Origin of the sequence: Kitasatospora sp. NPDC049285 (assembly GCF_040678815.1) — a bacterium.
GTDB lineage: Bacteria > Actinomycetota > Actinomycetes > Streptomycetales > Streptomycetaceae > Kitasatospora.
Window position 1 is genome coordinate 112,526 of record NZ_JBFAQR010000002.1, and the last position, 57,072, is coordinate 169,597.

At 73.5% G+C, this 57,072-nt stretch carries 50 protein-coding genes and 1 pseudogene (2 of these 51 only partly in view); 18 read left to right on the forward strand and 33 right to left on the reverse strand.

Annotated features, from left to right (window positions below):
* Positions 1-200: the 5' portion of an arsenate reductase family protein gene (locus tag AB0K51_RS02290; protein WP_363449563.1), read on the reverse strand. The gene continues 160 nt to the left of window position 1, outside the view; the window shows 200 of its 360 coding nt (coding positions 1-200); it begins with the start codon at positions 198-200; its stop codon lies off the left edge, out of view.
* A gap of 91 nt (positions 201-291) precedes the next feature.
* On the opposite strand from AB0K51_RS02290, the gene AB0K51_RS02295 reads away from it, so the two are divergent.
* Together AB0K51_RS02295 and AB0K51_RS02300 are read left to right on the forward strand one after the other, a co-directional pair.
* Positions 292-1,509, forward strand: coding sequence for a cytochrome P450 (locus AB0K51_RS02295; RefSeq protein ID WP_363449565.1), 1,218 nt, complete (start codon positions 292-294; stop codon positions 1,507-1,509).
* Positions 1,510-1,712: 203 nt separating this feature from the next.
* A complete protein-coding gene (locus AB0K51_RS02300) occupies positions 1,713-2,861 on the forward strand; it encodes a PP2C family protein-serine/threonine phosphatase (protein ID WP_363449567.1) in 1,149 nt (382 codons plus the stop codon).
* Between the two features lie 88 nt (positions 2,862-2,949).
* On the opposite strand, the gene AB0K51_RS02305 is transcribed toward AB0K51_RS02300, so the two are convergent.
* From AB0K51_RS02305 to AB0K51_RS02330, 6 genes are all read right to left on the reverse strand, one after another.
* Positions 2,950-3,855: an ABC transporter substrate-binding protein gene (locus AB0K51_RS02305; RefSeq protein WP_363449569.1), complete on the reverse strand. Its 906-nt coding sequence runs from the start codon at positions 3,853-3,855 to the stop codon at positions 2,950-2,952.
* 292 nt (positions 3,856-4,147) lie between these two features.
* The gene (locus AB0K51_RS02310; RefSeq protein WP_363449571.1) at positions 4,148-4,726 is read right to left on the reverse strand and encodes a hypothetical protein; all 579 of its coding nucleotides are present in this window, start codon (positions 4,724-4,726) and stop codon (positions 4,148-4,150) included.
* Complete coding sequence (locus AB0K51_RS02315; protein ID WP_363449573.1) at positions 4,723-5,253, reverse strand: hypothetical protein; 531 nt, start codon at positions 5,251-5,253, stop codon at positions 4,723-4,725. The genes AB0K51_RS02310 and AB0K51_RS02315 overlap by 4 nt, the downstream gene beginning before the upstream one ends.
* Entirely contained in the window at positions 5,250-7,013 is a 1,764-nt protein-coding gene (locus tag AB0K51_RS02320; protein WP_363449575.1) for an alpha/beta hydrolase, read from the reverse strand. Before AB0K51_RS02320 ends, AB0K51_RS02315 begins: the two co-directional genes overlap by 4 nt.
* The gene (locus tag AB0K51_RS02325; protein WP_363449577.1) at positions 7,010-7,303 is read right to left on the reverse strand and encodes a hypothetical protein; all 294 of its coding nucleotides are present in this window, start codon (positions 7,301-7,303) and stop codon (positions 7,010-7,012) included. The genes AB0K51_RS02320 and AB0K51_RS02325 overlap by 4 nt, the downstream gene beginning before the upstream one ends.
* A gap of 328 nt (positions 7,304-7,631) precedes the next feature.
* A complete protein-coding gene (locus tag AB0K51_RS02330) occupies positions 7,632-9,164 on the reverse strand; it encodes an MFS transporter (RefSeq protein WP_363449579.1) in 1,533 nt (510 codons plus the stop codon).
* A gap of 124 nt (positions 9,165-9,288) precedes the next feature.
* Between AB0K51_RS02330 and AB0K51_RS02335 the strand changes: the two genes are divergently transcribed.
* Complete coding sequence (locus AB0K51_RS02335) at positions 9,289-9,987, forward strand: TetR/AcrR family transcriptional regulator (RefSeq protein ID WP_363449581.1); 699 nt, start codon at positions 9,289-9,291, stop codon at positions 9,985-9,987.
* 147 nt (positions 9,988-10,134) lie between these two features.
* On the opposite strand, the gene dacB is transcribed toward AB0K51_RS02335, so the two are convergent.
* Positions 10,135-11,769: a D-alanyl-D-alanine carboxypeptidase/D-alanyl-D-alanine-endopeptidase gene (dacB, locus tag AB0K51_RS02340; RefSeq protein WP_363449583.1), complete on the reverse strand. Its 1,635-nt coding sequence runs from the start codon at positions 11,767-11,769 to the stop codon at positions 10,135-10,137.
* Between the two features lie 176 nt (positions 11,770-11,945).
* Positions 11,946-12,935: a helix-turn-helix domain-containing protein gene (locus tag AB0K51_RS02345; RefSeq protein WP_363449585.1), complete on the reverse strand. Its 990-nt coding sequence runs from the start codon at positions 12,933-12,935 to the stop codon at positions 11,946-11,948.
* Positions 12,936-13,006: 71 nt separating this feature from the next.
* Here AB0K51_RS02345 and AB0K51_RS02350 point away from each other — a divergent pair, with 71 nt between their 5' ends.
* The 4 genes from AB0K51_RS02350 (at position 13,007) to AB0K51_RS02365 (ending at position 15,904) form a co-directional block, all read left to right on the forward strand.
* Positions 13,007-14,239 carry an MFS transporter gene (locus AB0K51_RS02350; RefSeq protein WP_363449587.1) on the forward strand — a complete coding sequence of 411 codons (1,233 nt, stop codon included), beginning with the start codon at positions 13,007-13,009 and terminating at the stop codon, positions 14,237-14,239.
* A gap of 56 nt (positions 14,240-14,295) precedes the next feature.
* Positions 14,296-14,922 carry a TetR family transcriptional regulator gene (locus AB0K51_RS02355; RefSeq protein ID WP_363449589.1) on the forward strand — a complete coding sequence of 209 codons (627 nt, stop codon included), beginning with the start codon at positions 14,296-14,298 and terminating at the stop codon, positions 14,920-14,922.
* Positions 14,923-15,068: 146 nt separating this feature from the next.
* Positions 15,069-15,545 (forward strand): nuclear transport factor 2 family protein, encoded by a 477-nt coding sequence (locus AB0K51_RS02360; RefSeq protein ID WP_363449591.1) that lies wholly within the window; start codon positions 15,069-15,071, stop codon positions 15,543-15,545.
* The gene (locus AB0K51_RS02365; RefSeq protein WP_363449593.1) at positions 15,542-15,904 is read left to right on the forward strand and encodes a nuclear transport factor 2 family protein; all 363 of its coding nucleotides are present in this window, start codon (positions 15,542-15,544) and stop codon (positions 15,902-15,904) included. Before AB0K51_RS02360 ends, AB0K51_RS02365 begins: the two co-directional genes overlap by 4 nt.
* On the opposite strand, the gene AB0K51_RS02370 is transcribed toward AB0K51_RS02365, so the two are convergent.
* Positions 15,888-17,072, reverse strand: a complete 1,185-nt coding sequence (locus tag AB0K51_RS02370) for an MFS transporter (protein ID WP_363449595.1) — start codon at positions 17,070-17,072, stop codon at positions 15,888-15,890. The genes AB0K51_RS02365 and AB0K51_RS02370 overlap by 17 nt on opposite strands.
* A 168-nt stretch (positions 17,073-17,240) precedes the next feature.
* On the opposite strand from AB0K51_RS02370, the gene AB0K51_RS02375 reads away from it, so the two are divergent.
* Entirely contained in the window at positions 17,241-18,011 is a 771-nt protein-coding gene (locus AB0K51_RS02375) for a helix-turn-helix transcriptional regulator (protein WP_363449597.1), read from the forward strand.
* Positions 18,012-18,031: 20 nt separating this feature from the next.
* Here AB0K51_RS02375 and AB0K51_RS02380 read toward each other — a convergent pair whose 3' ends face one another.
* Positions 18,032-18,451: a TOBE domain-containing protein gene (locus tag AB0K51_RS02380; RefSeq protein ID WP_363449599.1), complete on the reverse strand. Its 420-nt coding sequence runs from the start codon at positions 18,449-18,451 to the stop codon at positions 18,032-18,034.
* A gap of 654 nt (positions 18,452-19,105) precedes the next feature.
* Here AB0K51_RS02380 and AB0K51_RS02385 point away from each other — a divergent pair.
* Entirely contained in the window at positions 19,106-25,336 is a 6,231-nt protein-coding gene (locus tag AB0K51_RS02385) for an RHS repeat-associated core domain-containing protein (protein ID WP_363449601.1), read from the forward strand.
* 65 nt (positions 25,337-25,401) lie between these two features.
* On the opposite strand, the gene AB0K51_RS02390 is transcribed toward AB0K51_RS02385, so the two are convergent.
* Positions 25,402-25,824 (reverse strand): VOC family protein, encoded by a 423-nt coding sequence (locus AB0K51_RS02390; RefSeq protein ID WP_363449603.1) that lies wholly within the window; start codon positions 25,822-25,824, stop codon positions 25,402-25,404.
* 130 nt (positions 25,825-25,954) lie between these two features.
* Between AB0K51_RS02390 and AB0K51_RS02395 the strand changes: the two genes are divergently transcribed.
* The gene (locus AB0K51_RS02395) at positions 25,955-26,941 is read left to right on the forward strand and encodes a WYL domain-containing protein (protein WP_363449605.1); all 987 of its coding nucleotides are present in this window, start codon (positions 25,955-25,957) and stop codon (positions 26,939-26,941) included.
* 65 nt (positions 26,942-27,006) lie between these two features.
* On the opposite strand, the gene AB0K51_RS02400 is transcribed toward AB0K51_RS02395, so the two are convergent.
* Positions 27,007-27,213 (reverse strand): hypothetical protein, encoded by a 207-nt coding sequence (locus tag AB0K51_RS02400; RefSeq protein WP_363449607.1) that lies wholly within the window; start codon positions 27,211-27,213, stop codon positions 27,007-27,009.
* Positions 27,214-27,520: 307 nt separating this feature from the next.
* On the reverse strand, positions 27,521-28,933 hold the full coding sequence (gene glnA / locus AB0K51_RS02405; RefSeq protein ID WP_363449609.1) for a type I glutamate--ammonia ligase: 1,413 nt from the start codon (positions 28,931-28,933) through the stop codon (positions 27,521-27,523).
* 296 nt (positions 28,934-29,229) lie between these two features.
* Here glnA and AB0K51_RS02410 point away from each other — a divergent pair, with 296 nt between their 5' ends.
* Entirely contained in the window at positions 29,230-29,697 is a 468-nt protein-coding gene (locus tag AB0K51_RS02410; RefSeq protein ID WP_363449612.1) for an RDD family protein, read from the forward strand.
* 119 nt (positions 29,698-29,816) lie between these two features.
* On the opposite strand, the gene AB0K51_RS02415 is transcribed toward AB0K51_RS02410, so the two are convergent.
* The 7 genes from AB0K51_RS02415 to AB0K51_RS02445 all read right to left on the reverse strand — a co-directional run bounded on the left by AB0K51_RS02415 (position 29,817) and on the right by AB0K51_RS02445 (position 37,350).
* Positions 29,817-30,503 (reverse strand): DUF4191 domain-containing protein, encoded by a 687-nt coding sequence (locus AB0K51_RS02415; RefSeq protein ID WP_363449614.1) that lies wholly within the window; start codon positions 30,501-30,503, stop codon positions 29,817-29,819.
* 121 nt (positions 30,504-30,624) lie between these two features.
* The gene (locus AB0K51_RS02420) at positions 30,625-30,783 is read right to left on the reverse strand and encodes a hypothetical protein (RefSeq protein WP_363449616.1); all 159 of its coding nucleotides are present in this window, start codon (positions 30,781-30,783) and stop codon (positions 30,625-30,627) included.
* Between the two features lie 213 nt (positions 30,784-30,996).
* Complete coding sequence (gene lipA, locus AB0K51_RS02425) at positions 30,997-31,950, reverse strand: lipoyl synthase (protein ID WP_363449618.1); 954 nt, start codon at positions 31,948-31,950, stop codon at positions 30,997-30,999.
* A 134-nt stretch (positions 31,951-32,084) separates the two neighbouring features.
* Positions 32,085-32,885, reverse strand: coding sequence for a lipoyl(octanoyl) transferase LipB (gene lipB, locus AB0K51_RS02430; RefSeq protein ID WP_363449620.1), 801 nt, complete (start codon positions 32,883-32,885; stop codon positions 32,085-32,087).
* A gap of 71 nt (positions 32,886-32,956) precedes the next feature.
* Positions 32,957-34,849, reverse strand: coding sequence for a GAF domain-containing protein (locus AB0K51_RS02435; RefSeq protein WP_363449622.1), 1,893 nt, complete (start codon positions 34,847-34,849; stop codon positions 32,957-32,959).
* Between the two features lie 328 nt (positions 34,850-35,177).
* Positions 35,178-36,539, reverse strand: a complete 1,362-nt coding sequence (locus AB0K51_RS02440) for an MFS transporter (RefSeq protein WP_363449624.1) — start codon at positions 36,537-36,539, stop codon at positions 35,178-35,180.
* 37 nt (positions 36,540-36,576) lie between these two features.
* On the reverse strand, positions 36,577-37,350 hold the full coding sequence (locus AB0K51_RS02445; RefSeq protein WP_363449626.1) for a 3-hydroxybutyrate dehydrogenase: 774 nt from the start codon (positions 37,348-37,350) through the stop codon (positions 36,577-36,579).
* A 297-nt stretch (positions 37,351-37,647) separates the two neighbouring features.
* Between AB0K51_RS02445 and AB0K51_RS02450 the strand changes: the two genes are divergently transcribed.
* Positions 37,648-39,273, forward strand: a complete 1,626-nt coding sequence (locus AB0K51_RS02450) for a regulator (RefSeq protein WP_363449628.1) — start codon at positions 37,648-37,650, stop codon at positions 39,271-39,273.
* 152 nt (positions 39,274-39,425) lie between these two features.
* Here the strand turns inward: AB0K51_RS02450 and AB0K51_RS02455 are convergent, their stop codons facing one another.
* Positions 39,426-40,736, reverse strand: coding sequence for an NAD(P)/FAD-dependent oxidoreductase (locus AB0K51_RS02455; protein ID WP_363449629.1), 1,311 nt, complete (start codon positions 40,734-40,736; stop codon positions 39,426-39,428).
* A 405-nt stretch (positions 40,737-41,141) separates the two neighbouring features.
* Positions 41,142-42,056 (reverse strand): TIGR01777 family oxidoreductase, encoded by a 915-nt coding sequence (locus AB0K51_RS02460; protein WP_363449630.1) that lies wholly within the window; start codon positions 42,054-42,056, stop codon positions 41,142-41,144.
* A 182-nt stretch (positions 42,057-42,238) separates the two neighbouring features.
* Here AB0K51_RS02460 and AB0K51_RS02465 point away from each other — a divergent pair, with 182 nt between their 5' ends.
* The gene (locus AB0K51_RS02465) at positions 42,239-42,739 is read left to right on the forward strand and encodes a GNAT family N-acetyltransferase (protein ID WP_363449631.1); all 501 of its coding nucleotides are present in this window, start codon (positions 42,239-42,241) and stop codon (positions 42,737-42,739) included.
* Between the two features lie 99 nt (positions 42,740-42,838).
* Positions 42,839-43,735, forward strand: coding sequence for a DUF2510 domain-containing protein (locus tag AB0K51_RS02470; protein ID WP_363449633.1), 897 nt, complete (start codon positions 42,839-42,841; stop codon positions 43,733-43,735).
* A gap of 36 nt (positions 43,736-43,771) precedes the next feature.
* Here the strand turns inward: AB0K51_RS02470 and AB0K51_RS02475 are convergent, their stop codons facing one another.
* From AB0K51_RS02475 to cobU, 7 genes and pseudogenes are all read right to left on the reverse strand, one after another.
* The gene (locus AB0K51_RS02475) at positions 43,772-44,287 is read right to left on the reverse strand and encodes a DUF4240 domain-containing protein (RefSeq protein WP_363449635.1); all 516 of its coding nucleotides are present in this window, start codon (positions 44,285-44,287) and stop codon (positions 43,772-43,774) included.
* A gap of 166 nt (positions 44,288-44,453) precedes the next feature.
* Positions 44,454-46,238, reverse strand: a complete 1,785-nt coding sequence (gene sucB, locus AB0K51_RS02480; RefSeq protein WP_363449637.1) for a 2-oxoglutarate dehydrogenase, E2 component, dihydrolipoamide succinyltransferase — start codon at positions 46,236-46,238, stop codon at positions 44,454-44,456.
* A 58-nt stretch (positions 46,239-46,296) separates the two neighbouring features.
* A complete protein-coding gene (gene lpdA / locus AB0K51_RS02485; protein ID WP_363449639.1) occupies positions 46,297-47,685 on the reverse strand; it encodes a dihydrolipoyl dehydrogenase in 1,389 nt (462 codons plus the stop codon).
* Positions 47,686-48,073: 388 nt separating this feature from the next.
* Complete coding sequence (locus tag AB0K51_RS02490) at positions 48,074-49,570, reverse strand: leucyl aminopeptidase (RefSeq protein WP_363449641.1); 1,497 nt, start codon at positions 49,568-49,570, stop codon at positions 48,074-48,076.
* Between the two features lie 222 nt (positions 49,571-49,792).
* On the reverse strand, positions 49,793-50,575 hold the full coding sequence (locus tag AB0K51_RS02495; protein WP_363449643.1) for an adenosylcobinamide-GDP ribazoletransferase: 783 nt from the start codon (positions 50,573-50,575) through the stop codon (positions 49,793-49,795).
* A 14-nt stretch (positions 50,576-50,589) separates the two neighbouring features.
* The gene (locus AB0K51_RS02500) at positions 50,590-51,708 is read right to left on the reverse strand and encodes a nicotinate-nucleotide--dimethylbenzimidazole phosphoribosyltransferase (RefSeq protein WP_363449645.1); all 1,119 of its coding nucleotides are present in this window, start codon (positions 51,706-51,708) and stop codon (positions 50,590-50,592) included.
* Positions 51,709-51,719: 11 nt separating this feature from the next.
* Positions 51,720-52,274 (reverse strand): annotated as a pseudogene (gene cobU, locus AB0K51_RS02505) (bifunctional adenosylcobinamide kinase/adenosylcobinamide-phosphate guanylyltransferase); the annotation flags it as partial.
* A gap of 97 nt (positions 52,275-52,371) precedes the next feature.
* Here cobU and AB0K51_RS02510 point away from each other — a divergent pair.
* Positions 52,372-52,572 (forward strand): hypothetical protein, encoded by a 201-nt coding sequence (locus tag AB0K51_RS02510; RefSeq protein ID WP_363449827.1) that lies wholly within the window; start codon positions 52,372-52,374, stop codon positions 52,570-52,572.
* Between the two features lie 19 nt (positions 52,573-52,591).
* Here AB0K51_RS02510 and AB0K51_RS02515 read toward each other — a convergent pair whose 3' ends face one another.
* Both AB0K51_RS02515 and AB0K51_RS02520 read right to left on the reverse strand, forming a co-directional pair.
* A complete protein-coding gene (locus AB0K51_RS02515; RefSeq protein ID WP_363449647.1) occupies positions 52,592-53,236 on the reverse strand; it encodes a methyltransferase domain-containing protein in 645 nt (214 codons plus the stop codon).
* 251 nt (positions 53,237-53,487) lie between these two features.
* Positions 53,488-54,042, reverse strand: a complete 555-nt coding sequence (locus AB0K51_RS02520) for a DUF3043 domain-containing protein (RefSeq protein ID WP_363449648.1) — start codon at positions 54,040-54,042, stop codon at positions 53,488-53,490.
* Between the two features lie 249 nt (positions 54,043-54,291).
* On the opposite strand from AB0K51_RS02520, the gene AB0K51_RS02525 reads away from it, so the two are divergent.
* Positions 54,292-55,080, forward strand: coding sequence for a PspA/IM30 family protein (locus AB0K51_RS02525; RefSeq protein WP_363449649.1), 789 nt, complete (start codon positions 54,292-54,294; stop codon positions 55,078-55,080).
* Between the two features lie 25 nt (positions 55,081-55,105).
* Positions 55,106-55,399, forward strand: coding sequence for a hypothetical protein (locus tag AB0K51_RS02530; RefSeq protein WP_363449650.1), 294 nt, complete (start codon positions 55,106-55,108; stop codon positions 55,397-55,399).
* Between the two features lie 77 nt (positions 55,400-55,476).
* Here AB0K51_RS02530 and nadA read toward each other — a convergent pair whose 3' ends face one another.
* A complete protein-coding gene (gene nadA, locus AB0K51_RS02535) occupies positions 55,477-56,658 on the reverse strand; it encodes a quinolinate synthase NadA (RefSeq protein WP_363449652.1) in 1,182 nt (393 codons plus the stop codon).
* Between the two features lie 186 nt (positions 56,659-56,844).
* Here nadA and AB0K51_RS02540 point away from each other — a divergent pair, with 186 nt between their 5' ends.
* Positions 56,845-57,072, forward strand: the 5' portion of a protein-coding gene (locus AB0K51_RS02540) for an NADP-dependent oxidoreductase (RefSeq protein WP_363449654.1). 699 nt of this gene lie beyond the right edge of the window; 228 of the gene's 927 nt are visible here — the first part of the coding sequence; it begins with the start codon at positions 56,845-56,847; its stop codon lies beyond the right edge, outside the window.

Consider the following 57,072-nt stretch of genomic DNA (forward strand, 5'->3'; position numbering starts at 1 on the left):
CCGAGCTCCTTGGCCACCGCCTCGTCCAGCCGCGCCACGTCCCACGGTTCCAGGCCCAACCGGCCCAGCACCTCGTCGAGTTCGGCGGCCGTCGGCGGCTCGTCCAGGTAGCGCCGCACCGTGTACTCCACGCCCGCCGCGTCGAGTTCGCCGAGCGCCGTGCGGCACTTGCTGCACCGCGGGTTGATCCAGATCTCCATGAGCCGCGAGCCTATCCCGCACGCCCCGGGGAACTCGTCCGCACCGCCCGTCCGTTGCCGCACCGACCGGACCGCCAGCGGGGGAGCTGCCATGGACGCCTTGACGATCATCAACGGGCTGATGTCACCGGAAGGGCAGGACGACCCGTACCCGCTGTACGAACAGGCCCGCAAACTCGGCCCGGTGGCCCGCGCCGACGAGTTCCTGGTCCTGGTCACCGGCTACGAGGAGGCCGACCGGACGCTGCGCACCCCCGCGTTCGGGGTCGGCGACGCCGAGCTGCGCGCCCAGTGGGAGCCCGGCTTCACCGACCACCCGGGCCTGACCCTGCTCGCCGACTCGATGCTCCAGCGCAACGCCCCCGACCACGCGCGGATGCGCTCCCTGGTCGCCTCGGTCTTCACCTCGCGCCGGGTCGCCGCGCTGGAGCCCGCCGTCACCGCCGCCGTCGAGCGGCTGCTCGACGACCTCGCCGACCACGGCGACACCCCCGTCGACTTCCAGGACGCCTTCGCCTTCCGGCTGCCGATCGGCGTGATCTGCGAACTGCTCGGCGTCCCCGAGCGGGACCGGCACCGCTTCCGCCCGCTCGCCGCCGACCTCACCACCACCCTGGAGATCCTCACCGGCGACGAGGACCTCACCGGCGCCGACCAGGCCGCCGAGGAACTCGCCGCCTACTTCACCGAACTCGCCGCCGAACGCCGCGCCCGGCCGCAGCAGGACCTGGTCAGCGCCCTCGTCGAGGTCGCCGACGCCGACCAGCAGCGGCTCTCCGACGCCGAACTGATCGCCAACCTGGCGCTGCTGCTGGTGGCCGGTTTCGAGACCACCGGCAACCTGCTCGGCAACGGCCTCGCCCTGCTCCTCGACCACCCCGACCTCGCCGCCGACCTCCGCGACGGCACGCTGAGCCCCGGGGCGTTCACCACCGAGGTGCTGCGCTACGACTCCCCGGTGCAGCTCACCTCCCGGCTCGCCCTCGCCGACGACCTCGCCATCGGCGGACAGCAGGTACCCCGGTTCACCGGCGCCTTCCTGCTGCTCGGCGCCGCCAACCGGGACCCGCGGCGCTTCCCCGACCCCGACCGCTTCCACCCGGCCCGCGACGACGGGCCGCCGCTCAGCTTCGGCGGCGGCATCCACTACTGCCTCGGCGCCCAACTCGCCCGGCTGGAGTCCGACACCGCGCTCCCCGCGCTGCTGCGCCGGTTCCCCGCGCTCGCGCCCGCCGCGGCGCCGACCCGCCGCCAACGACTCGTCCTGCGCGGCTACCACACGCTGCCGGTCACGCTCACCGGCCGCTGACGGCGCTCCGCTGACGGGCCTCGACTGACCTGACCTGACCTGGCCTGGGTCGGTTTGGCCCCGGTCGGGTGAACGGGTCTTTGGTCCCGAACCATCGGGACCTTGGCAGGCGGGTGCCCGGGCGGGCGGGACGCGACGATGGAAGGGCGCCGTGTCCGCAGTCGGCCCGTACCCGCGGGCGGCCCCCAGCCCAGGAGGTGAGCATGACCGCGCCCGTCGTACCCGCCGACCCCGCCCGGACCCTGCAGGCCCCCCGGCGGACCGCGAAAGTCGCCGCCGCCCGCTGGGAGGCGGCGATGGGCGATGCCCTGCGCAGCCCCGGCTGGGTGCGCTGGCTGCCCGCCGCGCTGCTCGCCGTCGACCTGACGCTGGAGGTCGCCCTCCCGCAGTCGGTGGCCGCCGGGTTCCTGCTCACCGTGCTCCCCGTGGTGGTCGCCTTCAGCGCCGGCCCGTGGCCGGTCGCCGGCAGCACCGTCCTCACCGTCGTCCTGCAGGCACTGCTCGCCTGGCGGGCCGGCCACCTGCTCGAACAGCACCACGTGTGGACCTACCTGGCCACCGTCCTGGCCGGCGCGATGGGTGCCGGACTCGCCTGGCAGCGCCGCCGCCAGGCCCGCGACCTGGTCCGCCTGCGCGCGGTCGCCGACACCCTCCAGCACACCGTGCTGCGCCCCGTCCCCGCCCGCACCGGCGGCCTGCGCGCCGCCGGCCTCTACCACCCCGCCGAGACGGACGTGGCGATCGGCGGCGACCTGTACGAGGTCTGCGAGACCCGCCACGGCACCCGGATCCTGCTCGGCGACGTCCGCGGCAAGGGCCTGGACGCCGTCCGCACCGTCGCCGACGTGATCGGCGCGTTCCGGATCGCCGCCCACGAGGCGACCGAACTCGACGAGCTCGCCGACCAGTTGGACCGGCAGGTGCGCCGCGAGGCGGACGAACGCGGCGACGCCGAACTCTTCGTCACCGCCGTCCTGCTCCAGCACCGGCCCGACACCGGCAGCCTCGACCTGGTCAACCGCGGCCACCTCGCCCCGCTGCTGGTCACCCCCGGCGGCGTCCGCCCCGTGCACTGCCCCGAGCAACTCCCGCTCGGCCTCGGCCACCTCGCCACCACCGCCGAACCCCCCACCACCCTCCCCCTCCCGCCCGGCCACACCCTCCTGCTCCACACCGACGGCGTCACCGAGGCCCGCGACCACACCGGCGCCTTCTACCCCCTCGCCGCCCGCCTCACCACCCTCCCCACCACCGACCCCGACACCCTGGTCACCTTCCTCGACCACGACGTCCGCCGCCACGCCTCCCCCCTCACCGACGACCTCGCCGTCCTCGCCCTCACCCCGTCCTGAGGCCGTGGATCACCGTCGTCGGCAATGGCGCCGGGTCCCGTGTTCCTCGCCGTCGAGGGGCGCACGGGACCAGGCTCTTGACGATCCGTCAGGTCGAGCCGTTGATGACGGAGTTCTGGATGGCGCCGACGGTGAGGTGGTGCTTGGTGAGGATCTGGTCGTAGGTGCCGTTGAGGACGAGGCGGTTCACGGCCTTCATGAGGACGTCGCGGAGGGCCTGGTCGTCCTTGCGGAGGGCGATGCCGAAGGGGCGGGGCTGGATCTGGGGGCCGCCGATCTGGAAGGAGTTGCCGGCGTTGACGGTCTGGGCGGCGTACTGGGCCTTGGGGTAGTCGGTGACGTAGGCGTCGGCGGCGGTCTTGAGGTTCTCGATGGCCTCGTTGTCGGTGCCGGTCTCGATGACCTTGAGGGGCTTGCCGAGGTGGTCGCAGGCCTTGGCCTGGCGCAGGGCCAGGTCGTCGTGGGTGGTGCCCTTCTTGACGGTGACGGTGTGGCCGCAGAGGTCGTCGATGGAGGCGATGCTCTTCGGGTTGCCCTGGTGGACGGCGATGCCGATGCCGGCCATGAAGTAGTCGACGAAGTCAACGCCGGGGTTGGCCTGCTTGCCGTCCTTGTCGAGGCCCTCCTCGCGTTCGCGGGTGTCGGTGATGCCGGACATCGCGATGTCGAACTTGCGGTCGAGCAGTCCGGGCAGCACGTTGGCGAACGGGCCGACGTCCTGGAACTGGATCTTGATGCCGAGGATCTGCTCGAGCGCCTTGGCGAGGTCGGGGTCGAGGCCGTCCGGGTCGCCCTGGTCGTTGCGGAAGACCACCGGCGCTGCGGTGAAGGAGGTGCCCACCGTGAGGGTGCCGGCTTTGCGTACGGCGTCGGGCAGTTGGGCGTGCAGGTCGCCCCCGCCGTCGGATCCCCCGGATCCGCAGCCGGCGAGGAGCAGGGCGCCGCCGAGTGCGGCGGCGAGCGCGGTGCGCCCGCGGCGGGTGTTGTAGGCCATGTCGTCTCTCCCCGTGGTCGACGCGGAACGCGAACAGGCCAGGGCGGTCGGACGGTACGGCGGCATGACGGAACGGCGGCATGGCAATACCGAGGGAACCCCTCGGCCGGCCGCCGTTCCGGCTAGATCGTTCAGACTATAACCAGCATGGTCACGACAGCCGGACCCCGCCCTCGCCAACGGGCGAAAGAGCATGGGTTGAACACCAACGAATCCGGCAGACCGGGCACCGAAGTGGCTGATATCCCGTCAGTCGCCGTGCCACCGGCCCGTGGCGGTCGGGGTGGCGGGGTCAGGACGACCACTGCGGGTCCTCGTAGCGCGGCATGGTGTCCGGTGCGCCGTCCGCGCCGGTCGGCAGCGGGCTGGGCGCGGCGCCGAACGGCTCGGTGGAGCCGGGGTCCTTGACCCGGGCGGTCGCGACGAGCGTGACGTTGCCCGGGGCGCCGATCGTCAGGGTGATCCCGGTGCCGCCGGGGGTGCGGGCGCCCGCCTCGTAGCGGGAGCCGTCCGCGGTGACGGTGTAGCCCTGCGCGGTCCAGTACGCCCGGGCCTGCTCCAGCAGCCGGGGCTGCTTGGCGGCGGCGACCTTGGTCAGCACGTAGCGGCGCAGCGTCAACTGGGCGGTGCCGTCGTTCTCCCGGCTCAGGCCGTCCTCGTGCGGGGTGGCCCGGTAGGCGTCGTCGGCGTACCGCAGGGCGGGGGAGAGAGCGGTGCTGGTGCCGTCCAGCACGGTCTGCAACTCGGTCCGGGCGCGGGCGAGTTCGACCACCGGACGGTCCGCTCCGGTGGCACCGGAGCCGCTCCCGCAGCCCGTCAGCCCGGCCCCGAGCAGCAGTGCCAGGACCGCCCCCGTCGCCCGCAGCCTCATCCGCGTCGTCCTTCCCGGCCCGACCAGTACGGGTCGTCGTGGCGGGGCACGGTGTCCAGCGCCCCGTCCGGCCCCAGCGGCACCGTACTCGCCCCGCCGAACGGGTAGCCGGTGCCCACCGCGGGGACGGGCGCCACCCGGGCCAGCAGGGTGGCGTTGCCGGGGATGCCGATCCGCAACTCCACCGCGCCGGACGGGCTTTCGGCCCGCAGCACCGGCAGCACCGGGTCCGGCTCCGCGGAGACCGCCCAGCCGCGGCCGCGCCAGTACGCCTCCAACTGCCCGAGCAGCTCCGGGTACCGGTCGGCGGCGACCCGGGTCATCAGGTAGCGGCGCTTCTCCAGGTGCGCGGTGCCGTCCGGCTCCCGGGTGTACGGGTGCTCGTGCTCGACCGCCGTGTACGGGCCGTCGGCCCAGCGCAGCGGCGGGCTGATCGCGGCCGCCGCGGTGTCCAGCAGCTCGTCGATCGCGTCGCGGGCGGTGCCCAGGTCGGTCGGGGCGGGGTGCCGCGGGTCGTGCTCGTTCATCGCCGCTCCTGTCCGGACACCCGGTCGCCGTGACCGGAGACGATCATGCCCATGTTGCGCAGCGAGTGGCCGTCCCGGCCGTCGCCCTGGTTCCAGTAGTCGGAGTGCGAGGCGAAGCCCAGCGGGCCGTCCGCCACGTCGAAGCGGCGCGCGCCGAACTCGGCGCTGGCCGGGTCCTGCCCGAACCACAGCTCGTGCGGATCGCCGTGCCGGCCCAGGTGGTCGCCGAGGAACCCGCCGAGCACCGCGCCCGGCAGCCCGCCGACCAGGCCGCCGACCACCGCGCCCGTGCCGGCGCCGGTCGCCTCCCGCTGGCTCGGCAGGTGGCTGACCGGGTCGTGCTCGGCCGCGCCGACCCACACGTGCGCGGGGTCGACGCCCAACTGCGCGGCGTGCTGCGCCCCCGTCCCCGGCGAACCGACCAGGATGACGTCGTCCACCGGGATGCCGCCCGGGCGCTGCGCGGCCTGCCCGACGGTGAGCGAGCCGTACGAGTGCCCCAGCGCGGTCAGGTGCGCGGGCGGCCCCTCGTGCGCGGCGCGCAGGCCCTGCAGGAAGCCCTGGTAGGCCTCGCCGCCCTGCTTGGCCCGCGCGTCGCCCGCCACCGCGAGCGCGTCGGGGCCGAACTCCTTGGCCTGCGGGGCGTCGTAGCCCAGCCAGGCGATCGACGCGGTGGTCCGGGTGGGGTCGAGGTCGTGCGCGGTCTGCCACAGGTCGCGGGCCCGGTTGGCGTCGCCGCCGCCGAGGTTGCGCACCTCGGTGTTCAGGCCCGGCACGTACGCCACCACGTCGTCCGCGGTGTCCGGGTCGCCGTACGAGAGCGCCGCCCGGCCCTGGCCCTGGTCGCCGATCACCAGCAGGTAGGACGGCGGCTGCTTGCCCTGGTCGTCGCGCAGCCGGTCGCGGACCGCCTGGAACCCGGCCAGCTTCTTCCGGTCCTGCTCGGACGGGTCCTGACGGTTCGACAGTTCGGCGATGAGGCGGTCGAGGTGGATCCGGTTGGCCCGGTCGCGGGCGAGGGCGGGGATGCCGTCGCGGTTGCCGATCTCGGCCGGGTACTCCGTGACCAGCCGCTGCCGCTCGTCGGCGGGCAGCGACTTCCACCAGGCGTTCACCTCGGTGGGCGGGGCGTCCGGACCCGGCAGGCCCGCCCGGACCAGGTCCTCCGGCCCGCCGCCGAACGCCGAGGAGAGCGCGGTGCTCGCCAACTCCGTTGCGGCGAAGGCCGGATCGAGTCCCGCGCCGGTCCGGGCGGCGTCGGTGTGGCGGCGCAGCCGTTCGGCGGTGACCTGGTCGGCGTGGGCGGCCTCGGTCAGTGCCTCGGCGATCCGGTCGCGCAGCGCGGCGCCCTGCCGGGCGCGGTCGGGGGCGTCCGGGTCGTGCCGTTCCGCGGCGGACGGCGGCCAGGAGACGCCGCCGTCGTCGGCCACCCGGTAGCCGCCCGAGGCGGCGTCCGCGAGCGCGGCCCGGAGCTTGGCCTGGGCCAGCAGGAAGGCCTCCGCGCCCTCCCGTAACACCGGCGCGATCCGGACCAACTCCAGCTGGGCGGCGACGAGTTTCGCGCTGGAGCGGGCCAGCGACCGTTCGGCGTCGGCGGCGGCGTCGCCGCTCCAGCCGGAGCCGCGCACCCGGGCGTCCACGCCGTCGCGCCAGGTGTCGGCGTGCTCGCCGACGGCGGTGGCCAGCACCGCGTACGCGTCGGCGGCGCCGAACAGCCGGTCCGGTTCGGCGTCGCGCAGGGTGGGGACGTCGATGCTCATCGCCCGGCCGCCCCGGCGGCGGACAGCGCCCGCGCCGCCTCCTGGTCCGAGCGGCGGTAGTTGGCGGCGGTGCGCCGCAGGTTGTCGCCCTGCCGGTCCAGTTCCGCCGACAGGCCGTCCAGCAGCCGCTTCCACTCGCCGGTGCAGCCGTCCAACTCCCGTCCGGTGAGCCAGCCGCGCAGTGCGCCCGCGGCATCGTCCGACGCCCCGAGCACCCGGCCGCTCTCCCCGGGCAGCCGCTCCGCGACGCCTGCGGCGGCCTGCCCCGCCCCGTCCAACTCGTCCGGCACGACCCGGAATCCGTCGCCGCCCCCGCCTGGACCCAGCACTCGCACGCCATCCCCCACAGCTGTGTCGGACCGACCGTTTGAGCGGGCCATGCTAGCGAAGCCGGAAGCCCGCCCCGGGGCCTTTCACCACCTCCGCGCCTGACGATTCCTTTGCCGGCGCAATACCCGCCGCCTACCCGGACACTGACGCTGTGTCACTCGAACGGGGGACTGCTGTCGGCGTGGTCGGTGTCGTGGCGGGCCGGGGCGGCGCAGGAGCGAGGCGACCAGCGCCGCGGTGCCGGCCAGGGCCGCGGAGCCGCAACGCCGCCGGCGCAATACTTGCCGCCTACCCGGACACTGGCGCTGTGTCACTCGGACGGAGGACCGCTGTCGGCCCGGTCGGTGTCGTGGCGGGCGAGCCGGGTCGGTGCAGCAGCAGGGCGACCAGTACCGCGGTGACGGCCAGGGCCGCTGAGCCGCAGCGCAGCGCCAGGTGGACGCCGTCGACGAACGCGCCGTCGACCAGCGCGCCGATCCCGCCGGCCCCCTGGCTGCCGAGGGTGGATGCCGGGTGGTCGGCTCCGTGCGGGGGAAGGCCGGCGTGGTGCAGGGCGCCGGCCATCCGGTGGGTGAGGACGGCGCCGAGGACGGCGATGCCGAGGACGCCGCCGACCTCGCGCAGGGTGTTGACGGTGGCGGAGGCCATGCCGGTGCGCGCGGGCGCCACCCGGTGCAGGACGGCGACGGAGACGGGGGTGAAGGACATCCCCATGCCGAGGCCGAGGAGCACCAGGGTCCAGACGTACGCGTAGTAGTGGGCGCCGGCGCCGTAGAGCGACAGGCCGGCGAGGCCCGCCGCGCACAGCAGCATGCCCAGCACGAGGGCGAGCCGCGGACCGTGACGGCCGGTCAGGCGGCCGGCCAGCGGGGCGGCGAGGGTGATGACGGCGGTCATCGGCAGGCCGGCGTACCCGGCGTCGGTGGGGGACCAGCCGAGCACGCCCTGGAGCATCAGCGGCAGGAAGAACAGCGCGCCGAACATGCCGAAGCTGACCATCAGCCCGCTCAGCAGGGCGCCGCCGAGCACCCGGTCGCGGAACATCCGCAGCTCCACCATCGGTTCCGGCAGCCGGAGTTCGACCAGGACCAGGGCGGCGAGCAGCACCGCGGCGGCCGCCGCGCAGCCGACCACGAGCGGGTCGCCCCAGCCGCGGCCGGGGCCCTCGACCAGGGCGTACACCAGGGCGCCCAGGCCGCCCGCGGAGAGCGCCGGCCCGGCCGGGTCGATGCGGCGGGCGCGCGGCGCGATCACGGGCAGCACCCGGGCGGCCATGACCAGCGCGGCCAGCCCGACGGGAACGTTGATCCAGAACACGCTGGCCCAGCCGAAGGCGTCCACCATCGGGCCGCCGATCACCGGCCCGATCGACAGGCCGAGCGCGGAGACCCCGGACCACAGGCCGATCGCCCGGGTGCGCTCGCGCTCGTCGGTGAACACCTCGCGCAGGATGGCCAGGCTGCCGGGGGTGAGCAGCGCCGCCCCGACGCCCTGCAGCATCCGGGCGGCGACCAGCAGGCCGATGCCGTCGGCCAGCGCGGCGGCCGCCGAGCCGGCGGTGAACAGGGCGAGGCCGATCCGGAAGACCCGGGTGCGGCCGTACCGGTCGCCGAGCGCGCCGCCGGTGAGCAGCAGCGCGGCGAAGACCAGGCTGTAGCCCTCGGCGACCCACTGCAGGCCGCTGATGCCCGCGTCCAGGTCGCGGCCGATCCGGGGGAGTGCGATGTCGACGATGACGTTGTCCAGCATCGCCATGAACATGGTGACGCAGAGCGTCAGCAGTGCCTGCCACTTGCGCCGGGCGGCGACCGACCCCTCCACCGGGGCTCCTCTCGTACGGACATGCCCCTAACACCGTTAGGGGCGACTGGTCGGCCCAGAATGCCCCTAACGGTGTTAGATTGCAAGCGCGATCGTTCCCGACGGCAGGAGGAGCCACCCGGCCATGGCCGACCCCGACACCGCATCCGCCACCCCCGCACCCGCACCTGCACCTGCACTGACCAGGGACGCACTGGCCAGGGCGGCGCTGCGCGTCCTGGAGCGCGACGGCCTCGCCGGACTGTCGATGCGCAAGGTCGCCGCCGAGGTCGGGGTGAAGGCCGCCTCGCTCTACTGGCACGTCCGCAACAAGGAGGAACTGCTCGACCTGCTCAACGACGCGATCGTCGCCGACGCCGAGGCCCCGCCGCGCGAGGGCGACTGGCGCGCCCAGTACCTGGAGTACGGCCGCCGCTACCGCCGGCTGCTGCTCGACAAGCGCGACGCCGCCAAGGTGGTGGCCGGCCGGCTCGCCCCCGGACCGCACACCCTGCGGCTGCTGGAGGACCAGCTGGACCGGCTGCGCGCGGCCGGGTTCCGGGACGCCGACGCGGCGATGGCCTCCTACCTGCTCTCCGCCTACGTCCAGGGCTTCGTCCTGCAGGAGCAGTCGCCGCTCTCCGCCGCCGAGGCGGCGGGCGCCAGCCGCGGCGAGGCCGCCCGCGCCGCCGGCCAGGGCCTGCGCGCGCTCCCGCCGGACGCCTTCCCCAACCTGGTCGCGCTCGCCGAGGACCTCACCGACCCGGACATGGACACCCGCTTCGAGTTCGGCCTGCACCGCATCGCGGACGGCCTCGCGGCCCTGCTCCCGGACGGAAGTTGACGGCCGGTCAGGAACGGGCGCGCCGCCAGCCGCCCGGGTGCGGGCGGTAGGGCGCCCGACGGGAACGGAGGCGACGTCCGGCCGGAACGACGCGGGCCCCGCCGCCTCCCTGCGGAGCGCGACGGGGCCCGGGTCACCGACGGGTCGTCAGCAGCGGCCGACCAGCTCGCAGTCCTCCCAGCGGGTCCCGCCCTCGACGGCCGACGGGGCGTCGGCGGCGGCCTGGTCACCGGTGGCGGCGGGGGCGTTCAGCGACTTCGGGGCCTTGAGCGCCGGGGCGGCCGGGGCGCTCGGGGCGGCGGTCGCGGCCGGGCCGGTGGCGAGGCGGACGGCGATGGCGTCGATGATCGGACGCGGGCTGGTGCCGGCGAAGTTGCTGACCATCACCGCGAAGACCAGCTTGCGGCCGTCCGGGGCGGTGGCGTAGCCGACCAGGTTGTCGACGCCGCTCATCGAGCCGCTCTTGGCGTGCACGTTGTTCTCGGCCTTGGTGCCGCGCATCCGGGCGGCCAGCGTGCCGCCGGTCATCCGGTCCGGGTTGCCCGCCACCGGCAGCGCGTTGTACCAGGCGCTGAACCACGGCTTGTCCTGGGCGAGCTTGAGCAGGCCGGCCATCTTCGCCGGGGTGATCAGGTCGTAGCGGGACAGGCCGGAGCCGTCGACCTGCCGCCCGCCCGGGCTCTCCAGGCCGTTGGCCTTCAGGAAGCCCTTGATCTGGGCGATGCCGGTCGACCAGTCGCCCCGGCCGCCCTTGGCCTTGCCGATCTCCTTGGTCAGGTGCTCGGCGATGCCGTTGTTGCTGAGCTTCAGCATCGGGACGATCAGCTCGCCGAGCGTCTTCGAGTCGTGCGACACCAGCGGCTGCGAGGTCTCCGAGCCGGTCGCGGACTGCACCCCGCGCACCACCTTCACCCCGTGCCGGGCCAGCGCGCCCGCGAACACCTTGCCGGCGTACGTCGCCGGGTCCTCCACCGTCACCCAGAAGGTGGCCGGGGCGGCGCCCGCCGCGATGCTGCCGGACAGCGCCAACTCGTTTTCCCCGCGCCGCCGTTCGACATCGGCGCTGGTGCCGCTGCCGGCCGCGCCGGTGGCGACGGTCCCGGTGAACTTCATCGGCGCCTCGGCGGGCACCAGCGCGACCTTGGCGTTCTCGCCCGCCGCCCCCGGAGTGACCGTCACCTGCACGGTGTCCATGGTGTACTCGGCGTCGCCGGCCACCGTCAGCCCGGATATCTGCGGGCTGTACGAGTACTGCTCGTCGTCCCACGCCCAGCCCGGCCCCAGCGGCGTCCGGTCGTACCGGCTGCCGTCCGCGAGCACCCGCCCGGTCACCGTGGTGACCCCGGACGCGGCCACCTTCGCCGCCAGGTCGTCCAGGTCCTGCACCAGCAGGCTCGGGTCGCCGCCACCGCGCAGCACCAGGTCGCCCACCAGCGTCCCGCCGTACGTGGTGCCGGTGCTGCGCACCTCGGTGCTGAACCGGTAGTCCGTGCCCAGCAGTTCGAGCGCCGCGGTGGAGGTCACCGTCTTCATCGTGGACGCCGGGGTGAGCAGCGCCCCGGGCTGCCGCGCGTACAGCACCTGCCCGCTCTGGGCGTCCAGGACCTCGACGCCCGCCTGGGCGTTGGCCAGTCGGGCGTCCCCCAGCAGGGCGTCGAGGTCCGCCGTCAGCGCGGCGTCCACCGGCGGCGGGTTGTCCGCCTGCGCGGAACCGGCCAGCAGGGAGACGGCGATCACGGCGGCCGCCAGCGGCAGGCCGCGGCGGTAGAGGCGTGCGGGCACAGGTGCTCCAGGGTTCGGGTGCGGCGAGGGCGCGCGACCTCACCCCACGCCCCCGTTTGGCCTGTACATTACCATCTGACGCACCGTCAGTTGATCTTCGTTTCCGGGCAGCCGTCCCACTCCGATGACGCCGCAGCGCCCGGCAGGGTTGCATCCGTCCACGAAGAACTCGCGCGTCAGTCCGTCCGAGCCGCGCGGAAGGCCCGGCGGTACGCGGCCGGGGTGGTGCGCAGCGCCTCGTGGAAGCGGCGGCGGAGGTTGACCGCGGAGGAGAGGCCGACCCGGTGGGCGATGGCCTCCACGGGGAGGTCGGTCTCCTCCAACAGGGCACGGGTGGCGGCGATCCGCCGGTCCAGCAGCCAGCGCCCGGGGCTGATGCCCAGTTGCTCGGTGAAGCGCCGGTTCAGCGTCCGGGCCGAGACCCGCGCACGGAGCGCCATCTCCTCGACGCTGACCGGCTGGTCGAGCCGCTCGCCCAGCCACTGCAGCAGCGGCGCCAGGGAGTCGGCGACCGGCCCGGAGGTGGGCAGTTCGGCGTACTGCAACTGGCAGCCCTCCCGGTGCGGCGGCATCACCAACTGCCGGGCGACCCGCAGTGCGTACGCCGAGCCCTGGTCGGCGCTGACCAGGTGCAGGCAGAGGTCCAGCGCGGCCGCCGAACCGGCGCTGGTGGCGACGTCCCCGTGGTGCACGTACAGCACCGCCGGATCGACCCGGACCCGGGGGAAGCCGGAGGCCAGCGCGGCCGCCCACGCCCAGTGCGTGGCGGCCCGCCGATCGTCCAACAGCCCGGCGGCGGCCGGTACCCAGGCGCCCGTGCAGAGCCCGACGATCCGCGCCCCGCGCCCGTGCGCGCGGCGGACCGCGGCCACCACCTCCGGCGAGACGTCCTTCTCCCACCCGGGCACCACCACCGTGTCCGCCCGCTCCAGCGCCTCCAGACCCGCCGTCACCAGCACCTCGTAGCCGGCCCGGGTACGCACCGGGCCCGGCTGCTCGACGCACACCTCGAACGCGTACCGCGCCGGGATCGCCGGTCCGTGGTCGCCGAACACCTCGCTCGCGCAGGCGAGCAGGAAGGCCGACTGCGGCGCCCCCACCAGTGCCACCACCCGGTGCGGCGATGCGGACGGCAATGCGGACTTCGGCAGCGGACGGGTCGTCATGGCGGGAAAGTACCTCCTCGCGTCATTCACGACACTGGGACGGCGGATTGGTCCATACCAGTATCGGCCGGGTGACCACCGCACCGACCGCTCCCCGCCCGACGGCCTCCCCAGTTCGTCTGTGGGACCGCCAGTTCACCCTCTTCTTCACCGCCCGCACCGTCTCGCTGTTCGGCGACGCGATGATGCCGGTGGCCGCCGCGCTCGCCGTCGGCGCGCTCTACGGCGTCTCCGGGGTCGGCCTCGTCCTCGGCACCTGGACCGGCACCTTCGTCCTCCTGGTGCTCGTCGGCGGGGTGCTCGCCGACCGGTTCGGCGCCCGCCGGATGATGGTCGGCGCGGACCTCGTCCGGGTGCTCACCCAGGGCGTCCTGGCCGCCGCGTTCCTCGCCGGACCGCCGCCGCTGTGGCTGCTGCTCGCCATGGCCTCGCTGGCCGGCGCGGCCGTCGCGATGTTCCTGCCCGGGGTCAACGGCATGGTCCCGCTGGTCACCCGCGACCCCCAGCGCGCCAACGCCACCCTCAAGGTCGCCGACGCCCTCGCCCAACTCCTCGGCCCGGCCCTGGCCGGCCTGCTGATCACCCTGGCCGCGGCCGGCACCGTGTACGCCGTCGACGCCGCCACCTTCCTGCTCAGCGCGCTCTGCCTGGCGCTGCTGCGGCTCTCCGACTCCCGCGCCACCGGCGGAAGTTCACTGCGGCGCGAACTGCGGCAGGGCTGGCACGAGTTCCGCGCCCGGGCCTGGATGTGGTCGGTCATCCTGATCTGGATCGGCTTCGGGATGCTGGTCTTCGGCCCGCTCGTCCCGCTCGGCTCCGCCGTGATCGGCAGCCGCCTCGGCCCGGACGCGTACGGCCTGGCGGTCTCCTCCCTCGGCCTCGGCACCGTCCTCGGCGGCGTCCTGGCCCTCCGCGTCCGCCCGTCCCGCCCGCTCGCCGCGGGCGCCGCAGCGATGGCCCTCTACACCGCCCTCCCGCTCTCCGCCGCCCTCGCCCACGGCCTCCCCGCCCTCCTCGCCGGCCACCTGCTCGGCGGCGCGGGCCTCGCCTTCTGGTCCGTCATGTGGGCCACCACCGTCCAGACCCACACCCCGCCCGCCGTCCTCAACCGGGTCTCCGCCTATGAACTCGCCGGCTCCATCGCCGGCATCACCCTCGGCCAACTCCTCGTCGGCCCCGCCACCGCCCTCGCCTCCCCCCGCCACCTGCTTCTGCTCTCCACCGCCGCCGCCCTCACCGGCAGCGCCGCCCTGCTCGCCGTCCCCGCGATCCGCACCCTGCGCCGCACGGCGAGGCCGTCGTGAGGTCCCCGGTCCGGCCCTCCTTGACGCGGAAGTAAAACGCCTGTTTGAGTTTCCCCATGGCGACAGAACGCACCGACCAGCGCCGCGAGGCCGGCCAGCGCACCCGGGACGGCCTGCTGGCGGCTGCCCTGGAGCTGCTGGCGCAGCGCGGCCGGGACGGCGTGACGCTGCGTGAGATCACCGAGCGGGCCGGGGCGAACGTGGCCGCGGTGAGCTACCACTTCGGCTCGCTGAAGGTCCTGTGCGACGCGGCGGTCGAGTACGCGCTGGAGCGGTACCTGGACGCGCAGATCCGGGCCCTCGCCCCGCTCGACTCCGACGCGACGCTCACCGAGCTGGCCGCCGCCTTCGCGGGCCCGATGGTGCGGGCGATCTCGGCCGGCGGCCACGAGCTGGCCGTCATCCGGACCGTGGCGCGGGTCGGGATCGACCCGCCGGAGGGCTGGCAGCGGCTGGCCGGCAAGTTCGACCGGACCCGCCGGGAGGCCGTCGGGGTGCTCGCGGCCCGCCTGCCCGGGGTCGGCGAGGAGGAACTGGTCTTCCGCACCCGCTGCGCGGCAGGCCTGCTGAACTGGCTCGCCCTGGCGCCGATCGGCACCGAGCTGGCCGCCCTCCCGGTGGCGGAGGTCGAGCGGGTGCTCGTCCCGGTGGTGGCGGGCGCGCTCCGCGGCGTCGCGGACTGACCCGTCGCGGGCTTGGCTTGGCACGGGCCTGACCTGGCACGGGCCGCGAAAGTCAAACGATCGCTTGACAAGCACCGAGTCGCGCGCACAATTTAAAGCAAGCGTTTGATTTCCTTTGCGGGAGTTCGCAGGAAGGGGAGAGTGCGATGACCACCGATGCGGAGGCCCTGGTGCGGGCGGCCTACCGGGCGGCCGAGGGCGACGTGCTGGACGTCCAGGGGTTCATGGACCTGTTCACCGAGGACGGCGTGTTCGACAACGTGGTCGCGGGGGAGACCTACCGCGGCGAGCACCTGGGCGACCTGGTCGCCTTCATGGGCGCCCTCGCGCCGGACGTCCACCGCGAGCTCCACCGGGTCCACGTCATGGGCGACGTGGTCGCCGTCGAGCTGACCATCGAGGGCACCTTCACCGGGCCGTTCGAGACACCGGCCGGGGTGGTCCGGCCCACCGGCGCCCGGCTGAGCATCCCGACCGCCGACTTCTGGTACGTCGAGAACGGCCGGATCAAGGAGTTCAACTGCTACGTCGGCCTCAGCGTGATGCTCGCCCAACTGGGCGTCCAGCCGGACTTCGCCGCCGCCGTGGCGGCCGAGCCGGCGGCGGCGAAGAGTCCGTCATGACCGGATCCCCCGCCGACCTGATGCGCGTCAACCTCCTCGACGTCTTCAACGAACCCGATCGGGACCGCCGGGCGGCGGCCATCGCCGAGCACTACGCCGAGGACGTGGTCTGGCACGAACCGGACCGCATCAATCGGGGCCGGGCCGAACTCGCCCGCCGCGCCGAGGAGGTCCGCGCGGAGAACCCGGATTGGGTCTTCCACCCGGACGGACCGGCCGCGGAGCTCGACGACCTCGGCCACCTCGGCTTCCACTACGGCCCGCCCGGGCAGCCGCCCCTGATCGGCGGGATGGACATCGCCCGGGTCGAGAACGGCCGCATCGCCGAGCTCTACACGATCATCACGAAGACCCCCTGAGGCCGCGGCGCGCGGTCGCCGACGGGCGCGACGGCGTACGGGACTGACCGACCGTCAGGACCACCGCCGCCGTCGCCGCGGCCGCACCCACCGCGACCACGGCCGGCCAGCCGGCCCGCGCCCACGCCAGCGAGCCGGCCACCGAGCCGACGGCGATGCCGGCGAAGCGCAGGGTGAAGTAACAGGTGTTCAGGCGGTTGTGCGCACTCCGGTCCAGGGTGAACAGGGCGCTCTGGCACGCCACTTGGTTGCCCCAGGTGGCCACGTCCAGCGCCACCGTGCCCGCGACCAGCCAGCCGAGGGAGCCGCCGCCCGGCAGCAGCAACGCCCACCCCGCGAGCACCGCCGCCACCAGCGCGGCCGGTCCGCGTCGGGCGCCCAACCGATCCGCGAGCCGTCCCGCCGCCGGCGAGAGCAGTGCGCTCACCGCCGCGACCAGCCCGAACAGGCCCACCGCGGTGGAGCCGAAGCGGTAGTGCCGGTCGAGCAGCAGGGTCAGCGCCGTCCAGAAGGTGCCGAAGGAGACGCCGACCAGGGCGCCGGACGCGGTCACCCGCCGGACCAGCGGATCGGCCGCGAACAGCCGGGGCAGCGAGGCCAGCGCGGCGCGGTAGCGGACCGTCCCGACCGGCGGGAGGGCCGGCAGCGCCCGTCGCAGCACCAGCGTCAGCAGGAGTGTGAGCGCGCAGGAGCACCAGAACACCGCACGCCACCCGGCGGCCGAGGCCAGCGCCCCCGCGTACGTCCGGGCGCCCAGCACCCCGACCAGCAGTCCGGCCTGGACGACGCCCACGGTCCGCCCCGCCGCCCGTTCGCCGGCCAGCGCCACGGCGAGCGGTGCGACCAACTGCGGCACCGGGGAGACCAGGCCCAGCACGAACCCGGCAGCGGCCAGCCAGGCCGTCCCGGGAGCCAGCGCGCAGCCGGCCAGCGCCACCGAGGCGGCCGCGCCGAGCGCGCACACGAGCCGCCGCCGGTCGACGCAGTCGCCGGCCGGGACGAGCAGCGCGATCCCGACGGCGAAGCCGAGCTGGGTGGCGGTGGGGACGGCGCCCAGCAGGGCGGGGGTGCGGTGCAGGTCCCGGGCGGCGGCGCCGAGCAGCGGCTGGCTCAGGTAGACGTTCGCGCCGGTGACCGCCGAGGCGGCGGCGAGCAGTGCGGTCGGCACGGCCCGAGCCCGGGCCCGGGCCCGGGCCCGGTTCTGGGGCCGGTTCTGGACTCGGTTCTGAGCGCGGGCAGCGTGGGGGAGAGCGGAGTCGATCACGTCAGGCCACGCTAGGCAGACCGCTTCTGGCATGCTGTCGCGGGAACGCCCGAGACTGTCGAGAGTGCGCCAATGCATGGCAAGAGCGAGGACCGCGAGGACTACCAGCACGTCCCGAGGCCGCTGGCCGCGATGGCGCGCGACCTCCCGGACGGTCACCACATCCCGCCGCACCGGCACCGCCGCGCCCAGCTGATCTACGGCACCAGCGGGGTCATCACGGTGGTCACCGACCGGGGCAGCTGGGTGGTCCCCGCGACCCGCGGCGTCTGGGTGCCGCCGCGGACCGAGCACGCGATGACCTGCACCGGTCGGGTCCGGATGCGCACCCTCTACGTCGAACCGCGGGCCGCGCCCAATCCGCCCGGCGAACCCACCGTCGTCTCGGTCTCCCCGCTGCTGCGCGAACTGATCGAGGCCGCCACCCGCGTCCCCCTGGAGTACGACCCGGACGGGCGGGACGGGCGGCTGATGGACCTGCTGCTGCTCGAACTGGAGCCGCATCCGGTGCCCGCCCTGCACCTGCCCGTCCCCACCGACCCGGACCTGGAGCGGCTCTGCGCCGCCATCCGGGCCGACCCGGGCGCGGAGTGGAGCACCGCCGCCGCCGCGGCCCACACCCACCTCAGCGCGCGCACCCTGCAGCGCCGCTTCCCCCGGGCGACCGGCATGACGCTCGCCCTCTGGGTGCAGCAGGCCCGCCTGCTGCACGCGGTGATCCTGCTCGCCCGCGCCACCCCGGTCAGCTCCGTCGCCGCCGACCTCGGCTACGCGACGCCGAGCGCGTTCAGCGCGATGTTCCGTCGCACCCTCGGTGTCACGCCCAGCGGCTACTTCGGCTGACCGCGGTCGGGTCGCCCGGCTCAGGCGGTGGCGAGCGAGACCTCGGTCGACTTGATCAGCGCCACCACCGGGGCGCCCTCGGCGAGTCGGAGGTCGGCACAGGCGTCGGCGGTGATCGCCGCGGTCAGCTCGCCGCCGTCGACGATGACCTTGACGCCGGCCATCGCGGCGCCGGTGGAGACCGCGGTGACGGTGCCCGGAAGCTGGTTGCGGATGCTCAGACCGTCCACCGGCCCGGTCGCGAGGGCGACCTCGGTGGACTTCACCAGTGCCCGGACGGCGCTGCCCTCGTGCAGCCCGAGGTCCTTGACCGCGTCCCGGGTGATCGCCGCGGTCAGCTCGCGGCCGCCGTCCAGCCGGACCTTCACGGTCGCCGTGACCTCGCCCTCGGTCACCGAGGTGACGGTGCCGGACAGCTGGTTGCGGATGCTCAGGCTCATGACGCACACCTCGGGTCTCCGGCCGTCGGACGCTGCGACGGCGTTCGGTCGTGGGGGTTCGGTCCGTGGGGTTCGGTCGTGCCTCCACCGTAGCCGGGCAGGACCGCAGGTCACAGCCATCGGCGCGCCGCCGGGCAGCCGCCAGGCCGGAGCGGTGACTCCCTTCGGGCGGGTGTGACACCTGCATCAGAGCACCGGCACTCGGCCCCCTCAACCGGGGCGAAAGCCGTCACACGGCCATGCTCCGGTGGGGCGGGCCTGCTCGTGCATTCCCCGTTCAGCCTGGGACGCGGCGTGACCGGGCACCCGGAACTCGCCCACACGGCAACCGAGTTCACCCGCCTGCTCGCCACCTTCGTCAACGGCGCGCACCGCTCGCTCCTTCATCTCCACGATGTCCGTCCTTCATCGGGCCGATCGGACCGCGACGCCTGAGAGGGTCACGTTCGTGCCCGGCGGGCCATGACGTGCTCGCGTCGCGACACGACGAGGGGTACGGTCATGCGCGGTCCACGAAGGTACGTCAGTCTTCTCGTTTCCGCCGTGATGACGGCTTCGTTAGCCGTGGCCGGCGCAGCGTACGGTGCCACCGCATCCCCTGCCCCGCATCGGGACCCGGTGCGGCACGAGCCGAAAGCGCTGTACGCCAGCCCGTTGAAGCACCCCGATCTGAAGCTGCCCGGTGGCGCGACCCGGGCGGCCGATCCGGCGCCGGCAGCGGTCAGTGAGCTGGTGGGCGCCCGGACGGCGAACTCGTCCACCTGGCGGAACTCCGACGGCTCGATCTCGGTACGCCAGTACCTGGGACCGCAGTACTACCGGACCGGGTCGGGCTGGCAGCCGATCAGCACCGAGCTGAAGGACGTGCCGGACAAGCCGGGTTGGTGGACCTCGTCGGCCAACAGCTGGCAGGCGTCGTTCGGGCCGGCCGATGCCGCCGACGGCTTCGAGCAGCTCACGATCGGCTCGGCGAGGATCGGCTTCACCCCGCTGGGGATCGCCCACCAGTCCTCGCCGGCACCGCGGGTGACGGACTCCACCGCCACCTACGCCGACCTGTGGCCCCACGCCGACCTGCGGGACCAGGTGTCGGCGACATCGGTGAAGGAAGACATCGTGCTGTCCGCGCCGACCGCCCCGGCCGGCTACGCGTTCCGGCTGACCGGCGCCACCGCGCGGGTGAACGACGCGGGCGGCGCGGACGTGCTGGCCGACGGGCACGTGGTGGGCGTCATCCCGCCGGTCACGGTCAGCACCCACACCCCAGGCCTGGCCGCGGGCGCCGACGCCCGGCTCACCGTCACCGGCGACGTGATCCACGTGTCGGTGTCGCCGTCCTGGCTGGCCGGCCTGCCGGCGTCCGCGTTCCCGGTGGTGATCGACCCGACGTTCAGCGGCACGAACTCCCAGACGAAGATGGTCAGCGTCGGCGACCGGGGCGGGGCGCTCACCGGGCAGCTGCAGATGGGCACGGACTCCAACGGCCAGGTGTGGCGGGACGCGTTCTTCGTGCCCGCTCCCACCCTGCCGGCGCCCGTCGTGGGCGCGGGACCGTGGCAGCTCTCCACCCAGGGCATGATCTCCCACTGCAACGGCCCGTGCGGGATCCAGGGGCTGCGGGTGACCGGGCTGTCCACCGCGCCCAACGGCTCGCCGAGCTACGCCGACATCGCGGCCGGCCAGTTGATCAAGGCCGACTCGTCCCCCGACGGCGTCGGTCTGGTGTCGGGCGGGGGCAGCGCCGAGAACAACGCCGCGCTGCACCAGTACATGGCCTCCCGGACGGACGGCTGGTGGTTCGGGGTCCAGGCGAGCTCGGTGGTGATGGCGGGCGACCCGCTGGCCACCTTCGACCCGGCCAACACCTACGCCAGCTTCTACTACATCGAGCAGCCGCCGCCCACGACGATCACGGCACCCGCCAACGGCAGCGTCCTGTCGACCACCACCCCGACGCTCTCCGCGGCGCCGGTGACCGGTGAGGCGCCGTCAGGGTCCCCGTGGGCGCCGATCTACGACTTCCGGATCTCGACGTCCCCGGACGGCAGCGGCACGGTCATCGACTCCAGCTGGCTGGACGATCCGACCTGGACGGTGCCGCCGGGCAGTCTGCACGACGGTGTCACGTACTGGGCGACCGTCCGCGACGCCATCACCCAGCAGTGGTACACCTCCGACCCGAGCTACGTGCCGCCCGTCGCGCCGCGGGCGCCGGTCGGCTTCCAGATCAAGCAGCGACTCGACTCCGGCGGGCCGTCGCCGGTCGACACCGTCGGTTCGCCGCCGCAGGGCACGACCGTGCCCGGCCAGGGCGCACCGAGCATCGGCCTGTCCGCGGGCAGCGAGACCGTCAACATGGTCACCGGCAACCTCTCGGTGATCCAGACCCTGCACAGCCTGGCCACCGCGTCCGGGAACGCGGGACCCGCGCTGGAGTACAACTCCACCACCGCCTCGCTGGCCAAGGGCGGCAACTACGGGCTCACCGGCCAGTACTTCCCGGACACCGGCGGCAGCCACGCCTTCAGCGGGGCGCCGCTCGGGCAGCGCACCGACTCCGGCGTCAACGCGACCTGGAGTTCTGACGTCCCGCCGGTGGGCGGGCTGGAGCTCGGGAAGCCGTTCCTCGTCCGCTGGACGGGTGCGCTGACCCTGCCGGCGGGCCACTGGGTGCTGGGCGGCCTGACCGGCGGCGGGATGCGCGTCTACCTGAACGGCGGCGCCACGCCGGTCTATGACGACTGGTCAGGGGCGGCTACCGGGAACGGCGCGAGCTTCGGCTCCGCCTCGGTGGCCGGCGGGCAGCAGTACACCGTCGAGGTCGACTACTGGGAGAACTTCGCCCGCGGCCGCCAGGTGCAGCTGTGGGCGAAGGACACCGACATCACCGACCCGGGCGTGCAGTCCGCGTTCACCGTCCCCAGCAACTGGCTCACCCCGGCCGCCACGGGCCTGCCCCCGGGCTGGCGGCTGACCGCGGCCCCGGGCAGCGCCGGCTGGACGCGGGCCGACGACCAGGGCAGCCAGGTGGTGCTGACGGCGACCAGCGGCGACACCGCGACGTTCACCAGGACCGCCGGCGGCGGGTACCAGTCGCCGCCCGGCAGCAACGACTTCCTCGGCGTGAACGGCGACGGCCGGCTCCAACTGTCCACCAGCGGCGCCATCTACACCTTCAACCCCGACGGCTCCCTGGCGTCGATGACCACGGCGACCGACGACCGGCACCCCGCCTCGCTGCAGTACACCTACAGCGGCACCCCCGCGGTGCTGACCGCGATCACCGACCCGGTCTCCGCGCGCACCATCCACCTCTTCTACGGCGGCGACCCCGTCTGCACCAACTCCGGCATCGTCGTGGGCATGCTGTGCCGGATCTCCTACTGGGACGGAACCATCGCCACGTTCTCCTACAACAGCGGCGGCCAGCTGTCGTTCGTGTGGGCCCCGGGGCTGGTGCTGACCCAGTTCGGCTACGACAGCGACAACCGGCTGAACTCCCTCCGCGACCCGCTGAACAGCGAGTTCACCACCTACGCCTCGTACGACGGCGAGGGCCCGTGGGAACCCCAGAACTGCCAGGGCCCGCCCGGTCAGGGCTGCCAGCTGGACACCACGTTCAGCTATGACGCCCAGGGCCGCGTCGCGTCCGTCACCCAGCCGGTGGTGACCCCCAGTCAGCTCGGGATCACCGGCGGCGCGCCCCAACCGGTGCGCACCTACAGCTACGCCGCCGGCAGCACCCGGATGGCGATCGCCGGCTTCAGCCCGTCCGCCGGCTACGCGAAGCAGTACCTCTACGACAGCCAGGGCCGCATCACCAAGCACCTCGACTCCGGCAACCACGCTGAGAACACCGCCTTCGACGGCGCCGACCGGCCCGTGGCCAGCATCGACGCGGGCGGCAAGCAGGTCAGCCTGGTCTACGACTCCAACGGCAACATCGTCGACCGGTACGGCCCGGCCCCCGCGGCGTGCTACGGCGGCGCCTGGCCGGCCGGTACCGGTTCGCCGGGGACGCCGTTCGTCGGCTACCTCCCGGTCGCCAACCCGCCGCTCACCTCCGGCTGCCTGACCAACGTGCCGCACACCCACATGGCCTACGACGAGGGGGTCACCGGCCTGGCCGCGACCTACTGGTCCAACGGCCAACTCGCCGGCGCGGCCGCGCTGCACGGCACCGGCGCCGGCGGGACCGAACCCACCGCGTTCTGCGGGACGAGCGGCGGCGTGCTCTGCACCCAGTGGACCGCCGGCACGGCGCCCGTCACCGTCGACTCCGCGAGCAACTGGGGCCTGCGGCTGACCGGCCGGATCACCCTCGGCACGGCGCAGGCCTACGACTTCAAGGTCAAGGACAGCCAGCCCGTCAGGCTGACCATCGACGGGGTCCTCGTCGTGCAGGACAATCCGGCGAGCCACCCCGGGTACACGCCGGGCCAGGTCAACTCCGCGGTCGGGACCGCGACGCTCACGGCAGGGACCCACTTCATCGCGGTCGACTTCACCGGAAACGCCGGCCAGCTCAGCGAGTTCGGCGTGTTCTACGGCGCGCACGGCGCGACCACACTGCCGGTCGTCCCCGACTCGGTGCTGAGCCCGAACTACGGCATGCTCACCAGCTCCACCGACCCGGACGGCAAGGTCGTGCGGACCCAGTACGCGGACGGTGTCGTCGGGCCCGAACTCGGCCTGCCCACCGCGCTGACCAGCGACCCGAACGGGCTGGCGCTGACCACCCGGACCACGTACGAAGCACCCGGGTCGGGCTTCCTGCGCCGCACCTCGACCACGCTGCCGTCCGGCGCGAGCACCACCTACGCCTACTACGGCGGCACCGACGGCCCCCTCGCCGCGGCCTGCGGCGTGGCCGCCGGCACCCCGCAGGGCGGACTGCTGCAGAGCGTGACCGACCCCGCGCCCGGCGGGAGCGGACAGCCCCGGGCCCGCCAGTTCGTCTACACGGCCGGCGGGCTCCAGGCGGGCGTGCGCACCGGACCGGCCAACGCCATCGCGAGCCAGCCCTGGCAGTGCACGGCCTACGACAGCCGCGGCCGGACCACCAGCCAGACCTGGCCCGGCCCGGGCGGCACCACCGCACGGACCGTCAGCTACAGCTACGGCACCTTCCTCAACCCGCTGGTCTCCTCGGTGAGCGACTCCGTCGCGCCCGGCGGCCCGATCACCGTCGTGCCGGACTTCCTCGGACGCACCATCAGCTACACCGACGGTCAGGGGAAGACCACCAGGACCACCTACGACCAGGCCGGCCGGGTGACCAGCACGGCCAGCCCCGCGGGCACGCTGACCGTGAGCTACGACGCCAACAGCAGCCTGCTGTCCGGCGTCGCGCTGAACGGGACCACGCTGGCCACCCCCGGCTACGACGTCGCCGGGCGGGTGACCAGCGTCGCCTACGCCAACAGCACCACCGCGACGATCGGCTTCGACACCCTCGGCCACGAGAACAGCCTGGTCTTCAAGACCCCCACCGGCACGATGGTCGCCGGGGACCAGGCCACCATGTCACCGGCGGGCCGCTACACCAGCGAGCTGATGGACATCAACGGCAGCTCGCTGACCAACCCCAACCCGGCCGGATCCGGCGCGACGGACTACAGCTACGACGGCGCGGGCCGCCTGACCCGCGCCTACCTGGCGACGGGGGCCGTGGCCGACTACGGCTACGCGGCCAACCCGGCCGCCGACGGCTGCTCGGCACCCGGCGCCGGCGCGGACACCAACCGCACCCGGGTCACCGTCACCCCGGCCGCCGCGGCCGCGCAGACGACCGACTACTGCTACAACGGGGCCGAACAGCTCACCGGCACCCTCGCCAACGGCACGGCAGGACCGGGCGCCTACGCCTACGACCCGCACGGCAACCAGACCAACGACGGCACCACGACACTCACCTGGGACGCCGCCGACCGGGTCGCCACCACCACCCCGGCGAGCGGCTCCGCGACCACCTACCGCTACGACGCGCTCGACCGCGTCATCACCCGGCAGACCGGCGGCACCACCACCGGCTACTGGTACGCCGGCCTCGCCGACTCACCCGGCGGCACCGTCGACGCCCTCGGGAACGTCACCTCGGGCTTCTTCTCGCTGCCCGGCGGGGTCTCCGTCACGGCCACCGCGAGCGCCACCACCTGGTCCTACCCGGACCTGCGCGGCAACTTCATCACCACCGCGGACAGTTCGGGCACCCGCACGAGCGGCCCCGTCCTGTACGACCCGTGGGGCCAGACGATCGGCGGCGGCCCGGCCCTCGCCAACACCCCGGGCGGCGGCAGCCTCGGCGCCTACGGGGCGGCGGGGAAGGTCACCGACACCGCGAGCGACATCATCATCATGGGTGCCCGCGCCCTCAACCCGGCCGAGGGCCGCTTCCTCTCGGTCGACCCGATCCAGGGCGGCTGCGCCAACGCCTACGTCTACGGCTTCGGCGACCCCCTGAACAGCAGCGACCTCAGCGGCCAGGGCGGATGCGACGGCACCGGCCCCGTCACGGGCATGCCCGCTCCCGGCTACCACTGCTCGGGCGGCATCTGCAGGTACACCTTCAGCCCCCAACAGACCTCCCAGATCGCCGCGTTCGTGTCGCAGAACTCCAACAGCCTCGCCTCGATGACCGCCACCCTCTCCGGCCTCATCTGCAGCAAGGTCCCCAACCCCGCAGCCATGATCGCCTGCGCCGGAGCAGTCGCGATCATGATCTCCACGACCCAGGACGAACTCATCCAGGTCGCCAACCTCGAACAGAGCCGCCCCGGAGGCGAACTCCAGGTCAGCTGGCACGGCATCGGCGACGTCCCGAACCCGTTCTGGCCGGCCGAGACCACGTACACCGGCGTCAAGATGGTCCCCTGCAAGCAATAGCGACCACGCCCGCACGGGGCGCAGGCTCACCCGAGCCTGCGCCCCGTGCGCGCGTCAGCAGGCGTTCAGCCGGTGTACGGCGCGGCGACGTCCAGCACCCAGGTGACGCCGAAGCGGTCGGTGAGCATGCCGTACAGCGGCGCCCACTGCGCGGGCTCCAGGGGGCTGACGATGGTCGAGCCCGCGGCGAGCCTGCCCCAGAGGGCGCTGATCTCCTCGGCGTCGTCCCCGCGCACCGAGACGAAGAACGGGTTCTCGCCCTGGTTCCAGGGCAGCTGCGAGGGCACGTCGTAGGCCATGACGTGGAAGCCGTCCTGGCCGACCACCTCGCCCCACATCACCCAGTCCGCCTCGCTCTCGTTCCGTACGGCGCCCGCGTCCTTGTAGGTGACCGCGACGGTGCGCCCGCCGAAGACGGACTGGTAGAAGTCCAACGCCTCCCGTGCGGTGCCCCGGAGGTTCAGGTGGGTGGTGGTCGTGACGGACATGATGCGTTCCTCGCCTCGGTGTGACAGGTGTGCGCCGTGACCGGGGGTCGCGCCTCCCGGACGGCTCGGGTGCCACGATGCCGAAAGTAGAGGACAGGACGTGTCCGGTACTCCGGGGATGATGGGTGTCATGCAGAAGACGTCCGCCCGACTGCTCGCGCTGCTCTCGCTCCTCCAGACGCCCCGTTCCTGGTCCGGCGACGATCTCGCCGAGCGTCTCGGGATCACCTCGCGCACCGTGCGCCGGGACATCGACCGCCTGCGCGAACTCGACTACCCGATCACGACCGTCAAAGGACCCGCCGGCGGCTACCGCCTGGAGGCCGGCACGCACCTGCCGCCCATGCTGTTCGACGACGAGCAGGCCGTCGCCCTGGCCGTCGCGCTGCAGACCGCGGCAGCCGGCACCACGGTCGCCGAGGACGCTGCCCGCGCGCTGGCCACCCTCCGCCAGGTCATGCCGTCCCGCCTGCGCCACCGCGTCGACCAGGTGCGCGTCACCGCGGTCCGACCGCCCGAGGCGGTCGGCGACACCCCCCGGGTCGACGCCCAGGTCCTGATCGAGCTGAGCCGCGCCATCCACGCCCGCGAGGAACTGCGCTTCGACTACGTCCCGGGTCCGGGCACCCCGGCCGGTGACGCGCGCCGGGTGCACCCCCACCACCTGGCCACCTGGCGTCATCGCTGGTACCTGGTGGCCTGGGACCTCCACCGCGAGGACTGGCGCACCTTCCGCGTCGACCGCATCCGGCCCCGCACCCCCACCGGCCCCCGCTTCACCCCGCGCGACCTCCCCGGCGGCACCGTCTCCGCCTTCGTCACCAGCCGGTTCCGCGGCAACGAGGGCACCACCACCGACTGGCCGTGCACGGGCGACGTCATCCTCCACCTCCCGGCCGCCCACGTCGCACCCTTCGCCGAGGACGGAATCGTCGTGGACGTCGGCCCCGACCGCTGCCGGCTCATCCTCGGCTCCTGGTCATGGACCGGACTCGCCGCCGCGATCGGCCGCTTCGACGCCGACATCGAAGTCCTCGACCCACCCGAACTGGCCGCCGCGTTCCGGGACTTGGCCGCCCGCTACGCCCGCGCCGCCCGTCCCGCAGGGCAGCGCTGACGAGGGATCCTCGAGGTCACGGCGGTGGTGCGTGCCCCTCGTTGCCGGTCGGTTCCGGGTGGCGGTCAGGTGGTGCCGATGACGCGGATGTCGGCGGCGGAGGTCCACGGGCCGCGGTTGCCGGCCTCGGTGAGGGCGCGCAACCGGACGTAGCGTGCGCTGGTCGGGGGGAGGGAGACGGTCTTGGCGGTGGCGTCGTCGGTGAAGGTGCCGGTGGCGGCACAGCGCGTCTCCCCGCCCATCGAGGTCGCGGGGCACGCCGCCCGATTCACGCCCCGCAGCAGAAGACTGCCGTTGATAACGCTGCCGCTTCGGGAGTAGAGCTCGAACTCGCTGCGCGGAACAAGCTTCCCGGTACCGGCTTCCCGTCCGACGAGGGCCACCTGGCGGCCACGCGCGGGAGAAGTTGACGAGCTCGGGCGCCCTGCCTGCCCGTTCTCCGTTTCACTGTCATTTCACATCGCGAGCCGTCAGACGATCGATGGCGGGTCCGAAGACAGCGTCTCCGCAGGTCAGGAGGGCGCTGACCTGCGGAAACGATGAGAGACCGACCTGCGTTTCCGCAGGTTGGAGGCACTCCTACAGGTCGTAGTACAGCTCGAACTCGTGCGGGTGCGGGCGCAGGGCGATCGGGGCGATCTCGTTGGTGCGCTTGTAGTCGATCCAGGTCTCGATCAGGTCGCTGGTGAAGACGCCGCCGGCCAGGAGGTATTCGTGGTCGGCTTCGAGGGCGTCGAGGACGGCGCTGAGGGAGGCGGGGACCTGGGGGACGGCGGCGTGCTCGTCGGGGGCGAGTTCGTAGAGGTCCTTGTCGACGGGCTCGAGGGGCTCGATCTTGTTCTTGATGCCGTCGAGGCCGGCCATCAGCATGGCGGAGAAGGCCAGGTAGGGGTTGGAGGCCGGGTCGGGGGCGCGGAACTCGATGCGCTTGGCCTTGGCGTTGGACCCGGTGATCGGGATGCGGATGGCGGCGGAGCGGTTGCGCTGCGAGTAGACCAGGTTGACCGGGGCCTCGAAGCCGGGGACCAGGCGGTGGTAGGAGTTCACCGAGGGGTTGGTGAAGGCGAGCAGCGAGGGGGCGTGCTTGAGGATGCCGCCGATGTAGTAGCGCGCCATGTCGGACAGGCCCGCGTACCCCTGCTCGTCGTAGAAGAGCGGGGAGCCGCCGGTCCACAGCGACTGGTGGACGTGCATGCCGGAGCCGTTGTCGCCGAAGATCGGCTTGGGCATGAAGGTCGCGGTCTTGCCCGCCCGCCAGGCGACGTTCTTGATGATGTACTTGAACAGCATCAGGTCGTCGGCGGCGTGCAGCAGGGTGTTGAACTTGTAGTTGATCTCGGCCTGCCCGGCGGTGCCCACCTCGTGGTGCTGGCGCTCGACCGCGAGCCCGGCCTTGGCGAGCTCCAGCGACATCTCGGCCCGCAGGTCGGCGAAGTGGTCGACCGGCGGGACGGGGAAGTAGCCGCCCTTGTACTTGACCTTGTAGCCGCGCGCGTCGCCCTCCGCGGAGCCGGTGTTCCAGGCACCCGCGACCGAGTCGATGTGGTAGTACGAGGCGTTGGCGCTGGTCTCGAAGCGCACCGAGTCGAAGACGTAGAACTCGGCCTCGGGCCCGAAGTAGGCGGTGTCGGCGATGCCGGACGAGGCCAGGTAGGCCTCGGCCTTGCGGGCGACGTTGCGCGGGTCGCGGCTGTAGGCCTCGCCGGTGATCGGGTCCTGGATGAAGAAGTTGATGTTGAGGTGCTTCTCGGTGCGGAACGGGTCCAGCCGCGCGGTCGACAGGTCCGGCACCAGGGCCATGTCGGACTCGTGGATCGCCTGGAAGCCCCGGATCGAGGAACCGTCGAACATCAGCGTCTCGGCCGGGTCGAAGGTCGCGGCCGGGACCGCGAAGTGCTGCAGCACGCCCGGCAGGTCGCAGAACCGGACATCGACGAACTTGATGTCGTTGTCCGCGATGTACTGCTTCACCTCGTCGGCGTTGGTGAACATCCGTCCTCCTCCTCGGCGTGCACGGAAGCCCCCGTACAGGGGCCTCACGATAGGAACGCCCCGTTTCCGGCTCGTGACTCGCTTGTTTCCCACATGTTAACCAGGCCACTCGGCGGGCTGGCAAAGCGGTACGGTTCCGGGCAAATCTCCATGCTCACCGCCCCGATGCTCCACAACTGGTCCAGACCACTTGTGGCACTCGGCCCCACCCGGTTCACCCGCGTGGCACACCGCCCGGGCGCGCCGCACCGACGCCCGCCGCCGGGGCGGATGTAGGGCCCGGTTAGGGTGGATTCGTGGACACCAGAGAAGCACTCGGATCGTGGATCGACGGCCCGAAGGCGGCCGCCGAGAAGATGGGCGCCGACTTCGGCTACCGCGGCGAGCGCCTCGGCCTCCCGCAGACCGGCCCGGGCTCGATCGCCGGCCCCGGCCGCCGGATCGGCGCGCTGTTCGTCGACGGCTGGCTGGTCAGCCTGGTCGCGTACGGTCTCCTGGCCCGCGGTGAGCAGAGCACCGCCAACCTGTGGACCACCCCGCTGTTCTACGCGGTGACGGCGCTGTTCCTGGCCACCACCGGCACCACCGTCGGCAAGCGGCTGTTCGGCCTGCGGGTGGTCCGGCTGGACGGCCGGCGCGCCACCATTCCGCAGGTGCTGCTGCGCACCCTGCTGCTCTGCCTGGTCGTCCCGGCCCTCGTCTGGGACCGCGACACCCGCGGCCTGCACGACAAGGCGGTCGGCACCGTCGAGGTCCGCATCTGAGCGACGGCGAGAACGAGCGCCAGAACGTCGAACGGCCCCGCCGGCGAGAGCACATCTCGCGAGCGGGGCCGTGGTGTCGTGTGGGGGAGTGGAGCGGGGAGCGGAGGCCGGAACGGGCCTCAGCGCGCGCCGCCCTTGGGCATCCGGGCGCCCTTCGGCATCGGGCCCTTGGGGATCGGCGCCTTGGAGAGCAGGTCGCCGAGCGCGCGCAGCCGGTCGCTGGTCTCGGTGACCTGGGCGGCGCTGATCGAGCGCGGCAGCCGCATCAGGTGCACCTGGAGCTTCTTCAGCGGGATCTCGCCCTCGCCGTTGCCGACCATGATGTCGTGCACCGGCACGTCGCCGACGACGCGGGCCATCTTCTTCTTCTCGGACGCCAGCAGCGGGCGCACCCGGTTCGGGTTGCCCTCGCCGATCAGCGCGATGCCGGCCCGGCCGACCGCGCGGTAGACCGCGTCCTGGTTGCGGGTGACCGCGACCGGGGTCTGGTTGGCGCTCCAGCCGCGGCGGATGTTGCCCAGCACCGCGGCGACCGCGCCCGGCTGGCCTTCCATCTGCCCGAACGCGGCCCGCTCGGCGCGCCGGCCGAAGACGATCGCGACCGCCAGCACCGCGACGACGACGCCGAGGATGCCCAGGTAGACCGGGTGGCCGAGTGCGAAGCCGATGGCGAGGAACACGCCGAAGGTCAGCAGGCCGACGCCGGCGATGATCAGGCCGATCTTGGAATCGACCTTCTTGGTCATGACATAAGCCTGGCGGATCTGTGCGATCCGCCCAGGGGTATCGGAATTTTGCCTCGCCATACCGCTCATGGTACGTGGCGGCCACCGCGATCATCCAAGGCGGTGCCGGTTCGTGACCCTGGTCTTTCCCTGAGCCGGCCGGGCGCGCAGGCCGACGGTCGTCCCACGGCCGACCAGCGGGTCAGGCGCTGCGGCCGAACACCTGCACGGCCTGCTCGCGTTCGCCGGCCAGGCGCCGGTTCTCGCACACCGCGGCCCACGCGTTGCGGCGGGCGCCGCGGATCAGCACCTGCTCCGCGTACTTCGCGTACTTCATGGCAGACCGGATTCCGGTACGCATCTCGACACCACTCCTCGACCCGGGTACCGCTCAAGCGTCCCGGACGCCCGTTACCGTACGGTGACCCGGTCGTCAATGCCACGTGAAACGTGGGCGCTTACGCCGATCGGCCGCGCAGACCGCACAGCCGAGCGAGGCCGCGCGAGGCCGCGCAGACGCGCCGAGGGCGGGCCCGGCAGCGGACCCGCCCTCGGCGGCGTGCGAACGGCGACCTCAGACCGCGGCCTTGGCGCGGTGCTCCAGCGCCTGGCGGTACAGGCGGCCGGCGCGGTACGAGGAGCGCACCAGCGGGCCGGACATGACGCCGGCGAAGCCCAGCTCCTCGGCCTCCTGCTGCAGCTCGACGAACTCCTGCGGCTTGACCCAGCGCTCGACGGGGTGGTGGCGCACCGACGGGCGCAGGTACTGGGTGATGGTGATCAGCTCGCAGCCGGCGTCCACCAGGTCGGACAGCGCCTCGCTGACCTCCTCGCGGGTCTCGCCCATGCCGAGGATCAGGTTGGACTTGGTGACCAGCCCGGCCGCGCGGGCCTGGGTGATGACGTCCAGGGAGCGCTCGTAGCGGAACGCGGGGCGGATCCGCTTGAAGATCCGCGGCACCGTCTCGACGTTGTGCGCGAGCACCTCGGGACGGGAGGAGAAGACCTCGGCGAGCTGCTCGGGCACCGCGTTGAAGTCGGGGATCAGCAGCTCGACGCCGGTGCGGCCGGCCTCGCGGGCGGCGGTCATCGCGTGCACCTGGCGGACCGTCTCGGCGTACAGCCAGGCACCGCCGTCCGCCAGGTCGTCGCGGGCGACGCCGGTGATGGTGGCGTAGTTGAGGTCCATGGTGACGATGGACTCGGCGACCCGGCGCGGCTCGTCCCGGTCGAACTCGGCGGGCTTGCCGGTGTCGATCTGGCAGAAGTCGCAGCGGCGGGTGCACTGGTCGCCGCCGATCAGGAAGGTCGCCTCGCGGTCTTCCCAGCACTCGAAGATGTTGGGGCAGCCCGCCTCCTGGCAGACCGTGTGCAGCCCCTCCTTCTTCACCAGGGACTGCAGGGCGTTGTACTCCGGCCCCATCTTCGCCCTGGTCTTGATCCACTCCGGCTTCCGCTCGATGGGGGTCTCGCTGTTGCGGACCTCCAGGCGGAGGAGCTTCCTGCCGTCGGGTGCGACAGCGGACACGTGTGACTCCTAGAACTAGACGGGGTACCCATCAGGGTACGCCTGTGCTTCGGTGGCCTGCGCGGGGCCCCGGGCCTTCATTCGGAAGGCAACACCGGGCGTGGCGCGCCGATTCCGTACCCGGCGGTAGGGCTTCAGCCGACGACGGCGGGCTCGGGCAGCTCGGCGAGGACCTCGGCGAGCCGGCGCTCCACGGTGCCGACGGCGTCCGTGACGCTGAACGGGCGGCGCAGCTCGCCGCTGAGCGAGGCCACGCCGGCGTCCCGGATGCCGCACGGGACGATCTTGTCGAAGTAGGTCATGTCCGGGTCGCAGTTGAGCGCGAAGCCGTGCATGGTCACGCCGCGGGCGACCCGGACGCCGATCGCGGCGAGCTTGCGGTCGTCGCCGCGCTGGCCGGCGTTGGACGGCGCGTACTCGGGGCCGGCCAGCCGCGGGTCGATGCCGAGCGGCAGGCCCATCCGCAGGGTCAGCTTGCCGATCTCCACCACCTGCGACGGGTCCACCACCGCGCCGGGGATGTCCGCGCCGAGCTTCCACACGCCGCTGCGGCCCTCGATCCGGGTGGTCGCCACCCCGAAGTCGGTGCAGGCGCGGATCAGCGCCTCCTCCAGCCGCCGCACGTACGCCACCACGTCGATCGGGTCCGGCAGCTTCACGATCGGGTAGCCGACCAGCTGGCCCGGCCCGTGCCAGGTGATCTCGCCGCCGCGGTTGACCTCCACCACCGGGGTGCCGTCCAGCGGCAGGTCCTCCGGGTTGGTGCGCTTGCCCATGGTGTACACCGGGTCGTGCTCCAACAGCAGCACCGTGTCCGGGATCTCGTCCGCGACCCGCAGCGCGTGCAGCCGCTGCTGCTCCTCCCACGCCTCCGGGTACGGGACGGTCCGCTCGCCTATGCCCATCCGCACGAACCGCACGTTCTCGCTCACCACAGCTCCTTGTCGGCCACCGAGCCCAACCTCGCCACTGTACGCCCAGCGGCCGCGGAACCCGGTGGGCCAGGTCATCCGTCGGCCAACAGCAGCAGCCGCAGGGCGAGTTGGAGCTCCAGGGCCCGCTCGGGCTGGTTCCAGTCGCGGCCGAGCAGCACCTCGACCCGGTCCAGGCGCTGCACCACGGTGTTCACGTGGACGTGCAGCAGGTCCTTGGCGCGGGTCAGGCTGCCGCCGCAGTCGAAGTAGGCGCGCAGGGTGCGGACGAGTTCGGTGCCGCGCTTGGCGTCGTAGTCGAGCAGCGGGCCGAGGGTGGCGCGGACGAAGCCGTCGACGTCGTGGCCGTCGCCGAGCAGGACGCCGAGGAAGCCGAGGTCGGCGGCGCAGGCGCCGTCGCCGGTGCGGCCGAGCACCCGCAGGGCGCGCACGCAGCGCACGCCCTCCGCGTAGGCGGCGGCCAGCGCGACCGGGCCGCTGGCGGCCCGGCCGGTGCCGACCGTGACGGGGGCGCCGACCAGCCGGGCCAGGCGTTCGGCGGCCAGGGCGGCCACCGCGCCGTCGCCGGGGCCCTCGTGCGGGACCAGCAGGACCACGCCGTCGCCGAACTCGGCGCTGATGCCGCGGGAGCCGAACAGGTAGCGGGCCGCGGCGCCGCCGAGGCGTTCGCGGGCGGCGGCCTCGGCGGCCTCGGCGACCAGCACCAGGTGCGGGCGGCCCAGGTCGACGCCGAGCCGGCGGCCGCGGGCGGCCAGGCCCGCCGGGTCGCGGTCGGGGGCGGTGAGCAGGTCGGCGAGCAGTTCGCCGCGGACCCGGTTCTCGGTCTCGGCGACCGAGCGGCGCAGCAGCAACAGCAGGGCGGTGACCACGCTCGCGCGCTCGAAGACCCGGCGGTCGGCGTCGTCCAACTCGGGCCGCCCGTGCAGCACCAGACTGCCCAGCAGCTCCTGCCCGGCCAGCACCGCGCAGACCCACTCCTTGCCGTGCCGCACCGCGTGGCCCTCGGCGCGGGAGGCGGCGACCGCCTCCGACAGGCCGTCAGGGACCGCGCCCGGACCGGTCAGCGGGCCGCCCTCGGCGTCGTGGACGGAGGCCTCGCCGTCCAGCAGCGCGGCGACCTCGGCGGCCACGTCGGAGACCTCGGCCCCGCGCAGCACCAGGTCGGTGAGCCGGTCGTGGGCCTGCTCGGCGCGCTGGACGGCGGCGGAGTGGGCGCGGATGACGGCGTTGGCGGCGGCGAGTTCGGCGAGCGCGGCGCGGGTGTCGGCGAGCGACTTGGCGGTGTCCAGGGCGATCGCGGCGTGCGCGGCGAGGGTGCAGAGCAGCGCGACCTCGTCGGGGGAGAAGGCCCGCGGCGAGCGGTCGGCGGCGAACAGCACGCCGATCACGGTGCCGCCGAGCAGCAGCGGCACGCCGATGATCGCGACCAGGCCCTCGTCGAGCACGCCGGCGTCGATCTGGCCGGTGTGCCGGAAGCGCTCGTCGGTGCGGTAGTCGTGGGTGGCGTACGGGCGGGCGGTCTGCGCGACCAGGCCGCCGAGGCCGTCGCCGAGGCTGAGCCGCAGGGTCTGGAAGAGCGGCGAGACCGAGCCGTCGGTGACCCGCATGTACGTGTCGCCGGCCTGCTCGTCGGGGAGGGTCAGGTAGGCGGTGTCGGTGCCGAGCAGCATCCGGGCGCGCCGGACGATGGCCTGCAGCACCGAATCCAGGTCGCGGGAGGCGGCCAGGTCGCCCGCGGTGTCGAAGAGCGCCGTCAACTCGGCCTCGCGGCGGCGGTGCTGGCGCAGCGTCCGGTGGACGCGCAGGGCCTGCCAGGTGGCGTCGTCGATGTCGGTGAGCACCTGGGCGGTCGCCCCCTGGCGGCGGGCGTCGGCCAGCACCTCGGCGAAGTCCTCGGTGGCCGCGCCGGTCGACAGCAGGTCGAGCAGTCGGCGCAGCGCCGGTGCGGCGGTGGTGTGGCGGTCCATGCGGCCTTCCCTGTCGCTCTCGTCCCCCGTGACCCCTTAGGGCCTGTCTGACAATTCCCGCCGGGCGCGCGACGCCGGATCATCCCGCCTGGACCCGCCGGCGAAACACCCAAGTACACCCAGTACGAGGGCGTTCCGCCGGCAGGCCCAGCCGGGCGCCCGACGCCGCGCGCTTACCCGACGCGAATTGTCAGACAGGCCCTGGCTCCCCGGGCCCGCCGCGCGGGCGGGTCGACCCGCCGCGGAGACGGGCCCGGGCCGCGTCGCCGGGCGGGTGCCCGGGGACGCGGCCTCGATCCTTCCGGAAAGCGGGCCCGGCGGAAAAGGCTCAGCCGACGGTGGCCGCGGCCTTCGCCTGGTCCGGCTGGACGTCGGCGAGGTCGGTGCCGCGGGTCTCCCGGCCGCACAGCACGGCGACCACGGTGATCACGGCGGCGATCGCCACGTACACGGCGATCGGGGTGGCGCTGCCGTAGTCCTTGAGCAGCGCGGTGGCGATCAGCGGGGCGGGCGCCCCGGCCGCGACGGACGAGAACTGGGCGCCGATGGAGGCGCCGGAGTAGCGGTTGCGGGTGGCGAACAGCTCGGAGAAGAACGCCGCCTGCGGGGCGTACATCATGCTGTGGAAGAACAGGCCGACGGTGATCGCGACGACCAGCGCGGTGAAGTCCTTGGTGTCGACCATCCCGAAGAAGACGAACGCCCAGATCCCGACGCCGACCGCGCCGACCAGGTACACCGGCTTGCGGCCGACCCGGTCGGAGAGCGCGCCGAAGACCGGGATCAGCGCGAACTGGATCGCCGAGCCGATCAGCACCGCGTTCAGCGCGGTCTGCTTGGGCAGGTGGGCGTGGCCGACGGCGTACGCCAGGACGAAGGTGGTCATCACGTAGTACGAGATGTTCTCCGCCATCCGGGCGCCCATCGCCACCAGGACGTCCCGCCAGTGGTCGCGCAGCACCGACACCAGCGGCGTGCGCTCCACCGCGTGCTCGGTCGCCCTGCGCTGCTCCGCGGCGGCCAGCGCCGCCTTGAAGAGCGGCGACTCGTCGACCGCGAGCCGGATCCACAGGCCGACCATCACCAGCACCGCGGAGAGCAGGAACGGCACCCGCCAGCCCCAGTCCAGGAACGCCGCGTCCGACTGGACGGCCGTCATCAGCGAGAGCACGCCCGCCGCCAGCAGGTTGCCGGCCGGCGCGCCGCCCTGCGGCCAGGACGCCCAGAAGCCGCGCCGCCGACGGTCGCCGTGCTCGGAGACCAGCAGGACGGCGCCGCCCCACTCGCCGCCGAGCGCGAAGCCCTGCACCAGCCGGAGGCCGGTCAGCATGATCGGCGCGGCCACGCCCGCCTGGTCGTAGGTGGGCAGGCAGCCGATCAGCGTGGTCGCGCCGCCCATCAGCAGCAGGCTCAGCACCAGCAGCTTCTTGCGGCCTATCCGGTCGCCGAAGTGCCCGAAGACCAGCGCGCCCAGCGGCCGGGCGGCGAAGCCGATCGCGTAGGTCAGGAAGGACAGCAGGGTGCCGGTCAGCGGGTCCGACTTCGGGAAGAAGACGTGCCCGAAGACCAGCGCCGCCGCCGATCCGTACAAGAAGTAGTCGTACCACTCGATCGTCGTACCGATCAGGGAGGCGGCGACGACCCGGGGCAGGGAGCCGGATCTCGCGACGTCGGGAGAGGTGGCAGCCATGGAGAGTCCCTTGCAGAGGTGGGGGGATGAGGGTGGGTCAGTGCGCGGTCCAGCCGCCGTCCATCGGCAGGCTGGCCCCGGTGATGTACGCGGCACTCGGCGAGCACAGCCACACGGCCAGCTGCGCCACCTCGTCCGGTTCGATCAGCCGCTTCACCGCGGTGCGGTCGAGCATGATCTGCTCCACCACCTCGTCCTCGTGGATGCCGTGCGCCAGGGCCTGCGCGGCGATCTGCTTCTCCACCAGGGCGGTGCGGACGTACGCGGGGTTGATGCAGTTGCTGGTCACGCCGTACGGCGCGCCCTCCAGGGCGACCGTCTTGCTCAGGCCCTCCAGGGCGTGCTTGGCGGTGACGTACGCGGACTTGAAGGCGCTGGCCCGCAGGCCGTGCACCGAGGAGACGTTGACGACCCGTCCCCACTCGCGCTCGTACATGTGCGGCAGGGTGCGGCGCAGGATCCGGAACGGAGCCTCCACCATCACCCGCTGGATCAGCGTGAACCGCTCCATCGGGAACTCGTGCACCGGTGCGACGTGCTGGAGCCCCGCGTTGTTGACGACGATGTCCGCGTCGGCGGGCAGCTCCTCCACCGCCGCCGGGTCCGACAGGTCGGTCACGAACGCGACCCCGCCGATCCGCGCGGCCAGCTCCTCGGCCGGCTCGGCGGCCAGGTCGACGACGTACACCCGCGCACCGGCCGCGGCGAACGCCTCCGCGCAGGCCCGCCCGATGCCGGAGGCGGCCCCGGTGACCAGTGCGGTCCGGCCGCGCAGCGAGGGCTGGGGGAGCGGGGCTGAAGTGGTGTCCATGGCCGAGAACGGTAGGAATCCGCGGCCCCGCCAACGATGTGGGCGGACACCACAGCATCCCGGACCCCCATGGGCCCCGACACCATGTGGTCAGAACCGGACCAAGGGCTCACCGACTCAAACACGCTCCGGCCGTGCTTCCTCACAACGGACGCGGTCACTTCACCCGTTCGGAGGATTGAGGGGCCGAATCCACCCATAGCGCCCCAATGCTCGCTACATTCGCGCCGATTCCCGACAGGGGGCGCTGTCCCGGGCAGGAGGGGCCGGAGCGGCGCCTGAGAGGTGTGGACTGCTATGCCCCAACGGCCCGTAATCGACAGCCCGGTGTACCGATCGCTCGACCCGCTCGACCCGCGCCCGCTCGACCCGCGCCCGCTCGGAGCGGATGAGACCCCTCCGCACGCCCCCGACCCGGCGGAGTCGCCCTCGGCCGCGGTCCAGCGCGCGCAGAACCCCCAACTCGCGGCGCTCATCGAGGAATCCGGCTTCTCCCACGCCGGCCTCGCCCGCCGGGTCGACCAACTCGGCCTGGAACACGGCCTCGACCTGCGCTACGACAAGACCTCGGTCACCCGCTGGCTGCGCGGCCAGCAACCCCGCGGCGCCACCCCGGCGCTGATCGCCGAGGTCTTCACCCGCCGACTGGGCCGCCGGCTCACCGCCCAGGACGTCGGTCTCGACGCCTGCGCCCCGGTCTACGCCGGACTCGAGTTCGCCGAGACCCCGCAGGAGGCCGTCGACATCGTCGCCTCCATGTGGCGCAAGGACAACGGCCCCTACGCCGAACTCCGCAAGATCGCCTTCACCCCCGCCGGACTGGTCGTCCCCAGCCGCGACTGGCTGATCGGCCGGACCGACGAACGCGTCGCCCGGGACGGCTCCACGCTGCCCCCCGAGGAGCTCCGCACACCCCCACAGGGCGGCAGCAACCGGGTCCCCCAGCAGCAACTGCGCCGCCCCGGCGGCACCGCGGCCGAACCCGCCACCGAACACCGCGACACCCGCCCCCCGGTCCGGGTCGGCCGCGGCGACATCGCCGCCATCCGCGCGGTCGGCGACCTCTTCCGTGCCCTCGACCACGCCTACGGTGGCGGCCACGCCCGGCAGGCCCTGGTCCGCTACCTGGAGAGCGAGGCCGAACCCATGCTCCGCGGCCGGTACGGCGAACAGATCGGCCGCGCGCTGTTCGGCGCCGTCGCCGACCTCACCCGCCTGGCCGGCTGGACCTCCTTCGACATCGCCGCGCACGGCCTCGCCCAGCGCTACTTCGTCCAGGCCCTGCGGCTCTCCCAGGCCGCCGGCGACCGCGTCCTCGGCGGCTTCATCCTCACCACCATGAGCCAGCAGGCGGTCCACCTCGGCCACGCCCGCGAAGCCATCCAACTCGCCCGGGTCGCCCAGCAGGGCGTCGGCACCACCGCCGCGCCCGTGGTCCAGGCCCTGATGCACGCCGCCGAAGCCCGCGGCCACGCCCTGGCCGGCGACGTCCGTGCCTGCACCACCGCCCTGGTCCGCTGCGAACGCGCCCTCGGCACCGCCCGCACCGCCGACGAAGTCCCGTCCTGGGCCCGCTACTTCGACGACGCCCAACTCGCCGACGAGTTCGCCCACTGCTACCGCGACCTCCAGCAGTGGCGCCCCGCCGCCCAGCACGCCGAGAAGTCCCTGCGGCTGCGGGCCCCCGCGTTCGCCCGCAGCCGCATCCTCTGCCGCCTCGTCCTCGCCTCCGCCCGCCTCGGCATGGGAGACGTCGACGAGTCCTGCTCCATGGCCACCGACAGTCTGCGGGCGGCCGGCGAAATGCGATCGGCCCGGACGGTCGAGTACCTCCGCGACTTCCACCGCCGCCTGGCCCCCTACCGCACCACCCCGGCCGCCCGCGCCTTCGAGGAGGCCACCAGGCAGGCGGGAGTGATCTGAAAGCAGGGGCCCGGGGAACGGCGGGAGTGCGTGGCGGTCAGGGTCACAGGGCGCTGCAAGGTCCGGGCGCACAGAGGTCTCCAAAGACCCACAGCCGGACTGAGATCCTCCGCCATTCGCCTCGCAGTTCCCCGAGCCCCTTAAAAAACGGCTTACGCCGCCTCGGCGACCGCCGCCTCGATCCGGACGCCCAGGTCGCGGCAGACGGCCTCCGCGGCCCGTCGGCCCGAGACCAGGGCGCCCTGGACCGTCCCGGTGTCGCGGTGGTCGCCGCAGACGTAGAGGCCGGCCAGCAGGCGGACGGAGCGGCGGAAGTGGTGCGGGGGCGGCATCGAGACGACGGCGTCCGGGACGTGACGGACCGCCAGGAACTCCCAGCCGGCGGTGGAGGTGCCGTACAGCTCGGCCAGCCGCCGTCGCACCAGCGGCTCGTCGCCGGACGGCCCGCCGGAGTCGAACGCGCGGCGGCCGAGCACCGTGGTGGCGATCAGGGCCTGCCCCTCGGGGGCGTAGGAGGGGTCGGCGTCGCTGAGGACGACCGAGTGCGAGACCCCGGAGCGTTCGGAGTCCAGCAGCAGGACGGCCTCGTCGAGCGGCGACTGGGGGGCCGCGTGGTAGTACGTGGTGACCGGGTGGAAGCCGGGCTGCCGCAGACCGGGCAGCAGGCCCGTCGCGGTGGCGGCGTCGGTGGCGACCACCACCGCGCGGGCCGCGATCCGGCCGTTCCCGGCGATCTCCACCCCGTCGGTGCCGACCGAGACGACCTCGGTGCCGAGCCGGACCGTGCCGTCCGGCAGGGAGGCCGCCAACTGGGCCGGGACGGCGCCTATTCCGGCCGCGGGGAGACAGAGCCGGCCGCGCGAGTAGGCGCGCAGGACGAGGTCGGCGACCCGGCTGGAGGTGCCGAGCGTCGGGTCCGAGAGCAGGGCGCCGAGCAGCGGGCGCAGGAAACCGTCGACGGTGCGCGGGGCGAGCCCGCGGTCGGCGAGGGCGCGGGCCGCCGTGGTCTCCGGTCGGCTGAGCAGCCGGGAGGCGGGGGTGGCCGCGATCCGGGCGAGCGTCGCGGCGAGCCGGGCCTTGTCGAGCGGGGTGCCGAGCGGCCCGCGGGAGGCGGCCTGCCGGGCGGGGGTGTGCTGCGGATCGCCGACCCGGTAGTTGCGGCCGCCGCTGTGCACCAGCACGCCGGGGGCGAGCGGGCGCAGCTCCAGGCGGTCGAGGTCGAGGCGGCGTTCGAGCTCGGGGTACGCGGGGTTGAGCAGGTGGCAGCCGTGGTCGAGGCGGAAGCCGTCGAGTTCGCGGGTGGCCATCCGGCCGCCGACGCGCTCGGTGGCCTCCAGGACCTGGACGCGCAGGCCCTGGGCGGTCAGCGCGGCGGCGGCGGACAGCCCGGCGACGCCGGCGCCGACCACGACCACATCGGGGTCGGTGGCGCGGGCGCGGCTGGTGAAGTCATGTGCGGGCACGAGTGGGTGCTCCCTCCCTGGCGGAGCCCTCCGCGGCCGGCCGCGCACGGCGGTCGCCCGCGAACGGGCGGCGGCCGGGGCGGGCAGCGGGGGGCCAGGACATGGTCCGCAGTGGTGATGCCCCGTCATCTCGGGTGCCAGACCGGCCGGTAGGTCTCAATCGGAGGAAGGCCCGGGCGTCCCGACACAGCGCGTCCGGACGGTCACCCACCGTGCGTCAAACGGGGCGCGCGGGGCGGGAACGGGCGCACACCGTCACCGCCCACCACCCACGCGCCGCGACGGTGCAACCGTGCGCCCCCCTGACGTGCCGTCAGCCGCGCCGCGGCGGTGACCCGCACCACCCGCGAGCGCCCCGCAGCGCCCCCCCGCAGCCGTTCCCTCAGCGCGTCCCGCAGCACCCCCTCAGCGCCTCCCCAGCGCCGCCCGGACGATCGCGCCGACGTCCGGGTCGCCGAACGCGAAGCCCGCGTCCAGCAGCGCCTTGGGCACCACCCGGTGGCTGCCGACCACCTCGACGGCCATCTCGCCGAGCACGGTGCGCAGCGTCCACTCCGGCACGGCGAACACCGCGGGGCGGTTCAGCTCGCGGGCCAGTTCGTCGGTCAGCTCCCGGTTGGTGACCGGTGCCGGACCGGCCAGGTTGACCGGGCCGCTGACGTCCTGGCGGTCGATCAGGAAACGCAGCGCGGCGACCTCGTCGGCCAGCGAGATCAGGCTCCAGAACTGCTCGCCGCGGCCGAGCCGCCCGCCCAGCCCGAGCCTGAACAGCGGCAGCAGCCGCGCCCCGGCGCCGCCGGCCGGGTCGAGCACCAGCCCGGTGCGCGGGTGCACCACCCGGATGCCCGCGTCGGCGGCGGGCCGGGCGGCCTGCTCCCAGGCGACGCACACCTCGGCGAGGAAGTCGGTGCCGGCCGGCGCCGACTCGTCGATCAGTTGGTCGCCGGTCTGCCCGTAGTAGCCCACCGCGGAGGCGCTGACGAGCACCTTCGGCGGCTCCTTCAGCCGGGCCAGCGCGGCGGCGACGGTCTCGGTGCCCAGCACCCGGCTGTCCCGGATCTCGCGCCGGTACGAGTCCGTCCACCGCCGGTCGCCGACTCCCGCGCCGGCCAGGTGGACGACCGCGTCCAGACCCTCCAGCGCGGCCGCGTCGATCTGCATCAGGTGGGGATTCCACCCGACACCGGTCGTGCCGTCCGGCTGCGGCCCGGTACGCGAGTGCCTGCGCACCAGCCGCAGCACCTCGTGCCCGTCCGCCAGCAACGAGCGCACCAGCGCGGAACCGATCAATCCCGTGGAACCTGTCACCGCGATTCGCATGCACTCATCCTCGCAGCTCGAGTCGCACTATCCGGGGGCTCGGGAACGGCGAGGCGAGTGTCGGACGGTCTCAACTGGGTTGGTGGCCTTGGAGACCTCCGTGCGCCCGGACCGCGCAGCGCCCCGAAACCCCGGCAGCCCCACACCCCCGCCGTTCCCCGGGCCCCTGACGGGTCCCTACCATGACCGCCATGCCTTCGAACGAAGTGACGATCCGTCCGGCCGTCCTGCCGGACGAGCAGGCGATCCGTGACATCGACCAGGTGATCTGGTCGCCGATCAGCGAGGTGTCCGAGAAGCCGGCCGCCGACGCTCCGGTCTTCGACCGCAGGCACACGCCCGCGCAGTACCTGCTGGCGGAGTGGGGCGGCCGGGTGGTCGGCTACGTCCGGCAGGTGCCGCCCACGCCGCTGGAGTCCAACGCGCACGTCCGCCAGATCCAGGGCCTCGGCGTGCTGCCGGAGGCGCGGGGGAGGGGTGTCGGTGACGCCCTGCTGGCCGCCGCCGGGGAGGCGGCCCGCGCGGCCGGGGCCCGCCGGCTGACGCTGCGGGTGCTCGCGCACAACGCCCCGGCCCGGCGGCTGTACGAGCGCAACGGGTTCCAGGTGTACGGGGTGCTGCCGGAGGAGTTCCTGCTGGACGGTGCGTACGTCGACGACGTCTGGATGGGCCGGGCGCTCTGAGCGGCCCCGTGACGGGCCGTCAACTCAGCGTGCTCGCGCCCGATTCGTGACCGCCGCCCGGCTCCCACCGGAACCCCCGCGACCGGTACCGTAACCGGCGTGAGCACCCCGACGCCGCCCGGCTGGTACCCCGTCCCCGGCACCGGACAGGAGCGGTGGTGGAACGGCACCGCCTGGACCGACGACCACCGCACCGCCGGGCAGCTGAACGACGCCCCGACCCAGGGCTGGGACAACTCCGGCCTGGCCGCCGCCACCCGGCAGCCCCAGCCCGGCCCCTACCCGACCGGCAAGTCGGACGGAACGGGGCGCCGCGGCAACGGGCTGGTGGTCGGCGTCTCCGCGGCCGTCGGCGCGGTGCTGCTCGCCGCCGTGGTCGTCGCGGTGGTCCTGATCCGGACCGACCCGCCCACCCCGAACCCGGTGCCCACGCTCACCGCGACGGGCAACTCGCCGGTCACGGCCAGCCCGCTGGCGTCCGCCTCGCCGAGCCGCAGCGCCACCAACGCCGCGCCCGCGCTGACCGTCGCCGACGCGGTGCACGGCTGGCGGGTGCCGCTGCCGGACGGCTGGACCGCGGAGCGGCCCAGCGACCAGGCCTCGGTGATCGAGATCGCCGGACAGTACTCCTGCAGCCAGTCCACCTCGCTGTGCGTCCGCGGGCAGTTCTCGGTCGCGGTCGACACCGCCCAGGCCGCCGACGCCGAGTCCGCCGCCGAGGCCGAGATCGCCGCCTACGCCCCGGAGGTCTTCGGCCCGCTCACCTCGCACCGCGAACTCGCCACCGGCGCCGTCACCGTGGCGGGCGTCCGTGGCCACGCGATCCGCTGGTACGTCCAGCCCGGGCAGGGCGCCTCCGGCTACGTGCTGGTGGTCGCGCTGCCCGCGCAGTCCGGCGGCTTCGTGATCCTGCACGGCGGCGTGGACGACGACCCCAAGGCGCCGAAGCCCGCCGAGCTCGACCGGATCGTGCTCGGCATCGCGCCCGCAAGCTGACCCGGACGGCCGCCACCCGGACGGCCCGACGCCCCGTCAGTCCCCGTACCGCTCCCACAGCAGCGGGTAGCGCACCGCCATCAGCGCGCCGTCCTCGAAGTCGAACGAGGCACCCATCGGCGTGGCCGGCTGACGCACCCCCAGGTCGGGCAGCGGCAGACCGGTGAGCCGCTCGTACGCCTCGTCGGCGGCGTAGCCCAGCTCCTCCGCGTCGCCGTCCTCCTCGTCGTCGAAGTCTGGCACCAGCTCGGCGAGTTGGTCGGGGTCGTGGATCCCGCCCTCGAACACCTCGCGGCCCTGGCCGATCAGCCAGCAGCGGAAGTAGTCGAAGCCGTCCTCCGAGGCCCCGCCGAGCAGCAGGGACGCCGCGCCCCACAGCTCCACCGTGTAGGCGCGCTGGAACCGCGCCTCGAACTGCCGGGCGAAGTCCAGCACCTCGTCCGGGGTCAGCTGCATCAGCCGCTCGACCAGCACCTCGGCCTGGTCGTCCGGGTCGCCGTCGGCCGCGTCCCGGGTGTCGTCGATGAGCTGCCAGAAAGCCGTCTCGTCCATCACCGCTCCAGGATTCACGATCCCCATCCCGCCCGCACCCGATCCACTGGGCCGCCACCGTACCGCCCCGGCCCACCTCCCGCGTACGCCACCCCGGTACGCGGAAGCCCCGCGCCGTCCGAGGACGGGGCGGGGCTTCGACGCGAACCGGGACGAACCGGGCGCCTTACAGGCCCAGCTCGACCTCGAACTCGCCGGCCTCCAGGATCTCCTTGACCGCGACCAGGTAGCGGGCGGCGTCCGCGCCGTCCACCAGACGGTGGTCGTAGGAGAGCGACAGGTAGGTCATGTCGCGGATGCCGATGGCGGTGCCGCCGTCGGCCTCGATGACCACCGGGCGCTTCACGGTCGCGCCGATGCCCAGGATGGCGACCTGGTTCGGCGGGACGATGACGGTGTCGAACAGGGCGCCGCGCGAACCGGTGTTGGAGATGGTGAAGGTCGCGCCGGACAGCTCGTCCGGGGTGATCTTGCTGTTCCGGACCTTGGACGCCAGCTCCGCGGTCTTCTTCGAGATGCCGGCGATGTTCAGGTCGCCCGCACCCTTGATGACCGGGGTCATCAGACCCTTCTCGGAGTCCACCGCGATACCGATGTTCTCGGTGTCGAAGTAGGTGATGGTGCCCTCGGCCTCGTTGATCCGGGCGTTGATGACCGCGTGGGCCTTCAGCGCCTGGGCCGCGGCCTTCACGAAGAACGGCATCGGGGACAGCTTCACGCCCTCGCGGGCCAGGAAGGAGTCCTTCGCCTTGCCGCGCAGCGACATGATCTTGGTGACGTCCACCTCGACCACGCTGGTCAGCTGCGCCTGCTCGTGCAGGGCCTTCAGCATGTTGTCGCCGATGACCTTGCGCATGCGGGTCATCTTGACGGTCTGGCCACGCAGCGCGGACGGCGCCGCAGCGGCCTTCGCCGGGGCGGCCGGGGCGGCGACGGGCGCCGGAGCGGCCTTCGCGGCCTCGGCGGCGGCCAGCACGTCCTGCTTGCGGATGCGGCCACCGACGCCGGTGCCGGCGACGGCGGACAGCGCGACACCGTGCTCGGCGGCGAGCTTGCGCACCAGCGGGGTGACGTAGGCGTCACCGGCGTCCGCGGCCGGAGCGGCGGCGACCGGGGCGGCGGCGACCGGCGCCGGAGCAGCCGGGGCGACCGGAGCCGGAGCCGGGGCCGGAGCGGCCGGGGCCACCGGGGCGGCGGGAGCGACCGGCGCGAGGGCCGGGGCGGCGGCGACCGGAGCCGGCGCCGGGGCGGCCGGGGCAACGGGGGCCGGAGCCGGGGCAGCCGGAGCGGCCGGGGCCGGAGCGGCGGCGACCGCGCCCGCGGCGCCGATCAGCGCCAGCTGGGCGCCGACCTCGGCGGTCTCGTCCTCGCCGACCAGGATCTTCACCAGGGTGCCCGCCACGGGGGAGGGGATCTCGGTGTCGACCTTGTCGGTGGAGACCTCGAGCAGCGGCTCGTCGACCGCGACGGTGTCGCCCTCGGCCTTCAGCCAGCGGGTGACGGTGCCCTCGGTGACCGACTCGCCCAGCGCGGGCAGCAGCACCGGGGTGGCGTCGCCGGCCGGAGCGGCAGCGGCCGGAGCAGCGGCCGGGGCCGGGGCGGCGGCGACCGGGGCGGGGGCGGCGGGGGCGGCGGGGGCCTCGGCAGCGGCAGGACTGGGGGCCGGCTGAGCGGCCGCGGCGGCGGGCGCTGGGGCGGCGACCGGGGCACCGGAGCCGTCGTCGATGATCGCCAGCTCGGCGCCCACCTCGACGGTCTCGTCCTCGCCGACCTTGATCGAGGCCAGGATGCCGGAGGCCGGCGCCGGGATCTCGGTGTCGACCTTGTCGGTGGAGACCTCGAGCAGCGGCTCGTCCATCTCCACGCGCTCACCCTCGGCCTTCAGCCAGCGGGTGACGGTGCCTTCGGTCACGCTCTCGCCCAGCGCGGGCAGTGTTACTGAGACCGCCATGGTTCCAGCGACTCCTATCAAGTCTTGCGTACAGGAATGAACGGGGACGGGGGCGCGATCAGTCGTGCGCGTGCAGCGGCTTGCCGGCCAGCGCGAGGTGGGCCTCGCCCAGCGCCTCGGACTGGCTCGGGTGCGCGTGGATGAGCTGGGCGACCTCGGCGGGCAGGGCCTCCCAGTTGTAGATCAGCTGGGCCTCGCCGACCTGCTCGCCCATCCGGGCGCCGACCATGTGGACACCCACGACGGCGCCGTCCTTGACCTGGACGAGCTTGATCTCGCCGGCGGTCTTCAGGATCTTGCTCTTGCCGTTGCCGGCCAGGTTGTACTTGAGGGTGACGACCTTCTCCTTGCCGTACTGCTCGACGGCCTTGGCCTCGGTCAGGCCGACGGACGCGACCTCCGGGTTGGAGTAGGTCACGCGCGGGATGCCGTCGTAGTCGATCGGGACGACCTTCAGACCGGCGATCCGCTCGGCCACCAGGATGCCCTCGGCGAAGCCGACGTGGGCCAGCTGCAGGGTCGGGACCAGGTCGCCGACGGCGGAGATGGTCGGCACGTTGGTGCGCAGGTACTCGTCGACCAGGACGTAGCCGCGGTCCATCGCGACGCCCTGCTCCTCGTAGCCCAGGCCGGCCGAGACCGGGCCGCGGCCGATGGCGACCAGCAGGACGTCGGCCTCGATGGACTTGCCGTTCTCGGTGGAGACCCGCACGCCCTCGGCGGTGTACTCCACGCCGGAGAAGCGGGACTTCAGCTCGAACTTGATGCCGCGCTTGCGGAACGCGCGCTCCAGCAGCTTGGAGGAGTTCTCGTCCTCCAGCGGCACCAGGTGCGGCAGGCCCTCGACGATGGTGACGTCGACGCCGAACGACTTCCAGACCGAGGCGAACTCGCAGCCGATGACGCCGCCGCCGAGGATGATCGCCGACTTCGGGATGTAGTCGAGCTTCAGCGCGTGGTCGGAGGAGATGATCCGGTTGCCGTCGATGTCCAGGCCCGGGATGGAGCGCGGGACGGAGCCGGTGGCGAGGACGATGTGGCGGCCCTCGACGCGCTGGCCGTTCACGTCCACCGAGGTCTGCGAGGAGAGCCGGCCCTCGCCCTGGATGAAGGTGACCTTGCGGGAGGCGACCAGGCCCTGCAGGCCCTTGTACAGGCCGGCGACGACGTCGTCCTTGTACTTGTGGACGCCGTTGATGTCGATGCCCTGGAAGGTGGCGAGGACACCGAACTCGGCGGCTTCGCGGGTCTCGTCCGCGACCTCGGCGGCGTGCAGCAGCGCCTTGGTCGGGATGCAGCCGCGGTGCAGGCAGGTGCCGCCCAGCTCGCCCTTCTCGATCAGCGCGACGCTCAGCCCCAGCTGAGCGCCCCGGAGCGCCGCGGCGTAACCGCCGCTTCCGCCTCCGAGAATGACTACGTCGAAAACGGTGCTGGCGTCGTTCGCCACGTCACGTCCTCCATGCAAAAGTGCGGATCGCCGGGCCGGTCGCGGTCCGGTGGGTGAGTGCCCTTGTAAGGGCGCCCAGTCGTGCCGGAAATACATCTTTGCACTTGTTGGCGGCGGCTGGCGTCGGGGGCTGCCCGGAGACCGCGGCCGCGCGACCCCGGCGGCGGCGCTATGCCCCGTTCTCGGGGGTATCGTCGCAGCTCACAGCCGCGAAATCGGCAAACGGAGGTGGTCCGTCCGGGGGTCTTCACCGGCCGGGTTCCGCATGGTGGAACATAGTTTCGCCCCGGGCGAACACGCCTGCGGATTGTCGACGGGGGCTACCGGCTGGTAATGCGCGTGGGGCCCGGCACCCACGGTGCCGGGCCCCACGGACGGTCTCCGCCGACTACTTCGCCGCGGCGGTGTCCTCCGCGAAGCGGACCAGGGTGCGCACCGCGCTGGCGGTGCCGCCCTTCGGGGTGTAGCCGAACGGGCCGCCCTCGTTGAACGCCGGGCCGGCGATGTCCAGGTGCGCCCAGGCGGTGCCCTCGGCCACGAACTCCTTCAGGAACAGGCCGGCCACCAGGCCGCCGCCCATCCGCTCGCCCATGTTCGCCAGGTCCGCGACGGTCGACTCGACCATGCCCTTGCGCAGGTCCGCAGGCAGCGGCATCGGCCAGGACTGCTCGCCCACCGCGGTCGCGGTCTCGTGCAGCCGGGTGCGCAGCGCGTCGTCGTTGGCCATCACGCCGAAGGTGCGGGTGCCGAGCGCCAGCACCATCGCGCCGGTCAGCGTCGCCACGTCCACGATCACGTCCGGCTGCTCCTCGCCGGCCTTGACGATCGCGTCGGCCAGCACCAGGCGGCCCTCGGCGTCGGTGTTCAGCACCTCGACGGTCTTGCCGCCGTACATCCGCAGCACGTCGCCCGGGCGGGTCGCCGAGCCCGACGGCATGTTCTCCGCCAGCGCCAGCCACGCGGTCACGTTGACCTGCAGGCCCAGGCGGGCGGCGGCGACCACGGCGGCGAACACCGCGGCGGCGCCGGACATGTCGCACTTCATGGTCTCGTTGTGGCCGGCCGGCTTCAGCGAGATGCCGCCCGAGTCGTAGGTGATGCCCTTGCCGACGAACGCCAGCGAGGCCTTCGCCTTCGGGTGGGTGTACGCCACCTTCACCAGCCGCGGCGGGTTGGCCGAGCCGACGCCGACGCCGAGGATGCCGCCGAAGCCGCCCTTGGCGAGCGCCTTCTCGTCCAGCACCTCGACCTTCAGGCCGAGCTCCTTGCCGGTGGCCTGGGCGATCGCCGCGAAGGACTTCGGGTTCAGGTCGTTCGGCGCGGTGTTGATCAGGTCGCGGGCGCGGTTCATCTCCTCGCCGAGCACCGAGGCGCGCTCGACCGCGGCCTTGGCGTCCTTCGAGCCCTTGCGGCCGGAGACCACGATCAGCTCGCCGACCGGGGCCTTGCTCACCTCGGCCTTGTAGCTGCCGAAGGAGTACGCGCCGAGCAGGCCGCCCAGCGCGACCGCCTCGACGTCGTCCGCCGACTCGGCCGGCAGCGCCAGCGCGACCTTCTTCGAACCGGCCAGGGTGCGCGCGGCGACACCGGCCGCCTTGCGCAGCTCCTCGGCGCCGAACGCGCCGTCGGCCGCCTCGCCCAGGCCCACGGCCAGCACCAGCGGGGCCTTCACGCCGGCCGGCGCGGGCAGCTTGACCGCCTCACCCTCGGCGCCGGTGGCGCCCAGGGTGGTGAGGACCTCGGCCAGCTTGCCCTCGAACGCCTCGACGACCGCCTCGGCACCGGACGCCACGACCAGGCCCTTGGGGCCCTTCGCCACGCCGATCACCAGGGCATCCGCACGCAGGCTCACGGCGGAGGAGGTGCTCACAGACAGTGCAGTCACGACAAATGCGTCCTGTTCTTTCGCGGTCCACAACCGGTGACGGCTCCGTTGCCGACCGGCAAACCCAGGCAGACTCCGCGGCGAAACGGGGCGCAGGGCCAGGGTGCTCACCGCATGGTAGTCCGCATGTTGGGATCGCGCCGCCCCGCCTCCCCCGTGCACGAACCGCCGCCGTCCGTGACGGTGCGTGAGTTCGTGTACGGGGCGGAGGTTGACGGGGGCTCAGCCCAGCGCGACGACCAGCAGCGCCGTGGTCGCCGAGGTCTCCACCAGCGCGCCGAGCACGTCCCCGGTGACCCCGCCGAACCGTCGCACGCAGCGCCGCAGCAAGGCGACCGCGACCGCCGTCCCGGCGAGCAGCGCGAGCCCGTACTGCCACCGCACCGCGCCCGCCGCGGCCGTGAGCACCAGCGTCACCGCCACCGCCACGGCCGGGTGCACCGTCGCCGCCACCATCGCCCCCAGCCCGCCGGGGCGGGCGGCCGGCACCGAGCGCAGGCAGCCCCAGGCCAGGGCCGTCCGCCCGGCGACCGCGGCCACCAGGGCGGCCAGCGCCCCGCGCAGCGGCGACACCGCGAACTGCCCGGCCAGCGCTGCGACCTGACCCAGCAGCACCAGTACCAGCGTCAGCACGCCGAACGGCCCGATGTCGGACTGCTTCATGATCCTGAGCGCGTCCTCGGCCGGCTTCCCGCTGCCCAGCCCGTCGGCGACGTCCGCGATGCCGTCCAGGTGCAGCCCGCGGGTCGCCGCGGCCAGTACCCCGACCACGGCCACCGCCCCGAGCAGCGCGCCCCCGCGCCAGGCGACCCCCGCGCCCACGGCTCCGGCGAGGGCCCCCAGCGCCAGCCCGACCACCGGGGCGACCACCATCGCCACCCCGCCGGCCCGCCGGTCCCACCGGCGGACCCGCACCCGGAACACCGTCAGCGTCCCGAACGCGAAGCGCAGCCCGTCCGCGAGGCCGGAGGGCGAGGAGCCGACCGCTGACCGCTCGTCACCCACCGGTGCCCCGCAGCTCAGTACTTGCCCAGCAGCTCCGCGGCCGTCGGCAGCTTGGCCGGCGCCCGCGGCGGCAGCGGCTTGGCGCTGGGGACGGCAACCGGCTCGGCGAGCGAGTCGGAGGCGGCCTGCAGGAGCGGCAGCGCCAACGCCGCGGCGACGCCCTCGCCCATGGTGACGTCGAGGTCCTGAAGGGGCGTCAGGGTCAGCCGGTCGTAGGCCTTGGCCTGGGCCGGCTCGCCGGTGAGGGCGGCGGCGCGCCACCACTCGGGGGCGCGGAAGGCGATCCGCTGGGCGACCAGCGCACAGGCGGCCGAGACCACGCCGTCCAGCACCACCGGCAGCTTGCGGACCGCGGCCTGCAGCAGGAAGCCGGTGATCGCCGCGAAGTCCGCACCGCCGACGGCGGCGAGCAGCGCGAGCTGGTCGCCGAGGACGGGGCGGGCGCGGCGCAGCGAGTCGCGGATGGTGGCGCACTTGACCATCCACACCCGGTCGTCGATGCCGGAGCCGCGACCGGTGACCGCGGCGGCGTCGGTGCCGCAGAGCGCGCCGATCAGGACCGCGGCGGCCGTGGTGGAGCCGACCCCGAGGTCGCCGAGCAGGATCACGTCGGTGCCCGCGTCGGCCTCCTCGTCGGCGACCGCCATGCCGGCCAGGAAGGCCCGGGCCGCCTCGTCCTGGGTCACCGCGTTCTCCACGTCGATCCGGCCGGAGCCGCGGCGGATCCGGTGCCGGACGACCTCCTCGGGGAACTCGGCCGGGTCGGCGTCGACGGCGACGTCGACCACCCGGACGTCCGCCCCGTAGCGGCGGGCCAGCGCGGCGACCGGGGCGGTGCCGTCGAGGACGGCGCGGACCCGGTCGGCGGTGCCGCCGCGGGGGTCGAGGGTGGAGACCCCGAGGGAGGCGACGCCGTGGTCGGCGGCGAAGAGCAGGACGCGGGCGGTGGCGAGCGGACGCGTCGGCACCTCACCCTGCGCGGACGCCAGCCAGGCACCCAGCTCCTGCAGCCGGCCCAGGCCGCCGCGCGGCATCGCCAACTGCTGCCAGCGTTCCTCGGCGCCGCGCCGGGCACTCTCGTCCGGTCGTTCGACGAGCGAGGAGAAAGTGTCGAGATCCACGGTGGTGTCCATCGCTCGGCAATCTACACGGCCGCCGCTTTGATGGTGAGCACCTGTCCGGCGACCACCAGCAGCACCTGCTCGGAGGCGTCGGCGATCGCCATGTTGAGCCGTCCGAGGGTGTCCCGGAAGCGCCGTCCGGCGGCGGTGGCCGGGACCACGCCCATCCCCACCTCGTTGCTGACCGCGACCGCCGTGCGGCCGGTCGCCGCCCAGGCCGCGGCCAGGGCGGCGCAGCGCGCCTCCACGGCCGCCTGCCCGCCGCCGCTCCACACCGCGTCGTCCCAGGCGTCGTGCTCGTCCATCACCGCGGTCAGCCACAGCGCCAGGCAGTCGATCAGCACCGGCGCCGGGTCGGCGGTGTCGGCCAGCACGGCCTCCAGCTCGCAGGTCTCCGCGGTCCGCCAGCTCGCCGGCCGCCGGGCCCGGTGCAGGTCGACGCGCTGCGCCCAGTCGGCGTCGCCGTCGCGGGTGCCGGAGGTGGCCACGTAGAGCACGTCGACGTGGTCGGCGAGCAGCCGCTCGGCGTGGGTGGACTTGCCGGAGCGGGCGCCGCCGAGGAGCAGGGTGCGGGGGAGTGCCATGCGATCATCCTGCCGGACGGCGCATTGCCCGCTCGCCGGGTGGGCACGCTACCGTCACGACCCAGTGGCACGACTCACGGAGGAGCCCGGCATGGTGTGGACCTGGCGGTACGAGAAGAACGACGGCACCGTGGTGTCCCCGGCCGGCGGCGTCGAGGAGTTCTCCAGCCAGGGCGACGCCGAGTCCTGGATCGGCGAGGAGTGGAAGTCGCTGCTGGACGACGGGGTGGACCGGGTGGTGCTGGTCGAGGACGGCCGGGACATCTACCCGATGAGCCTGCACGAGGCCTGACGGTCCGTCGGCCGGCCGGTCACTTCCCGGCGACGACGTGCAGCAGGGCGGCGACCTGCCGGTAGGGGTCCTGCCGGCCGGCCCGCTCCTCGGCGTCGAGCAGCTGGGCGAGCTGTCGCCCGTCGACCGGCGCGGCGTCGTCCGGCATCGCGTCGGTGAACACCCGCACCCCGTACCAGTGCTGCACCGGGACGGCGAACTCGGCCAGGGTGGTGGAGAGTTCGGCAAGCCGGTCGGCGCGGGCGGGCAGGCCGAGGCGGTTGGTGTAGCGGGTGGAGTCGAAGCCCTCCTGGCAGGCCCGCCAGTCGCCGGTGAGGCCGGCCCGCATGGCCAGCGCGTCGCCGTTGCGCACCAGCAGCGAGAGCAGCCCGCCGGGCGCCAGGATGCGGGCCACCGAGGCGAGCATCGGGTCCGGGTCGGGCACGTACATCAGCACGCCGTGGCAGAGCACCAGGTCGAAGCTGCGGGGTCCGAACCAGCGGCCGACCTGGTGGCCGTCGCCGGTGAGCAGCTGGACCCGCTCGCGCACCCCGGGGTGCTCGGCCGCCAGCGCGGCCTGCGCGGCGCCGAGGGTGGCCGGATCGGGGTCGATGCCGGTGACGAAGTGCCCGGCCCGGGCCAGCTGCAGCGCCTGGGTGCCCTGGCCGCAGCCGACGTCCAGCACCCGCAGCGCGGTCCGGCCGGTGAGCTGTTCGGCGAGCTGCCGGGTGACCAGTTCCTGCCGGACCAGGTTGTGCAGGCCGCCCTGCCGCTCCAGCCACTCGCCGGCCCCGCTGTGGTAGCGCTCGACCCGGCCCGGCAGCCGTCCGTGCCGCCCGTGCGGCTGGCCGTACTGGGCGGGGATCCCCGGCGTGCCGAAGGCCCCGCCCGGCTGCTGCGCGGGCGGGGCCCAGTACGGCGGAACGGCCTCTGCGGTCAGGGTCGCTCGCCCCGCTTGACCATCGGCTTGGGCAGCCGCAGCCGGCGCATCTGCAGGGTGCGCATCAGGCCGTACATCAGGGCGCCGCGGGTGTCCTCGTTCGGGAACTTCGCCGCCAGGCCCTTGCGCAGCGACAGGCCGATCCGGACGAAGTCCAGGATCACGACGATGAAGAAGACCATGAACAGGTAGGTCGAGAGCAGCTGCAGGTAGCCGATCTTGGTGATGCTGAGCACCAGGACCACGACGGCGTACGGCAGGAAGAACTCGGCGGCGGCCCAGCGCGAGTCGATGAAGTCGCGCACGTAGCGGCGGACCTTGCCCTTGTCGCGCGGCGGCAGGGCGGACTCGTCGCCGTTGAGAAGCGCGGTGCGCTGCTTCTCCCGTTCGGTCCGCATCCGGTCGCGGGCCTGCTTGGAGGCCTCCTTGCGGTCCTTGGGGACGGTGACCCGGGTCTTCCGGTTGGCCTCGGCCTCACTGCGCTTGGGCGTGGGCCGACCCTTGGGGGCCTGCGGGTCGCGGGTGGTGGACTTCTCGTCCTCCTTCGTCAACGTGACGGTGGAGGCGGCGGATTCATCAGAGCGGCGTCGGAACACACTCCCAGCGTACGGGTTGACCGGCCGCTTTCCGTCAGGCCCTTGGACCCAAACCGATATCGATCGCCAGGACGATGCCTGACGGCCCCTTGCTGTAGCAGCATTGTTGCAGGCTGGTGGACTGCGGCGGCGAGGCCGCCGCGCATACACTCGACCTGTCACGAGACGCAAACCCAAGGCCCGAGAAGGGGGCTATCGAGGCCCATGAGCGACGGAATCATGAAGCGGATGGGGCTGATCTTCCGCTCCAAGGCGAACAAGGCCTTGGACCGGGCGGAGGACCCGCGCGAAACGCTCGACTACTCCTACCAGAAGCAGCTGGAACTGCTGCAGAAGGTGCGCAGGGGCGTCGCCGACGTGGCCACCTCCCGCAAGCGCCTGGAGCTGCAGCTCACCCAGCTCCAGCAGCAGTCCTCGAAGTACGAGGACCAGGGCCGCAAGGCGCTGTCGCTCGGCCGTGAGGACCTCGCGCGCGAGGCGCTCACCCGCAAGGCCAACCTGCAGACCCAGATCACCGACCTGGAGACGCAGTACCAGGCCCTGCAGGCCGAGGAGGAGAAGCTGACGCTGGCCTCCCAGCGGCTGCAGGCCAAGGTGGACGCCTTCCGCACCAAGAAGGAGACCATCAAGGCCACCTACACCGCGGCGCAGGCGCAGACCCGGATCGCCGAGTCGTTCTCCGGTATCTCGGAGGAGATGGGCGACGTGGGCCTGGCGATCCAGCGGGCCGAGGACAAGACCGCGCAGATGCAGGCGCGGGCCGGCGCGATCGACGAGCTGCTGGCCTCCGGCGCGCTCGACGACGCCAGCGGCCTGGGCCGCAAGGACGACATCGAGGCCGAGCTGGAGCGGGTGGCCGGCGGCAGCGACGTCGAACTGGAGCTGGCGCGGATGAAGGCCGAGCTGACCGGCGGCACCCCCGCCTCGCAGCCGCAGGCCATCGAGCCGGGCAAGCAGGACACCCCGCCGCCCACCATCAACTACAACAAGTAATCCCGAGCAGGGGAGACGCACCAGCATGATCATGCGGGTCTTGGGTGAGGGGCAGTTCGAGGTCGCCGAGGCCGACCTGAACCGGCTGAACCAGCTGGACGACGAGCTGCTCCAGGCCGTCGAGGCGGGCGACGAGGCGGCCTTCAAGGCTGCCCTGGGCAGCCTGTTGGCGGCGATCCGGGAGGTCGGCACGCCGCTGGCCCCGGAGTCGCTGGAGCCGTCGGACCTGATCCTGCCGGACGCCGAGGCGTCCCTGGAGCAGGTCCGCGAGCTGCTGCGGGACGAGGGCGACGGCCTGATCCCCGGTATCCCGGAGTAGTTCGGGCGCGGTACGTGACGAGAGGGCGGGCACCCCCGGTGGGGTGCCCGCCCTCTCGTGTGCGCCGTGGAGGATCGTTACGGCAGGGCCAGCATCCGGTCGAGCGCGGCCTTGGCGTACTTCTCGGTCTCGGCGTCCACTGTGATCACGTTCGGCACCCGGCCCTCGGCGAGCGACTCCAGCGCCCACACCAGGTGCGGCAGGTCGATCCGGTTCATGGTCGAGCAGAAGCACACCGTGCGGTCGAGGAAGACGACCTCCTTGTCCGGGTGCGCCTTGGCCAGCCGGCGGACCAGGTTCAGCTCGGTGCCGATGGCCCACTTGGAGCCGGGCTCGGCGGCGTCCAGCGCCTTGATGATGTACTCGGTCGAGCCCACCATGTCGGCGGCGGTGACCACCTCGTGCTTGCACTCGGGGTGCACCAGCACTGTCACGCCGGGGATCCGCTCGCGGACCTCCTGGACCGAGTCGAGGCTGAACCGGCCGTGCACCGAGCAGTGCCCGCGCCACAGGATCATCTTGGCGTCGCGCAGCTGCTCGGCGGTCAGCCCGCCGTTCGGCTTGTGCGGGTTGTAGAGCACGCACTCCTCGAGCGGGATGCCCATCTCCAGCACCGCGGTGTTGCGGCCCAGGTGCTGGTCCGGCAGGAACAGCACCTTCTGCCCCTGCTCGAAGGCCCACTCCAGCGCCCGCTTGGCGTTGGAGGAGGTGCAGATGGTGCCGCCGTGCCTGCCGGTGAAGGCCTTGATGTCGGCGGAGGAGTTCATGTACGAGACGGGCACGGTGACGTCCGCGACGCCCGCCTCGGCGAGCACGTCCCAGCAGTCGGCGACCTGCTCGGCGGTGGCCATGTCGGCCATCGAGCAGCCGGCCGCCAGGTCCGGCAGGACCACCTGCTGGCGCTCGGAGGTCAGGATGTCCGCCGACTCGGCCATGAAGTGCACGCCGCAGAAGACGATGAACTCGGCCTCCGGGCGGGCCGCGGCGTCCCGGGCCAGCTTGAAGGAGTCGCCGGTGACGTCGGCGAACTCGATGACCTCGTCGCGCTGGTAGTGGTGGCCCAGGATGAAGACCCGGTCGCCGAGCTTCTCCTTCGCCGCGCGGGCCCGGGCGACCAGGTCGGGGTCGGAGGCGGCGGGCAGGTCGCCGGGGCAGTCGACGCCGCGCTCGCTGTTCGGGTCGGCCTCGCGGCCGAGCAGCAGCAGGGCGAGCGGCGACGGAGTGGGGTCGACGCCGTATGTCTCGGTGGTGGTGGTCACGGGCGGGTGCCCTCCTGATGCGGCCGGATCGTTCCCGACCAGCCTTCTCGTCTATCTGACACTATCTATGATAACCGGTTCTCGTCAGGCTGACGATGGCCGTCCTGTCGATGTGACGAGAACCGCTCACCAGGATGGATGCTTCCGGCGCGAGAACCCCCCGTGCCATCCGCTTGGCTGGAGGCCATGAAGGCAATCGCGATCAACCGCTACGGCGGCCCCGACGTGGTCGAGTACACCGAACTGCCCGACCCCAAGATCGGCCCCGACACCGTTCTCGTCCGCACCCGCGCGGTCGGCGTCAACCCGGTCGACTGGAAGATCCGCGAAGGACTCCTCGACGGGATCCTCGACGTCCACTTCCCCCTCGTCATGGGCTTCGACCTGGCCGGCGTGGTGCAGGCGGTCGGCGGC

Excerpts from the sequence above, each read along its gene's own strand:
- AB0K51_RS02295 (WP_363449565.1), top strand. The coding sequence starts at position 292 with ATGGACGCCTTGACGATCATCAACGGGCTGATGTCACCGGAAGGGCAG.
- AB0K51_RS02300 (WP_363449567.1), top strand. The coding sequence starts at position 1,713 with ATGACCGCGCCCGTCGTACCCGCCGACCCCGCCCGGACCCTGCAGGCC.
- AB0K51_RS02305 (WP_363449569.1), bottom strand. The coding sequence starts at position 3,855 with ATGGCCTACAACACCCGCCGCGGGCGCACCGCGCTCGCCGCCGCACTC.
- AB0K51_RS02310 (WP_363449571.1), bottom strand. The coding sequence starts at position 4,726 with ATGAGGCTGCGGGCGACGGGGGCGGTCCTGGCACTGCTGCTCGGGGCC.
- AB0K51_RS02315 (WP_363449573.1), bottom strand. The coding sequence starts at position 5,253 with ATGAACGAGCACGACCCGCGGCACCCCGCCCCGACCGACCTGGGCACC.
- AB0K51_RS02320 (WP_363449575.1), bottom strand. The coding sequence starts at position 7,013 with ATGAGCATCGACGTCCCCACCCTGCGCGACGCCGAACCGGACCGGCTG.
- AB0K51_RS02335 (WP_363449581.1), top strand. The coding sequence starts at position 9,289 with ATGGCCGACCCCGACACCGCATCCGCCACCCCCGCACCCGCACCTGCA.
- AB0K51_RS02345 (WP_363449585.1), bottom strand. The coding sequence starts at position 12,935 with ATGACGACCCGTCCGCTGCCGAAGTCCGCATTGCCGTCCGCATCGCCG.
- AB0K51_RS02355 (WP_363449589.1), top strand. The coding sequence starts at position 14,296 with ATGGCGACAGAACGCACCGACCAGCGCCGCGAGGCCGGCCAGCGCACC.
- AB0K51_RS02360 (WP_363449591.1), top strand. The coding sequence starts at position 15,069 with ATGACCACCGATGCGGAGGCCCTGGTGCGGGCGGCCTACCGGGCGGCC.
- AB0K51_RS02365 (WP_363449593.1), top strand. The coding sequence starts at position 15,542 with ATGACCGGATCCCCCGCCGACCTGATGCGCGTCAACCTCCTCGACGTC.
- AB0K51_RS02375 (WP_363449597.1), top strand. The coding sequence starts at position 17,241 with ATGCATGGCAAGAGCGAGGACCGCGAGGACTACCAGCACGTCCCGAGG.
- AB0K51_RS02380 (WP_363449599.1), bottom strand. The coding sequence starts at position 18,451 with ATGAGCCTGAGCATCCGCAACCAGCTGTCCGGCACCGTCACCTCGGTG.
- AB0K51_RS02390 (WP_363449603.1), bottom strand. The coding sequence starts at position 25,824 with ATGTCCGTCACGACCACCACCCACCTGAACCTCCGGGGCACCGCACGG.
- AB0K51_RS02395 (WP_363449605.1), top strand. The coding sequence starts at position 25,955 with ATGCAGAAGACGTCCGCCCGACTGCTCGCGCTGCTCTCGCTCCTCCAG.
- glnA (WP_363449609.1), bottom strand. The coding sequence starts at position 28,933 with ATGTTCACCAACGCCGACGAGGTGAAGCAGTACATCGCGGACAACGAC.
- AB0K51_RS02415 (WP_363449614.1), bottom strand. The coding sequence starts at position 30,503 with ATGGCGAGGCAAAATTCCGATACCCCTGGGCGGATCGCACAGATCCGC.
- AB0K51_RS02420 (WP_363449616.1), bottom strand. The coding sequence starts at position 30,783 with ATGCGTACCGGAATCCGGTCTGCCATGAAGTACGCGAAGTACGCGGAG.
- AB0K51_RS02435 (WP_363449622.1), bottom strand. The coding sequence starts at position 34,849 with ATGGACCGCCACACCACCGCCGCACCGGCGCTGCGCCGACTGCTCGAC.
- AB0K51_RS02440 (WP_363449624.1), bottom strand. The coding sequence starts at position 36,539 with ATGGCTGCCACCTCTCCCGACGTCGCGAGATCCGGCTCCCTGCCCCGG.
- AB0K51_RS02445 (WP_363449626.1), bottom strand. The coding sequence starts at position 37,350 with ATGGACACCACTTCAGCCCCGCTCCCCCAGCCCTCGCTGCGCGGCCGG.
- AB0K51_RS02450 (WP_363449628.1), top strand. The coding sequence starts at position 37,648 with ATGCCCCAACGGCCCGTAATCGACAGCCCGGTGTACCGATCGCTCGAC.
- AB0K51_RS02460 (WP_363449630.1), bottom strand. The coding sequence starts at position 42,056 with ATGCGAATCGCGGTGACAGGTTCCACGGGATTGATCGGTTCCGCGCTG.
- AB0K51_RS02465 (WP_363449631.1), top strand. The coding sequence starts at position 42,239 with ATGACCGCCATGCCTTCGAACGAAGTGACGATCCGTCCGGCCGTCCTG.
- AB0K51_RS02475 (WP_363449635.1), bottom strand. The coding sequence starts at position 44,287 with ATGGACGAGACGGCTTTCTGGCAGCTCATCGACGACACCCGGGACGCG.
- sucB (WP_363449637.1), bottom strand. The coding sequence starts at position 46,238 with ATGGCGGTCTCAGTAACACTGCCCGCGCTGGGCGAGAGCGTGACCGAA.
- AB0K51_RS02500 (WP_363449645.1), bottom strand. The coding sequence starts at position 51,708 with ATGGACACCACCGTGGATCTCGACACTTTCTCCTCGCTCGTCGAACGA.
- AB0K51_RS02510 (WP_363449827.1), top strand. The coding sequence starts at position 52,372 with ATGGTGTGGACCTGGCGGTACGAGAAGAACGACGGCACCGTGGTGTCC.
- AB0K51_RS02525 (WP_363449649.1), top strand. The coding sequence starts at position 54,292 with ATGAGCGACGGAATCATGAAGCGGATGGGGCTGATCTTCCGCTCCAAG.
- AB0K51_RS02530 (WP_363449650.1), top strand. The coding sequence starts at position 55,106 with ATGATCATGCGGGTCTTGGGTGAGGGGCAGTTCGAGGTCGCCGAGGCC.